Origin of the sequence: Streptomyces sp. NPDC006551 (genome assembly GCF_040611675.1) — a bacterium.
Lineage (GTDB): Bacteria > Actinomycetota > Actinomycetes > Streptomycetales > Streptomycetaceae > Streptomyces.
In genome coordinates, this window is sequence record NZ_JBEXOT010000044.1 from 1 (window position 1) to 53,161 (window position 53,161).

Sequence of the window (53,161 nt, forward strand, 5' to 3'; positions counted from 1 at the left end):
GCCCTCCCGCCCGGGGGGTGGCCCCCCCCCCCGGCGGGGGGGCCCCCCCCCCCCCCCCCCGCGGCTCGCGGACATCGCGGCCCAGTCGGGCGTCAGCGAGGCCACCGTCAGCCGTGTCCTCAACGGCAAGGCGGGCGTGGCCGGCGCGACCCGGCACCGCGTCCTGGCCGCGCTCGACGTGCTCGGCTACGAACGTCCCGTACGGCTCAAACGCCGCAGCGCCGGCCTGGTCGGTCTGGTCGTGCCCGAGCTGACCAACCCGATCTTCCCGGCCTTCGCCCAGGTCATCGAGCAGGTCCTGGCCGGGCACGGCTACACCCCGGTGCTCTGCACCCAGATGCCCGGCGGCGCCACCGAGGACGAGCTGGTCGAGCAGCTGGAGGAGCGCGGGGTCAACGGCATCGTGTTCCTGTCCGGGCTGCATGCCGACGCGATGGCCGATCCCGGCCGCTATGTGCGGCTGTCGGCCCGGGGTGTGCCGTTCGTCCTCATCAACGGCTTCAACGAACACGTCGACGCCAACTTCGTCTCGCCCGACGACCGGGCCGCGGCGCGGATGGCCGTACGGCATCTGGTCGAGCTCGGCCATGAGCGGATCGGCCTGGCGATCGGCCCGACGCGGTATGTGCCCTCGCGCCGCAAGGCGGAGGGCTTCGCCGCCGAGCTCCACCATCTGCTCGGCATGGAGCGGGCGGAGGCCGAACGGTACGTCCGCCCCACGCTCTTCGGTGTCGAGGGCGGGCACGCGGCGGCCGACATCCTGCTCGACCAGGGGTGCACCGGGATCGTCTGCGGGTCCGACCTGATGGCGCTCGGCGTGATCCGCGCGGTCCGCGCCCGGGGTCTGGACGTACCGGACGACGTGTCGGTGGTCGGCTTCGACGACTCGCCGCTGATCGCGTTCACCAGTCCGCCGCTCACCACCGTGCGCCAGCCGGTGCAGGCGATGGCGACGGCCGCGGTCGGGGCGCTCCTGGAGGAGATCGAGGGGAATCCCGTGCAGCGCACGGAGTTCGTCTTCCAGCCGGAACTGGTGGTACGGGGGTCCACCGCCCAGCCGGCCCGGGGACGAAGTTGAACGTAGCACTTCTGCAAGTGCTTGCGTAAGGGATTGCGTTGAGGAACCGCCTGGATTTCCGGCGGGTGACGCGAGTGTGTCCGAGGGGTTGACCCGGCGGCGGGGCCCTCGTACGGTCACGTCCGAAAATGGTTGCTGCTTTCTTGCAGCAAGAGATTGCGTCACCCCATCCCCGCACCCCCCCCCCGCACCTCCCCTTCACAGGAGGAAACATGGCCAGAAAGACCGTGGCCGCTGCACTCGCCTTCGTGGCGGGAGCCGCTGTGGCCGTCACGGCACCCGCCTCCGCGCAGGCCGCACCGCCCGGTGAGAAGGACGTCACCGCGGTGATGTTCGAGTGGAAGTTCGCCTCCGTGGCGAAGGCCTGCACCGAGCAGCTCGGCCCCGCCGGTTACGGCTACGTCCAGGTGTCGCCGCCCCAGGAACGTATCCAGGGCTCCACGTGGTGGACCGCGTACCAACCGGTCAGCTACAAGATCGCCGGTCCTCTCGGCGACCGCACCGCCTTCAAGAACATGGTCGACACCTGTCACGCGGCGGGCGTGAAGGTGGTCGCCGACGCCGTCGTCAACCACATGGCGAACGCCTCCGGTACGGGCACCGGCGGCACCTCCTTCTCCAAGTACGACTACCCCGGCCTCTACTCGGGCGCCGACATGGACGACTGCCGCGCCACGATCTCGAACTACCAGGACAAGGCCAACGTCCAGAACTGCGAACTCGTCGGCCTGCCGGACCTCGACACCGGCGAGGACTGGGTGCGCGGCCGGATCGCCGCCTACCTGAACGACCTGCTCTCCCTCGGCGTCGACGGCTTCCGTATCGACGCGGCCAAGCACATGCCGGCCGCGGACCTCGCCAACATCAAGTCACGGCTGACCAACCCGGGCGTCTACTGGAAGCAGGAGGCGATATTCGGCGCGGGCGAGGCCGTCTCGCCAAGCGAGTACCTCGGCAACGGAGACGTGCAGGAGTTCCGCTACGCACGGGACCTCAAGCGGATCTTCGGCTCGGAGAAGCTCTCCTACCTGAGCAACTTCGGCGAGTCCTGGGGGTACATGTCCTCCGGCAAGTCCGGAGTCTTCGTCGACAACCACGACACCGAGCGCGGCGGCGACACCCTCAACTACAAGCACGGCGCCACCTACACGCTGGCGAACGTCTTCATGCTCGCCTGGCCGTACGGCTCCCCGGACGTCCACTCCGGATACGAGTGGTCCGACAAGGACGCGGGCGCGCCGAACGGCGGTCAGGTGAACGCCTGCTACGCCGACGGCTGGAAGTGCCAGCACGCCTGGCGCGAGATCGCCTCCATGGTCGGCTTCCGCAACGCGGCCCGGGGCACCTCGGTCACGAACTGGTGGGACAACGGCAACAACGCGATCGCGTTCGGGCGCGGCGCCAAGGCGTTCGTGGCGATCAACCACGAGGGCTCCTCGCTCAGCCGCACCTACCAGACGTCGCTGCCGGCCGGCACCTACTGCGACGTGCAGAGCAACACGGCCGTGACGGTGAACTCGGCGGGCCAGTTCACCGCGACGCTCGGCGCGCACACGGCGGTGGCGCTGCACGTCAACGCCAAGACGTGCGGGAGCGGCTCCACGACCCCGCCGCCCGCGAGCAGCGGCGCCTCCTTCAACGTCAACGCCACGACGGCCGTCGGCCAGAACATCTACGTCACCGGCGACCGCGCCGAGCTCGGCAACTGGTCGACGTCCTCGGCCCTGAAGCTGGACCCGGCGAACTACCCGGTCTGGAAGCTGACCGTCTCCCTGCCCGCGAACACGTCCTTCGCGTACAAGTACCTCCGCAAGGACGCGGCGGGCAACGTGACCTGGGAGTCCGGCGCGAACCGCGTCGCGACGGTCCCCGCCTCGGGCCAGGTCGTCCTGAACGACACGTTCCGCAGCTGACCGCTCCACCCCACAGGGCCGCCCCGCCGGGGGCGGCCCTCCTTCCCGTACCTCCAGGGAGAACCCTCGTGATACGCAAGAGAACGGCGGCCGCCGTGGCCACCGCCCTGTGCGCGGCCCTCGTGCCCGCCCTCCCCGCCGCCGCGGCGCCCCCGCCCCCGCCACCGCCCTCCGACAAGGCGCTCGCCGCGCAGCCCGCCCGCCACGACCTCACCCGGGAGCAGTTCTACTTCGTCCTGCCCGACCGGTTCGCCAACGGCGACACCCGCAACGACCGCGGCGGTCTCACCGGCACCCGTCTCGACACCGGGTTCGACCCCACCGACAAGGGCTTCTACCAGGGCGGCGACCTCAAGGGGCTGACCAAGAAGCTCGACTACATCAAGGGCCTCGGCACCACCGCCATCTGGATGGCGCCGATCTTCAAGAACCAGCCCGTGCAGGGCACCGGCAAGGACGCGAGCGCCGGCTACCACGGCTACTGGATCACCGACTTCACCCAGGTCGACCCGCACTTCGGGACCAACGCGGATCTGGAGAAGCTGGTCGACCAGGCCCACGCCAAGGGCATGAAGGTCTTCTTCGACGTCATCACCAACCACACCGCCGACGTCGTCGACTACCAGGAGAAGTCCTACGGCTACCTCTCCAAGGGCGCCTTCCCCTACCTGACCGAGGACGGCGTCCCCTTCGACGACGGCGACTACGCCGACGGCGAGCGGCGCTTCCCGCGCGTGGACCAGGACTCCTTCCTGCGCACCCCGGTGGTGGCCCCGGAGAAGAAGAACGTCAAGGTCCCCTCCTGGCTCAACGACCCCACGATGTACCACAACCGGGGCGACTCCACCTTCGCCGGAGAGTCCTCCGAGTACGGCGACTTCGTCGGCCTGGACGACCTGTGGACCGAGCGCCCCGAGGTCGTCGAGGGCATGGAGAAGATCTACCAGCGCTGGGTGCGCGACTTCGACATCGACGGCTTCCGGATCGACACCGTCAAGCACGTCAACACCGAGTTCTGGACCCAGTGGGCCACCGCCCTCGACGAGTACGCCGCGAAGCGCGGCCGCGACGACTTCTTCATGTTCGGCGAGGTCTACTCCGCCGACCCGAAGATCACCTCGAAGTACGTGACCGAGGGCCGCCTCGACGCCACCCTCGACTTCCCCTTCCAGGACGCCGCCCGCGCCTTCGCCTCCCAGAGCGGCTCCGCCGACAAGCTGGCCAACCTCTTCGCCCAGGACTACCGCTACACCACCGACAAGGCCAACGCCTACGAGTCGGTGCCCTTCCTCGGCAACCACGACATGGGCCGCTTCGGTACCTTCCTCAAGCAGGACAACCCGAAGGCCGACGACGCCGAACTGCTCCAGCGCTACCGGCTCGCCAACGAGCTGATGTTCCTCAGCCGGGGCAACCCCGTCGTCTACTACGGCGACGAGCAGGGCTTCACCGGCCCCGGCGGCGACAAGGACTCCCGCCAGACCCTGTTCGCGTCGAAGGCCGCCGACTACCTGGACGACGACCAGCTCGGCACCGACCGCACCCACGCGGCCGACGCGTACGACACCTCGCACCCCCTCTACCGGCAGATCGCCGCCCTCGCCGAGCTCACGCGGAAGAACCCCGCGCTGCGCGACGGCGTCCAGCAGCAGCGGTACGCCGAGGGCTCGGTCTACGCCTTCTCCCGTACCGAAGCCCGTACCGGCGCGCGCGCCAAGACCGGGCCCGCCGAGTACGTCGTCGCCGTGAACAGCTCCACCGAGGCGAAGACCGTCGAGATCCCGACCGGATCCGCCGCGGGCACGGCCTTCACCGCGATCCACGGCGGCGACACCCGCGTCACCAGCGGTGCCGACACCAGGATCAAGGTCACCGTCCCGGCGCTCGGCTCCCTCGTCCTCAAGGCGACGAAGCCGCTCGCCGCGCCCGACGCACAGCCGACGATCACCCTCAAGGCCCCCGCGGCCGGCGCCACGGGCACCGTCGAGATCTCCGCCGACGTCGACGGCGGACAGCTGAACCGCGTCGTCTTCGCCGCCCAGACCGGCAACGGACAGTGGCAGGTCCTCGGCTCCGCCGACCACGCCCCGTACAAGGTCACCCAGAAGATCACCGCCCCCGCCGGAACCGCCCTGCGCTACAAGGCCGTCGTCGTGGACAGCGCCGGCCGCACCGCGAGCGCCACCGCCGCGACCACCAGCGGCGCCCCGGCCGTCGAGCAGCCGCCGACCGCCACCCAGCGCGATTACGCCGTCGTCCACTACAAGCGCGCGGACGGGAACTACGACGACTGGGGCCTCTACACCTGGGGCGACATCGCCGAGGGCGAAGGCACCACCTGGCCCGCCGGCAAGCCCTTCACCGGCCGTGACGCGTACGGCGCCTTCGCCTACGTCAAGCTCAAGCCCGGCGCCTCCTCGGTCGGCTTCATCGCCGTGAACAAGGACGGCGTCAAGGACACCGACGCCGACCGCGCCATCGACCTCTCCCGTACCGGCGAGGTCTGGATCGAGCAGGGCGAGCCCGAGGTCCTCAACGCCGCGCCCGAAGGCGCCTACCCGCCCCAGGACACGACCAAGGCCGTCCTCCACTACAAGCGGGCCGACGGGAACTACGCGGGCTGGGGCCTGCACACCTGGACCGGCGCCGCGAACCCCACCGACTGGTCCAAGCCGCTGGAGCCGGTGCGCACCGACGCCTACGGCGCGGTCTACGAAGTGCCCCTCGCGCCCGGAGCGACCTCCCTCAGCTACATCCTGCACAAGGGCGACGAGAAGGACCTGCCCTCCGACCAGTCCCTCGACCTCAAGGCGAACGGCCACGAGGTCTGGATGCTCGCGGGCCAGGAGAAGTACCTGCTGCCGCAGCCCAAGGGCGGCGGCGCGGCGCTCGACCTCACCAAGGCCCAGGCCGTCTGGATCGACGAGACCACCCTCGCCTGGAACGGTAGCGACGCCGCCGCCTCCAGCGTGCTCCTCACCTCCCGCGACGGCTCGATCAAGGTCGAGAACGGCGCCCTCACCGGCGACCGCCAGGCGCTGCGCCTGAACCGGACCGAGCTGACCGGCGCGCAGAAGGCCGCCTTCCCGCACCTCAAGGCGTACGGAGCCTTCGCCGTCGACCCGCGCGACCGCGACCGCGTCCGCGAGGCCCTCAAGGGCCAGCTCGTCGCCGCCCAGTACGCGGCCAACGGCGCCGTCCTGACCGCCACCGGCGTCCAGCTCGCCGGCGTCCTCGACGACCTGTACGCGCCGAAGGCCACCACGGCCTCCCTCGGCCCGGTCTTCCGCCACGGCCGTCCCACCCTCTCCCTGTGGGCGCCCACCGCCCAGTCCGTCGCGCTCGAACTCGACGGGAAGACCGTGCCCATGCGCCGTGACGACGCCTCCGGCGTCTGGTCGGTCACCGGCACGCGCGCGTGGACCGGAAAGCCGTACCGGTACGTCGTGAAGGTCTGGGCGCCCAGCGTCCAGCAGGTCGTCACCAACAAGGTCACCGACCCCTACGCCACCGCCCTGACCACCGACTCGGCCCGCAGCCTGGTCACCGACCTCGCCGACCCGAAGCTGGCCCCCACGGGCTGGAAGACCCTGACCAAGCCCGCCGCCGTGCCGCTGCGGGACGCCCAGATCCAGGAGCTGCACATCCGCGACTTCTCGATCGCGGACCCGACGGCGAAGGCCGACCACAAGGGCACCTACCTCGCCTTCACGGACGCCGGCAGCAAGGGTTCGAAGCACCTGCGCGAGCTGGCCGCCTCCGGAACCTCCTACGTCCACCTCCTGCCGGCCTTCGACATCGGCACCATCCCCGAGAAGAAGTCCGAGCAGACCACCCCCGCCTGCGACCTGCCGGCCCACGCCCCCGACTCCGAGGAGCAGCAGGCCTGCGTGGCCGCCGCCGCGGCCAAGGACGCCTACAACTGGGGCTACGACCCGCTGCACTACACCGTCCCCGAAGGCTCCTACGCCACCGACCCCGAAGGCACCCGCCGCACGGTCGAGTTCCGGCAGATGGTCCAGGCCCTCAACGGCGCCGGACTGCGCACCGTCATGGACGTCGTCTACAACCACACCGTCGCCGCCGGCCAGTCCGACAAGTCGGTCCTCGACAGGATCGTGCCCGGCTACTACCAGCGGCTCCAGGCCGACGGCTCCGTCGCCACCTCCACCTGCTGCGCCAACACCGCGCCCGAGAACGCCATGATGGGCAAGCTCGTCGTGGACTCGGTCGTCACCTGGGCCAAGCAGTACAAGGTGGACGGCTTCCGCTTCGACCTCATGGGCCACCACCCGAAGGCGAACATCCTCGCCGTCCGCGAGGCCCTCGACGCGCTCACCGTCGAGAAGGACGGCGTCGACGGAAAGGCGATCGTCCTCTACGGCGAGGGCTGGAACTTCGGCGAGATCGCCGACGACGCCCGCTTCGTCCAGGCAACCCAGAAGAACATGGCCGGCACCGGCATCGCCACCTTCTCCGACCGGGCCCGCGACGCCGTCCGCGGCGGCGGCCCCTTCGACGAGGACCCGGGCGTCCAGGGCTTCGCCTCCGGCCTGTTCACCGACCCCAACTCCTCGTCCGCCAACGGTACTCCCGAGCAGCAGAGGGCCCGCCTCCTGCACTACCAGGACCTGATCAAGGTCGGACTCTCCGGCAACCTCGCCTCCTACTCCTTCACCGACACCTCCGGGCGTACGGTCAAGGGCGCCGAGGTCGACTACAACGGCGCCCCGGCCGGCTACGCCGCCGCCCCCGGCGACGCCCTCGCCTACGCCGACGCGCACGACAACGAGACCCTGTACGACGCGCTCGCCTTCAAGCTGCCGGCGGACACCTCGGCCGCCGACCGGGCCAGGGCGCAGGTCCTCGCCATGGCGACGGCGACGCTCTCGCAGGGTCCCGCGCTCTCCCAGGCGGGCTCGGACCTGCTGCGGTCGAAGTCGTTGGACCGCAACTCGTACGACAGCGGCGACTGGTTCAACGCGATCCACTGGGACTGCCGCGACGGCAACGGCTTCGGCCGCGGACTGCCCCCGGCCGCCGACAACAAGGCCAAGTGGGGGTACGGAAAGCCGCTGCTCACCGCCCCGTCGCTGACGGTCGGCTGTGCGCAGATCGACGGTGCCTCGGCCGCCTACCGGGACCTTCAGAAGATCCGTACCACCGAGCCGGTCTTCTCCCTCGCCACCGCCGGGCAGGTCCAGGACGCCCTGTCCTTCCCGCTCTCCGGCACCGGTGAGACCCCGGGCGTGATCACCATGCGCCTCGGCGATCTGGTCGTCGTCTTCAACGCGACCCCGGAGCGGCAGACCCAGCGGGTCGCCGCCCTGGCCGGCACGGCCCACCGCCTGCACCCGGTGCAGGCCTCGGGCGCGGACGCCACGGTCAAGTCCGCCTCGTACGAGGCCGGTTCGGGCACCTTCACGGTTCCGGCCCGGACGGTGGCCGTCTTCACCGCCCGGTGAGGGACCGGCCGACCCGGCGCCGGGGTCCACCCGGCGCCGGGCCGGCCGTCAGGCCACGGCCTTCTCGAGCAGCGTGACCCGGTACCGCCGCCCGTCGGCGGCGACCTTCTCCAGCTCCTCGACGACCGCCGCGTACCCCGCGGACTCGTAGTACGTCCGCAGCCGGGGATCGCGCGCCTCGCAGTCCAGTCGCGCCAGCCTCCGCCCACCGGCCGCGATCCGCTCCTCCGCGTGCCTGAGGAGCACGCGGCCGGTGCCGGCCGGGGCGGACTCCCGGTCGGTCATCAGCCGGTGGACATAACCCGCCACCGGCGGCTGCGGTCCCCAGACCCGCTCGTCCTCCCACCACAGCTCGTACGCCCCGACGGCCCGGCCGTCGCGGGACGCCAGCCACACCTCGCCGGCGGCCATCCGCGTCCGGAAGTGCTCCGCGGTCTTGTCGCCGGGCTTCCACTGGTCGATGCCGTTGCGCACCATCCAGTGCGCCGCCCCGTCGAACAAACCCACCAGAAGGTCCAGATCACCGTCGTCCGCCTGCCGGAAGGTCACTTGTGCGCTCATGCGATCACCGTAAGGGTGTGGCCAGACATCCGTACGACCGGGAGTGACCCCCATGCCGCAGATCACCGTGGACTACTCCGCGCCGCTCGACCGGCGCGGTTTCGCGCTCGCCCTGCACCCGCTCGTCGTGGAGACGGTGGACACTCGGCTCGACGCCTGCAAGACCCGCTTCCGTGAGATCGAGGAGACGGTCTGCGGCGACGGCTCGACCGACGACGTCGTCGTCCATGTCGACATCGCCCTGCTGCCGGGCCGCACGGAGGAGACCAAGGCCCGCCTGACGGAGGCCGTGCTCGCGCTGCTGCCCGCCCACCTCAAGCAGTCGGAGGGCGTTCGGATCTCCGTCGAGGCGCGTGACCTGGAACCCTCCTACCGCAAGGCCTGAACCACGGCACGGGCTGGACGCCTCGGCTGAGCGGCGTGGGCCGGGCTACGGCATGGGCTGAGTCGGCGCCTGGGGCGCCAGCGTGAGCAGCCGGCCGACCAGGTCGCCGAACGGGCCGTCGGCCGGCTCGTCGCCGAGGATCCGGACGACGACGTCCGCCATCCCCTCGTCGTACGCGGCGCTGACGGCGGCCAGCGCCGCGAAGTCGTGCACCAGCTGCAACTCCAGCTCGGCGCGCGGAATCCGCCGGCCGTCCAGCCAGAGCAGCGCGGTCGACTCGGCGAGGGACACCCAGGAGCGGACGACCAGTTCGAGCCGGGCGGAGGGGTTCGTCACCTCCAGGTGGGCGAGGATCTGCTCGTAGGCGGCCTGCCGCACCTCGTCGATCATCGCGTTCGTGGTGGACGAGCCCACCGCCGGCCCGCCGCGCATCAGCGCGGCGAACCCCGGGCCGTGCCCCTCCACGAAGTCGAAGAACCGTCCCATCACCCGCAGCAGCCGCCCGCTCAGCGGTCCCCGCGGCGGCTCCAGGAACCGGGCGGCCAGCTCGTCGGCCGCCCGCCGCAGCGCCGCCTCGTACAGGCTCTGTTTGCCGGGGAAGTAGTGGTAGACGAGCGGCCGCGAGATCCCGGCGGCCGCGGCGATCTCGTCGATGGAGACCTCGTCGGGCGAACGGTGGCTGAACAGCTCCAGGGCCACCCCGATCAGCTGCTGCTTGCGCTCCTCGACGCCCATCCTGCGGCGCACCCCGGTCGTCATGCGAACAGCCTAACGGGCGTCCGTTACGCTCCCACCACATGAGCACATCCGGTTTGACTCCGAGGCAGGCCCGCCGACTGCGGGTGGCGGCCGCGTCCGTCCTGCTGGTCGCGATGGCGGCGGTCCTGGTGATCCGGCTGGCCAGCCGTACGTCCGTCCTCGTGGTCGGGGTCTACGGCCTCGCCATGATCCTCTGCGGCGTGGTGATCGAGCTGTCCCGCAACGGCCGTACGCGGCTGGGGACCTGGCTCCTGGTGGGCGGGCTCGGCGCCGCGCTGGCCTTCGACTGGCTGATCCTCCCCTGATCAGAGGTCGATGACCAGCCGCTCGCCCGCGCACCGCGAGACGCAGATCAGCATCGAGTCGGTGCGCTCGGCGTCGGTGAGCAGCTCGTCCCGGTGGTCGATCTCGCCCTCCACGACCCGCTGTCGGCAGGTTCCGCAGAATCCCTGCTCGCAGGAGTACGGGACGCCGGGCACCTCGGCCCGGACGGCGGCGAGCACCGACTGGTCCGGTGCCACCGTCAACGTACGTCCGGCGCGCAGGAGTTCGACCTCGAAGGGGTCGCCGCCGCCGGTCGTGGCGGCGGGGGAGAAGCGCTCCAGGTACGGGACGCGGCCCGGCGGCATCGCGGCGGCCACCGCGTCCATCAGACCGTCCGGACCGCAGCAGTACACCGCGGTCTCCTCCGTCACCTCGGAGAGGAAGCCGAGCTCCGGCCGGCCCGACTCGTCCTCGGCGACGACGGTCACGCGGTCGCCTCCCGCGCCCAGCTTCTCGACCTCGTCGAGGAACGGCATGGTGGCCCGGGCGCGTCCGCAGTACAGCAGCCGCCAGTCGGCGCCGGCGTCCTCCGCCGCGCGCAGCATGGGCAGGACGGGCGTGATGCCGATGCCTCCCGCGACGAAGACGTAGGCGGGGGCGTCGACGAGCGGGAAGCGGTTGCGCGGGCCACGGATCTCGACCTCCGTCCCCTCGTGGAGTTGGTCGTGCACCTCGCGCGAGCCGCCGCGCCCGTCCTCGATCAGACGGGCGGCGACGGCGTACGCGTCCGTGTCGGCCGGGTCCCCGCAGAGCGAGTACTGGCGCACGAGGCCGGACGGCAGGACCAGGTCGACGTGGGCGCCCGGCTGCCAGGCGGGCAGTCCGGCGCCTTCGAGGCGGAGCCGGACCACGCCCTCGGCGGGCTCGCCGCGCTCGGTGACGAGGACCCTGCGGGTGACGGTGGAGAGACGGCCGCGGCCCGACGTCGGTTCGTCGAGGGCGGGCACGGGCCACAGCGGTGAGGCGTTGATCCGGCGGCGCACGGCGCGCTTGGCCCGTGTGGCGAGGAACGCGGTTCCGGCGACGAGGACGACGGTACGCAGGCGCGGCATGCTCAGTGACCTCCGTTGGCGCCGGGGGAGCTCGCGAGGTAGGCGACGGCCTGGGCGGTGTCGCCCTCCTGGGAGGGGTGGTACGCGCGGCTGAGGTAGCGGGGGATGGCGCGCAGCATGTCGGGGGTGGAGGGCAGGACGCCCTGGCGGCCCTTGCGGACGAACTGGCCGACCGACGCCTTGCCGTCGTGGAGGGTGGGGTCGTTCGCCATGAAGAAGCGGGCGCCGCGCTGCCAGAAGAAGACCAGTGCGGCGAAGGCGGTCGCCCAGGTGCGCACCCGGCGCCGGTAGCCGCCGTCGAGGTGCATGAAGAGCTCGAAGGCGACCGAGCGGTGCTCGACCTCCTCGGCGCCGTGCCAGCGCAGCAGATCCAGCATGGCGGGGTCGGCGCCCCGGCGGTCGAGCTCCTCGGCGTTGAGAACCCAGTTGCCGAGGAAGGCGGTGTAGTGCTCGATGGCGGCGATGATCGCCACCCGCTCCATCAGCCACCAGCGGCGCGGCCTGCCGGGCGGCAGGGTCCGGTCGCCGAGCAGCTTCTCGAAGAACCAGTCGACCTGCGCGGTGTACGGGGTCGGGTCGAGGCCGAGCTTCTTGAGGTGGGGGAGGACGTCGTCGTGGGCCTGGGAGTGGACGGCCTCCTGCCCGATGAAGCCGATGACGTCCGCACGCAGCCGGTCGTCGGTGATGAGCGGGAGCACCTGCTTGTAGACGTGCACGAACCACCGCTCGCCGGCGGGGAGCAGGAGGTGCAGCACGTTGATGGTGTGGGTGGTGAACGGGTCGCCGGGAACCCAGTGGAGCGGGGTCTCCTCCCAGTCGAAGGAGACCTTGCGGGCCTTGAGCTCGATGTGCTCCGACGCGACCGGGGCGGGCTGCGTATTAGACATGGCGTCAATGTACTGAGGCGTAGGCGGCGGCGACAGGGTCGTGCACGGGCTTTTCGCGGTGGGGTGACGGTCGATGCGCGCGCCGGGTGGCGACGGCCTGGACGGTCCTGGCCCCCCGGGGGCGTGCCTCTACCGGAGCGCCCCCACCCTCGTGCCGTCCTTCAGGGTGCCGTGGAGGTCCGCCCGGGTGCCCGGCCTCGTCCGCAGGGCCAGGAGGTGTCCGTCCGCGCGGCCCACGACCCCGCCCGAGGTCTCCAGCGACGTGAAGTCACCGCTCCCCGCCGCCAGGACGTACCACTGGCCGCTCTTCGCCTGCCACAGCACGCCCGCCAGCACCCGCGGGTCCCGCGCCCCGCACGCCGGGGACTCCTCGGCCTTCGCCGCGAGCGCCGCCGGCGCCTCGACGGGTGCCTGGAACTGGGCGAGCACCCTGCTCCCGGTGCCCCGCCACGTCTCCGCCCGGGTGCACAGCCAGGCGGCCCGGCCGCCGCCCTCCGGCAGCGGCTGCGTGGCGAACCGCCAGGAGTTCACCGTCCGCACCCCGTGCGCGAGCACCGTCGTCAGACCGCATGCCGTCCGCGCCCACGCCGCCCCCGCCTCCTCGCCCGCGGCGTCCGCCGGCGCCGCCGGCGGCCCCGCCGTCAGCCGGGCGGGCGCCAGCTCCCCCAGGTCGGTCAGGAGCCGCACGCCCGTACCGTCCCGCAGCTGCAGCGCGTTCCAGGCCGCGCACGTCCGCGCCGAGGCGGGGCTCGGCATCGGATCCGTCACCCCGTCCGCGTTCCGCCGCAGCGGCCACGGCTTCTTCGACGGCGCCAGCAGATCCCGTACCACCGTCTCCCGTACCCAAGGCGCCGTCAGATAGCGGACGTTGCCCGCCGCGCGCGAGACGATCAGCGCCGCAGAGCCGGCCTCGTCCGCCCCGTCCGTCCGCGCGAAGTCCAGCGCCGCACCGCTCGTCCCCGCGACCGGCTCCGCGTACCGCACCGCCCGCAGCCCGTCGTGGAACAGCACCACCCGCACGCCGTCGACCTCTCCCGCGTACAGCAGCTGCGGCGAGCCCATCGGCGGTCCCACCGGCGTCCCGGGCGTCGCCGACGACCGCACCGAACCGCCGGGGCGCGCCCACACCGCGAGGGCCCGCCGCAGCAGCGCCCGGTCCCCGACCAGGCCGCCGCGCTCCGGCCACACCGAGAAGTCCACGCGCGCCGAGCGCTGCCAGAACCCCGGCGGGACCCGCTTCAGCTTCCCCGGGTCCAGCGCCGCCTCGGCCGCCGGATGACGGGCGTACGCGGGCGCCGCAGCACCGTTTCTGCCCCAGCCGTCCCCGGGCAGCCCGAGCAGCGTCCCGCACACCGCCACGGCCGCCGTCGCGGCGAGCACCGCCTTGCCGTGCTGGCGGCGCCGCATGAGGTCCGTCGGCCGGGCCTGGAGCGAACACGGATCGAACTCGGGCGAGTCCAGCAGGCCGTACTCCGCCCCCACCCCGTCCGCCTCCGCGAGCGCCGCCTCCGCGTCCGCCTCCGGCACCCCCGCCGCCGCGAGCACCCGCAGCACCTCCGGGTCGCCCTGCCGCTCGAGTCCGCGCAGCACGTAAGCCGCCCGCGCGGGCCCGGAGAGTGCGGAGAGCCGCTGGTCCAGGGCCAGTTCGTCGGCACCGCCGGCCCGCGGGAACAGCCGGAGCCCCCACACCTGCGGCAGCAGCGGCGGGAACTGGGCACGGCGCGGCAGCGCCCGGCGCTTCAGCGGCAGCCCGGCGATCAGCGCCTGCCGCAGCATCTCGCCCCGCACATAGGCGTAGCCGGGGTCGACGGCGTCCTCCGGCCGGCGCGCGGCCGGAAGGGCGCCGCCGGACGTCCGGCGGCGCGGCAGCGACCGCTGGACGACCGCGTGCGCGGTGAGCACCCGGCGGTTGCGCCCCAGCGAGGGCGGCAGCACGAGGTACGCGATCCGGACCAGCCGCGGATAGTGCTCGACGAGCGCGGCCTCGGCCTGCTCGACGTCGACGGGCCCCGGGGCGGGGTCGGGGCCGTGGGGGGAGGGGGCGAGTTCCTGGGTGCTCACGTTCAGCAGAACGAGCGAATCTTGCGATGGTCACCCCGGTCACCCCGGTCGTCCTGGTCCTCCCGGTCGTCCTGGTCCTCCCGGTCACCCCCGTCGCCCGCACGGCGGCCCGGCGTGGCCGTGGGGCTCAGGCCGCGTACACCGTCAGCCGCTCGCGGATCACGTCCGTCACCTCGTCCGGTACCCCGAGCCCGTCCCGTACGTACTTCTCCATCGAGCCGTGCCGGACCGCCACCTCGTCCAAGGCCGCGGTCAGGTACTCCGGCACGACTCCGATCAGGGCCAGAGCGAGCTCCGGATCGCCGCCCTGCGCCGTGAACCCCTCCACCATCGGCGCGAACGCCTGGCGGACGGCCGTGTTGACCGCGAGGTACTCCGCCATGACCGTCTCGTCGTCCGCGCCGAGGACCGACAGCACGATCGTCGCCGCCCAGCCCGTGCGGTCCTTGCCCGCCGTGCAGTGGAAGAGCAGCGGGCCGCCGCGGGGATCGCCCAGCTCGGTCAGGAAGGCCCGGTAGGCCGCGCGGGCGGAGTCGGTGGAGACGAAGGCCCGGTAGGTGCGGGCGAAGGCCTCCCGCACCTTGCCCCCGCCGAGCACCTCCTGGGCGAGCACGGGGTCGCCGAGCAGGGTCTTCAGCCGTGCGGCGGGCGGCAGGCCGCTCGTGGCCAGATGGTCGGCGAGCACGTCGGCGACGAGCAGCCGCCCGCCGTCCGGGACGTGGTCGGGCCGGTCGGCGCGCTCGGCCGCGGTCCGGAAGTCGACGACGGTACGGATGCCCAGCGAGGCCACCACCGGGTCGGTCGAGTCGAGACGGTCGAGCCGGCCGGAGCGGAAGACCCGGCCGGGGCGGACGCCGCGGCCCTCGCCCAGGGGGAGGGGGCCGAGGTCGCGGAGGTTGGCGACGGCGGTGGCGGGAATGGCGGGCATGGCGTCGACTCCTCCAGATCAGTCCTTTTCGTACCAAACCGTAATCGATCGGATTCCACCACTCCTGGCGTTCGGCCCCGGAACATGTGAGCGGACGGGCAGGATGAGCGGATGCTGAAGCGGACGCGGCGAACGGCGGAGGCGGCGGTCCTGGCCGTCGCGATGGTGCTGATGACCGGGTGCGGGGGCGGCGGCCGGGACGACGGCCCCGAGGAGGCCACCGGCACCCTGGAGCAGATCGCCGCGAAGGCGGAGTGCGAGCCCGACCTGCGGACGGAGGCGGCCGAGCTGCGTCAGGCGACGTGCGCGACGGGCGACGGGACGTACGTCCTGCTCACCTTCGCCAGCGACCGAGGCCAGCGCGAGTGGCTCAACGAGGCCAAGGACTACGGCGGTTCGTACCTCGTCGGCCGCAAGTGGACGGTGGCCGGCGACGCACGGACGGTGGAGCGGGTACGCGAACGGCTCGGTGGTCAGGTCGAGACCACCGAGCCGCACGCGCCGCACTCCTCGCACCCCGCCGGGCACCACTGAGGCTAGGTACAGCGGCGCCCCTCGTTCAGGCAGTTCACCAGACGCTTCATCAGCCGCTGGTCGAAGACGTTGATGAAGTCCCCGTGATCGGTGACCGGTTTGTGCAGCTGTTCCGGGAAGGAGTCGACGGCGAACCCGGGGCCCGGCGGCACGTCGTACACGATCCGCTGCACGAGCTGCGGAATCGCCCGGAAGCCGTCGCCGCACCGGCCCGAGACGGGATCGGCGAAGGCCACGTGCGTCCGGTGGTTGGCGCTGTCGGTGTTCCGTCCGTCCCAGCAGCTCTGGAACCGGAAGGTGCGCACCACCTTGCTGCCCGCCGGACAGATCGGGTACTTGTCTTTCAGTTGACGGTCCTCGAAACCGGTGCACGACCAGGAGGCGTTGGCGTTGGCGTCGCCGTTGGTGAACGCCTTCGCGTCCCCGGTGATGATCCGCAGGAAGCGCGGCATCGCGGTGACCTTGGAGACCGGACTGCCGACGAAGTCCAGGGTGACCTCGTCGGGTGTCTGGATCTCGCCGACGTTCTGGTCCTTGCCGCCGCCGTCGGCCTCGGCGTCGGCCTCCGCCCGCCCGTTCTGGAGCCGCAGCACGGGCCAGTAGTAGGTCGAACGGTCGCCCTGGTTGCGGCAGGTGGTCCGGCCCCTGGCGAGGTCGTCGTCACTGGCGAAGGCGTCGTTGGCCTGGTTGCCGACGTAGTCGTGCATGTGGTGGGCGCCGTTGCTCACACCGGGCGCGACGATCACGTTGTCCGGGTTGAACTTGCCGTTCTCGTTGCGCCCGCAGTCGGTGGTGAAGGTGCCGCGGGAGGCTCCGCGCCGCTGCCGGGGGGTGCTCACATTGGGCGCCACGGACCGGATGTCGACGAAGTCGGAGGCCTCGGGCCCGTTGCCGGCGCCGTCCTCGTCACCGGCGTCGTCCCCGTCACCGGCGCCCTCCTCGCCCTCCTGAGGAGCGTCGTCGTCCGCCCGCAGGGTGCAGGGCGCCAGACTCTCCAGCGGCGGCTGTTGGAGCAGGAGACCGATCCGCTGGAGGACGTTGAGGCGCTCGTTCTCCAGCGGGGTCAGGATCTGTCGCTCGGCGAAGTCCGGATCGTTCTCCGCCCGCTCCTTGTTGTCGGCGAACCGCTGGTACGCCACGGTGATCTGGCTGTCCAGCGTGGCGAGTTCCCGGTCCACCGCGCCCCGTACGGATTCCGGTACCTCGGACAGTTCCTCGGCCACGTCCGGGCAGTCGATCGTGGAGAGCGACGCGGCCCGGCCGGCGGGCGGATCGCCCCGGCCCTCGCCGGCCGAGGCATACACATTGGCGGCGATGAGCCCGCCTCCGCCCAGGACGAGTGCGACGGAGGCGGCCACCACGCGCTTCGCGCGTGTCGAACGTTTTCGTGTGCGTCCCATGGGGCTCTATACGGAAGGGACGCGTGGGGCGTTCAGCCGGAGCCGGCCGGACGTCGGTCCGACAGCAGGGCGGCCTCCCGTTCGGGGGAGAGGCCGACCGGCGGCCGGTCAGGCCGCTGGGGCGCCGATCCGCCGATCGACTCGAGCCAGGCCCAGGTGTCCGCGACCGTCTCCGCCGCCGGCCGGCAGCGCAGGCCCGCGGCGAGCGCCTTGGAGACGTCGGCGGCGTGGATCGCGTCGTACAGCTCGCCCGGCGGGATCCAGACCGGCAGGTCGGACCAGGGCTCGACGCCGGCCGCGAGCAGCGTCTCCGGGTCGGTCCAGCGCAGCTCGGCGTCCGAACCGGTGGCCCGCACGCAGGCGTCGAGCAGCTCGCCCATGGTGGTGTGCCCGGGCGGGGAGATCAGGTTGTACGGGCCGGACAGCCCGGCCCCGGCCGCGTCGAGCGTCCACTCGGCGAGGTCGCGGACGTCGACGTACTGGAGCGGCAGCGTGCGCGGCCCCGGCGCGAGGACCGGGCCGCCCCGGGCGATCCGGCCCAGCCACCAGGGGAGCCGGCCGATGTTCTCGTACGGGCCGATGATCAGCCCCGCCCGGACGAACAGCGTGCGGTCGGGCCCGAACGCGTCGAGGGCCGCCAGCTCGCCGCCCCGCTTGGCCTGCGCGTACGGCACCTCACCGGCGTCCGGGTCGCCGTCGACCAGCGGACCGTCCTCGGCGAGACCGGCCGCCGGCGGCCAGGCGTACACCGAACGGCTCGACACATAGACGTACCGCCCGACCCGGTCGGCGAGGAGCCGGGCCGCGTCCCGCACGGCCGAAGGCGCCGACGACCAGGTGTCGACGACGAGGTCCCACTCTCCGTCGGCCAGCGCGGCGAGCCCTTCCGGCGCCGGAGCCGTGCGGTCGCCGATCAAGGTCCGCGCGCCGGCCGGAGGCTCATGACGGCCCCGGTGGAAGACCGTCACCTCCCAGTCGCGAGCGAGCGCGGCCTCGGTCACGGCGCGCCCGACGAATTCCGTACCACCCAAGATCAGAAGTCTCATTCCACGACTGTGCACCCCGGGACGGCCGTTCGCACAGCCGTTCCGCTGCCGGAGGAAACGGGAACCAGGCAGGGCGCGGGAGGCGTGCGGGGAGCGACCGGGAGGCGCTCTCCCGCGGCCATCGGCGGGATGTCACCATGTGCGGACCATGACGGATGCCCGGTCGCCGATACGCGCCCTGCGAGCCGCACTCTTCGCGGCGGTGTGCGTGACATTGGCCGCTGTGGGGCATTCATCCATGTCTGCGCACGACCTCGCTCCCGGTTCGCTGTACGTCGCCTTCGCCGTCACGAGCGGACTGGCGTGGCTGGTGAGCGGCCGGCGCCGGGGCCCGCTCGCGATCGGCGGCGGGCTGTCTGCCGTACAGACGGCGCTGCACCTGATCTTCTCGTCGACTGAGCCGCACGCCGGTGGGACACACACCGGCGCGGGCCATGCCTCCATGGGGCACGGCTCCATGGGGCACGCGCCCATGCCGGATCCCACCACGAGCCCGGCCCTGGACATGGCCGGCGGCCACACCTCCGTCGGGATGCTCGCCGCCCACCTCCTGGCCGCCGTGGTCTGCGGCCTCTGGCTGGCCCGCGGCGAGGCCGCGCTCTTCGCCCTCGGCCGGGCCGTCGGGGCGTCGGCCTTCACCCCGCTGCGCCTGCTGCTCGCCGTCGCGCACCTGCCCGCCCCCGAACCCCCGCTTCTCGTACGCGCCCGCCCGCGCCCCCGCAGGCTGCGCGGCGTCGTCCTCGCGCACACCCTCTCCCGGCGCGGGCCGCCCCGGCTGTCCGCCACCCGCGCCACCGCCCTCGGAGCTCACGTCTGACCCGGGGGCCGGTTCCCCCTGTCGGCACGACACCGACACCGACACACACTCCGAGGACAGTCATGACCATCGACGATCCCGCGCGCCCGGACGCGGCCGAAGCGCCCACCGGCCCGGCCACGGACGCCCCCGAACGCGCGACGACCTGGAGCGCCCTGCGCCCCCTCGTCCTGCGCGTCCACTTCTGGGCGGGCGTACTCATCGCCCCCTTCCTGCTCGTCGCCGCCGCCAGCGGGCTCCTCTACGCCCTCTCCTTCCAGGCCGAGAAGGTTCTCTACGCGCACGAGCTGGAGGTCCCCGTCGGGGACCGGACCGTGCCGCTCTCGCGGCAGGTGCACGCCGCCACCAAGGTGAACCCCAACGGCACCGTCACCGCCGTCTGGCCCTCCTCCGAACCCGGCGCCACCACCCGCGTGCTGATGGCCGACCCCGACGTCGAGGAGGGCAGGTCCCTCGCCGTCTTCGTCGACCCGTACACCGGGGAGATACGCGGACAGCTGCCCAGCTACGGCAGTTCGGGCGCGCTGCCGCTGCGTACGTGGATCGACGAACTCCACCGCGATCTGCACCTCGGCGACCTCGGCCGCAACTACAGCGAGCTGGCCGCCAGCTGGCTGTGGGTGGTCGCGCTCGGCGGCCTGGCGCTGTGGACCGGCCGCCGCAGGAAGAACCGCCGCGCCCTGTTCGTACCGGAGCGCGGCCCCAGATCCCGCCGCCGGACCCTCTCCTGGCACGGTTCGGTCGGTCTGTGGGCGGTGACGGGGCTCGTCGTCCTCTCCGCGACCGGGCTGACCTGGTCGCGGTACGCGGGCGAGAACATCGGCGCGGTCCAGGACCAGCTCGGCGGCGCCACCCCGACCGTCTCGGCGACGCTCGAAGGCGCGACGGCCGGCGGCCCGTCCGAGCACGAGGGCCACGGGGTGGGCCACGGCGCCGGCCACCCGGCCCCGGCGGGCGCGGACGTCGGTGTCGACAGGGTCGTCGAGTCGGCCCGCACGGCCGGCGTCGACGGGAAGATCTCCGTCGTCCTGCCCTCCGAGGGCAAGGGCTATGTCGTCAAGGAGACCGACACCCAGTTCCCGGTCCATCTGGACTCGGTGGCGGTGAACCCGGCCGACGGCACGGTCATGGACGAACTCCGTTTCGCGGACTATCCGTTGCTCGCCCAGCTGACCCGGTTCGGCATCGACGCCCACATGGGCGTCCTGCTGGGCCCGGTCAACCAGCTGGCCCTCGCCGCCCTCGCGCTCGCCCTCATCCTGCTGATCCTCTGGGGCTACCGCATGTGGTGGCTGCGCCGCCCGGGCCGCCCGGTCGCGCGCGGGGCGTGGCGGAAGGTTCCGCCGACGCTGCTGCTGCCGCTGCTCGCCGCGACGGCCCTGGTGGGCTGGTTCGTACCGATGCTGGGCCTGAGCCTGCTGGCGTTCCTGGCCGCCGACCTCGTGACCGGCCTCGTGACGAGGGCGAGGTCCCGGAAGCGTGACCGGGACGTCGCGACGCCTGCCTGATCAGGGCGTGTACTTGTAGCCGACCCGCCGCACGGTCTGGATCGTGCGGCGGTGCTCCGCGCCCAGCTTGCGGCGCAGCCGGGCCACGTGCACGTCGACGGTCCGGCCGTCGCCCACATGCCCGTACCCCCACACCGTCGTCACCAACCGGTCGCGGGTGTGGACCCGGTGGGGGTGGGCGACGAGATGGGCGAGCAGTTCGAACTCGAGGTAGGTGAGGTCCAGCGGCTTCCCGTCCACGGCGGCGATCCGTCGCGCGCTGTCGATGGACACCGGCCCCTCCTGCGGCTCGGCACCCTCCGTCGGCGCGGCCGTCGGTGCCGGCCAGCCGGCCGGGACGAGGACGAGATAGCCGACCATGGGCGGTCGCCCGGGCAACGCCGGCAGCGTGTGCGGGGGCGCGGGCAGCAGGGTGGCGCCGGGCGGCAGGAATTCCGCGACCCGGGCGAGGTCGACGGCTTCCTGGGGGTCGACGGCACGGAGCCGGTGCCGGCCGGGACGGACGGCCGTGAGGGAGGTGCTCAGGGAATCGCTCTGGGTGTGGGCCATGAGAGGTCAGCTCTTTCGCGCGGAGAAACGGACGGAGAGGTCTCGTACGTCGTGCGCGTCGACCGAAGGCCGGGGGCTTTAGAGGGCCGACGCGTTCCTCGCGCGGCAACACACCCGGTCGAAGTCGTGGTGCTGACGGGAAGGCCAGAACGGCTCGAGGTCGTGACGACCCGTCGCGGCGACGTTCTGGGTGATGGCCATGCCCTCATTGAACCAGAAGGAACCCCGCATGAGCAGCCCCTCCCCGGCCAGAGCCCCGGTCAAGGGCCCTTCCAGGAAAGGAGAAAGGGCGCCCGCCTGACGGCGGGCGCCCTTCTTCGTGCCGGGGCGGATCAGACCTGGCCGGCCTTCTCCAGGGCCTCGCAGCAGGTGTCCACCAGAAGGCGCGTCACCACGTAGGGGTCGACGTTCGCGTTCGGGCGGCGGTCCTCGATGTAGCCCTTCCGGTCCTGCTCGACCTGCCACGGGATGCGGACCGAGGCGCCGCGGTCCGAGACGCCGTAGGAGTACTCGTCCCACGGGGCCGTCTCGTGCAGACCCGTCAGACGGTCGTCGATGCCCGCGCCGTAGTTCTTGACGTGGTCGAGCGGCTTCGAGCCCTCGCCCAGGGACTCGCACGCGGTGATGATCGCGTCGTAGCCCTCGCGCATCGCCTTCGTGGAGAAGTTGGTGTGCGCGCCCGCGCCGTTCCAGTCACCCTTCACCGGCTTCGGGTCCAGCGTCGCCGAGACCTTGAAGTCCTCGGCCGTACGGTAGAGCAGCCAGCGCGCCACCCACAGCTGGTCGGCGACCTCCAGCGGCGCCAGCGGGCCGACCTGGAACTCCCACTGGCCGGGCATGACCTCGGCGTTGATGCCGGAGATGCCCAGACCCGCCTTCAGGCAGTTCTCCAGGTGCGCCTCGACGACGTCACGGCCGAAGATCTCGTCGGCGCCGACACCGCAGTAGTAGCCGCCCTGCGGGGCCGGGAAGCCGCCGACCGGGAAGCCGAGCGGACGCTCGCCGTCGAAGAAGGTGTACTCCTGCTCGATGCCGAAGATCGGCTCCTGGTCGGCGTACTTCGCGTAGACCTCGGCCAGCGCGGCGCGCGTGTTGGACTCGTGCGGCGTCATGTCCGTGTTGAGGACCTCGCACATCACCAGGATGTCGGCGCCGCCGCGGATCGGGTCCGGGCAGACGAAGACCGGCTTGAGGACACGGTCCGAGGCGTGGCCCTTGGCCTGGTTCGTGCTGGATCCGTCGAAGCCCCAGATCGGCAGCTCGTCGAGGGTGGCACCCGTACCCGGCAGTATCTTCGTCTTCGAGCGAAGCTTCGCGGTCGGCTCGGTGCCGTCGATCCAGATGTACTCAGCCTTGAAGGTCACGGGCCTCATCCTTTGGGCGTGCGCTGCGGGTACTCGCGGCGGCTCGCGACGCTGCGAGAGCTGCGGGGTCGTGCTCTGTGTCTGCGCGCAGCTTCGCAACACGGGATTTCCCGCCCGTTGCCCGTTTGTGAACCCCGTGTTACTCAGCTTTCCCGCTTTTCCCTGATCCGCCGTGCGACCACGTGCGCGTTCAGCAGCGAGCCGAGGCCCGCACCCTCGACACGCCGTACGACCTCGGCGTATGTCGTGCCGAGGGCCTGCGCCGCGCGCCCCAGGTGCCAGTCGTGGTCGGCGAGACGGCGCAGCAGATGACCTCGCCTGATCTGGCTCTCCGAGAGCCGGAAGGTCTTCAGATAGGCGGTCCGCCCCTTGTGGTCGGCGATCAGCTCACCGATGTGCTGCTCCTGACCGGCCCGCTGGAACGGCGGAAGGAAACGGTACAGATCGTATGAATCCATTCGATGGACGCGCTCGAAGGCGTACGGCGTCTCCAGCAGGTCCCGTGCCATCAGCGACCCGTGCGCCTCCGCCCAGGACCGCTCCTGCGCGCCGGCCGCCGCCCGCAGACCGGCGAGGGTGCGGATCCGGCCGGTGTCCCGGATGCGCGCCGTGAACTCGGCCACCGGGGCGCCGTAGCAGGCGTACTGATGGACCAGCTCCCCGTACAGGTCCTCGACCAGGGTCGGATGCAGCACCCGGTAGTCGGCCGGGTGCGGCACGACGAAGGCGGCGGCGAGGGAGTCGGCGACGTACAGCATGAGCCCGCACTGCCCCGGATGGATCTCGAAGATCCGCAGCGCCTCCGCGAGGCCGGGCACCCGCCCTCCCGCGTACGCCGCCTCCGCGCGCGGCGACAGGCCCTGGCGTACCGCCTGCTGGGACCACTCGTCCCAGACCACGGACGGTCCGCCGAAGTGGAGCGCGAGATAACCCTCCAGGGCGAGATGGAGGGGGAGGAAGCGCAGCCGCCGCTCCGCCCGTCCGTCCTTGCGCAGACGCTTGGCGAGACGGTGGTGGCGACGGACGGGGACGGTGGGCGGCTCCCCGCCGAGCCGGGTGCCGTACGCCGCCGCTTCGGTACCGTCCCCCGACCAGTCCGCGACGAAGCCGTGCGGAATGTACGAGGTGTAGACGGTGCGGTCGCCGAGGAGCACCTCCCCGTAGGCCTGCCCATGGACGTCGCGGTCCTCCTCGCCGTACCCGTCGTAGATCTCGCGGTGCAGCCGCAGGCCCTCCATCGGCTCCGGCCGTACGAGCGGAACGAGCCGGACCCCGCCCCACACCTGCGCCGGCCGGGCGTCCAGCCCGGTCAGATCGATCCGGGTCATGAGGGGGCTCCCTTCAGGAAAAGCTCCACCCGCCGGTCGAGATACGCCTGAAGCTCCGTGAGCCCGGTCCGCCCCTCGGCGAACTGCGCGATCTCCACCAGCGCCGCCAGATCCTCCGCGTCCCTGATCCCGGCCGTCGGCACACTCGGCGCGAGGCGTCGCACATCGAAACCGTCGGCGTCGTATACGGGGTTCACATGCACCGCACGCGTGCGCCGCCCCGGATCCAGGCGGGTCCGCCAGACGCGCAGCACCTCGCCCGCGAGGCCCGGCGGAGCGTTGTCCCAGCCGTCCGAGACGATCACCAGCCGGTCGAGGGCGGGGGTGTCCAGGGCATCGAGAACGCGCGCACCGAGCGGCGTCGGACCCCAGGGCCGCACGAGGAGCGGATCGGTACCGCCCGAGGTCCAGTGCGCCCCGTACGCTCCCGGCGCCGCCAGCGCTTCGAGGAGGAAATGGCAGCCCAGCGCGACGGCCAGCGGTCGGCGCCGCTTCACGGCCGAGCCCGAGGAGGAGTAACTGTCGTCGAGGACGGCCGCCACCCGCCCCCAGCTCCCGGCGTACGGCCCCGCCACCCGGCGGGCGGCCGCCCGCAGCGCCCCCGTCAGCTCGGCCCGGCGCGCCACCCTCTCCCCGAAGGGGAGGGAGAGGACGTACAGCGCGAGTCGGGTCAGAGGCATGGCGGCCAGGTCGGCGGTGGGCCCGCTCCGCTGCGTACGGAGTCGTTCCAGGCGGGTCATCCGGGGCGCGATCCGCTCCAGGAAGACATCGCGCGGCACCCGGTGCCTGGCCGCGAAGCCCTCGGCGACGGTGAACGGCAGCGCGTACAGCGCCGCCTGCTCGTAGTGCGCGCGTCGGTGCGCGTCCAGGAGAGCGTGCTCGTAGCGGACCCGGCGGCCGGGTGCGAAGAGGAAGTCCCCCACCTCGGGATCGGCGAAGGGCAGGTGGGTGTGACGGGCGGCGGTCTTCAGCCCGGTGCGGTACTTGACGGCGTCGTGCGCGAGATCGGCGCGGGCGGCGCGGGTGGCCAGCCAGTCGCGCACGATCGCGCGCGTGCGACGGTTGTTGACCCCGGCGGCGCGCAGGGCGCGGAACAGCCGGTACACCCGCTGCGGGGGCAGCAGCGCGAGCCGGGCGGCGATCAGCCGTCCCTCGGCGCGCTTCCCGGCCGGGCCGTCGGCCTCGTCGGAGGTGCGCAGCAACCGCTCGACGATCGCCACGGCGTTGTGGTCGTTGATGTCGAGCGCGAGCGCGGCGGCGTACACGGACCGGTAGTTGACGCGGACGTACTCGTGCAGGAACGAGAGGGAGAGGCGCTGCTCGCCCGCCGACGCACGGAACTCGCGCTGGCCGGTGGCGGTCACGGCCGCGTTGACGAAGAGGAGGACGTCCTCGGCGGCGATGAGCTCGGAGAGCGTCTCCGTCATGCGATCCCCCTCGCGGTGGTCGGGTGCCGGCCGGGGAATGGGGGCGCGAACAGCGAAAACGTTGCTTCAGAGGCAGGTCCCGGAAGTCGCGCCGAAGTCCCGCGGCCGGCCGGGGAAACGTAACACCGGCAGGGCAACGGGCGCGCGGCGATATCGAACCGTGGGGGCGTTCGTCCTTCCCCGGACTCGTCCGGGATCGCCGGGCGGGGCCGGTCCGCTCGGCGGGGCCGCCGTGGGGCGGTGTCGGTGGGGACCGGCAGACTGGGAGGCATGACGAAGCTCCCCGGCGGCAGGCCCCGTATCGGACTCCTCGGCACCGGCCCCTGGGCCGGGCGCACCCACGCGCCGGCGCTGGCCGCGCACACGGGCGTCGAGTTCGCCGGAGTGTGGGGCAGACGGCCCGAGGCGGCGGCCGAACTCGCCGCCGCCTGCGGCACGCGCGCGTACGACGACGTCGACGCCCTCTTCGAGGCGTGCGACGCCGTGGCCTTCGCCCTGCCCCCGGACATCCAGGCACCGCTTGCGGCGCGGGCGGCGGCCGCGGGCTGCCATGTGCTCCTCGACAAGCCGGTGGCCACGACGGTGGCGGCGGCCAGGGAGGTGGCCGAGGCGGTCGAGAAGGCCGGGGTCGCGTCGGTCGTCTTCTGCACGCTGCGGTTCGCGGAGCCGACGGCGCGCTGGATCGACGAACAGGTGGCGACGGGTGGCTGGTTCCTGGGGGAGGCGCACTGGCTGGGCTCGCTCTTCGCCCCCGGCTCGACGAGCGCGTACGCGGCCTCCCCGTGGCGGCGCGAGAAGGGCGGCCTGTGGGACGTCGGCCCGCATGTGCTCTCCGTCTACCTCCCCGTACTCGGCGATGTCACGGACCTCACGTCCGTGACAGGCCCGGGGGACACCCGCCACCTGGTCCTGCGGCACGCCTCCGGCGCGAGCAGCACGGCGACCCTGACCCTGAGCGCGCCCCCGGAGGCGGCGGAGGCCGCGCTCACGCTGCACGGCGAGCGGGGACGGTCCGTCATGCCGGGATGGGACGGCGCGCTGGGGGCGCTGGGCGGGGCGGTGGACGCGCTGCTGGAATCGGCGCGGACGGGGGTTCCGCACGGGTGCGACGCCCGGTTCGGACTGCGGCTGACCGAGATCCTGGCGGAGGCGGAGGTGACGCCGGGGGGTCACGCCGACGCCACCTCCTGAGCGGGCTAGCCCACCCGCTCGATCCGGGCCTTGCGGATCAAGAACTTGCCCGGTTCGCGGACCTGCTCGAAGGCCGCGTCGTTGAGGAGGACGCAGCTGCCGGAGGCGGACGTGACCTCGACCGTGGTCGACTTGGCGTTGTCCAGGTTGGTCACCTTGAGGCGCGTGCCGACGGGGAACTGACCGCTGGACGCGGCCGGGGCGCCGCCCTCACCGGAGAGGGTGACGGTGGACCCGGCACAGACGACCTCGCCGGACGCGTCCGCGGCGGGTGGCACGGCGGGTGGCGCGGCGGAGGCGTCCGGCGCGATCGGCGCACCGGCGTCCGCACCCGTGCCGGCGTCCGCTCCGGCACCCGCGCCGGCCTCGGCACCCGCACCTGTCTCCGTACCGCCGGCTCCCGTACCGCTGCCGGCGTCGCAGCCGGACGCCGCCTGTTTGCGGCGGATCTCGGCGATCACCGCCTCCCGGTTGGCGATGCGGGCCGGGGACAGCGCGTCGGGCCGGGCGCGCTGGTCCGCGATGAACCGCTCGTTGTTCGCGAGCGCCGTGGCCAGTCCGTCGCAGGCCGCGGAGGCCTGACTCGAACCGGTCAGCACCACCGCCGTCCCTCCGGCGAGCACGAGGGCACCTGCCACCAGCGCGATCTTCTTCCTACGGCTGAGTGTTCTCCTGCGTGACACGTGAGGCTCCGTTCGTCTTCCGTCGGTTCCTGTGGCGTCAGATACGAGGAGCGCGGCGGTTCCACTCAATCCGCGGCCGGCGAACCATGCCCGGCCCCGGCCCGCCGCCCCGGCCGGTCAGCCGGGCACAACCTCCCCCAGCGCGACGCACAGGGCGTCGAGGGCGGCGCCGTACAGCCGCTCGGGAGGCGTCGCGTAGCCGACGACCAGACCGTCCGCCCCGCGTACGTCACGGGCCGCGTCCGGATGCCGGTAGCCGGCCAGCCCCTCCACCGCGACCCCGTGCCGCGCCGCGGCCTCGACCGCCGCGCGCTCCGTGCCCGAGGGCAGCTCCACCACGGCGTGCAGCCCCGCCGCGAGACCCGTCACCCGCACCTCCGGCACGCGCTCGGCGAGGACCGCCACCAGTCGGTCACGCCGCCCGCGGTGGTGGCGGCGCATCCGCCGGACATGCCGGTCATACGCGCCCGAGGCGACGAAGTCGGCGAGGGTGAGCTGCTCGGTGGCCGACGAGTACGGCTCGCGCTCGCCCTTGGCCGCCACGACGGCGTCCACCAGCGTCCCGGGCAGCACCATCCAGCCGATCCGGAGCGTCGGAGACAGGCTCTTGCTGACGGAGCCGAGGAGGACCGTACGCTCCGGGGCGAGGCCCTGCAGAGCGCCCACGGGCCGCCGGTCGTAGCGGAACTCCCCGTCGTAGTCGTCCTCGACGACGAGGCCGCCCGTCTCCCGCGCCCAGTCGAGGACGGCCGCCCGACGGTCGGGCAGGAGCGGCCCGCCGGTCGGGAACTGGTGCGCGGGCGTCAGAAGCACCGCGCCGACCGCGCCGGGCAGGAGGGGGAGGGCGCCGACATCGGCTCCGTTCTCGTCGACCGCCACGGGCACGGTACGGACCCCGGCCTCGGCGAGGAGCCCCCGGTGGAAGGGGAGCCCGTAGTCCTCCACCGCCCACGGACCGGCCACGGTCCGGGCCAGCAGCCGCAGGGCGTGCGCCGCGCCCGAGCAGACCACGATCCGGTCCGCGCTCGTCCGCACTCCGCGCACCCGTGCCAGATACCCCGCGAGGGCCTGCCGCAGCTCCACCCGCCCCCGCGGGTCACCGATCCCGAACGCCTCGTGCGGCGCCGCCGTCAACGCCCGTCGCGCCGCCGCCAGCCAGGCCGTACGCGGAAAGGCCGCCGGGTCCGGCTTGCCCTGGACCAGGTCGTACGGAACGGGCTCCCCCGCCACCCGGCCCCCCGCCACCCGGCCCACCGTCCCCGCCGGTTTCGGCTCCGTGGTCACCGCCCGCGCCGCCACCCGCGTCCCGGACCCCTGCCGGGAGGTCAGCCAGCCCTCCGCCACCAGCTCCGCGTAGGCGTCGGCGACGGTGTTCCGGGCCAGCCCCAGATCGGCGGCGAGCGACCGGTACGGGGGCAGCCGCGCCCCGGGCTCCAACCGCCCGCTCCGTACCGCCTCCCGCAACGCCCTGATCAGCACCGCGCGCCGGCTTCCCGGCCCGGTCAACTCCAGATGCAGATCGGCCCCGAGGACTTCCGCGGCCTCGGTCCAGGCGCCCGGCGTCATCCCGAGCCGTCCGCGGCCATGATGTCCCGTACCCCGGTGAGAAAGCGGCGTACGGCCGCGGTCTCGACCTCGTCGAAGCCGCGCAGCAGCGTCACCGTCTCCTCGATCAGCGGCCCGAAGTACGCCCAGCCCAGCTCCTCGGCCTCTTCCTCGACCCGCAGCAGCACCCGCCGCCGGTCCCGCGCGTCGCGGACGCGCGCGACGTGGCCGAGCCGTTCGAGACGGTCGATGACGGCGGTCGTACCCGCCGAGTTGAGACCGAGCCGGGCACCGAGATGGCCCGCGGTGGCGTCGAGGCCGGCGCGTTCTGCGTCCAGCAGGCAGATCAGAGCCCGCACGTCCGTGATGTGCATGCCGTTGCGCGCGGCGAAGTCGGCCTGGCGCAGCCCGTACTCGACGGTGACGGCGCGCAGCAGATGGAAGATCCGCAGCTCGGGCTCTTCAGCCGGACGACCGGACAAGCCGTACACCTCTCTCGTATCTCTCGTGTTCCGCGAATTACCTCGCTGAACGAGACTATCGTTCAGCGAGATGATTCTCCGCCGTTCCACCGGGAGGAACACCATGTCCCACTCCGAGGCCTTCCTCGCCGCCTACGACGCCGTCCTCGCCAAGTGGCCGTCGGGCACGACCCATTCCGACGTGGTCACGCCCTACGGCACGACCCATGTGCACCACCACGGCCCCGAGGACGCCCCACCGGTCCTGCTGCTGCCGGGCGGCGGCGCCACCTCCACCGGCTGGTACGCCACGGCCGCCGCCCTCGGCGGCGCGCACCGCGTCCACGCGGTCGACCTCGTCGGGGACCCGGGCCGCAGTGCGCCGGCGCCCGACCGCCGCATCCGTACGGTCGAGGACCTCACCGGCTGGCTCCACACGCTGACGGACGCGCTCGGCCTCGACTCCACCGCCGTGGTCGGCCACTCCTACGGCGCCTGGATCGCGCTCCACCACGCGCTGCGGGCGCCGGAACGGGGCGACCGGCTGGTCCTGCTCGACCCGACGAACTGTTTCACCGGCTTCAGCCCGCGCTTCCTGCTCCGCGCGCTGCCGATGATGCTGCGCCCCTCACCCGCCCGGAACCGGTCCTTCCTGAGGTGGGAGACCGGCGGCACGCCCCTCGACCCGGACTGGTGCGAACTGGACGCCCGTACGGCGGACTTCCCCAGCGTGCGCCCGGTCACCGGCCCGCGACCCTCGCCGGAGGAACTGGGCCGCCTCAGGGCGCCGACCCTTCTCCTGCTCGCCGAGCGCAGCAGGGCACACGACGTCCGCGAGGTCGAGACACGGGCGCGGGCGGCCGTTCCCGGTCTGGAGACGGCCACCCTGCCCGGGGCCACGCACCACACGCTGCCGGTGGCGGCCCCGCGGGAGATGAACGACCGCATCGCCCGCTTCCTCGGCTCGGCGTGACCGCGTTCGGGCGTGACCGCGTCGGGCGGGACCGCCCCCCCCGCGTGCCCCCGACGTGACCGCCCTCCGACGTGACCGCCCCCGACGTGGCCGCGCTCAGCGGGACAACGCGTCCCGCACGGCCTCCTCGCTCCGGGCCACCACGGCCGTACCGTCGTCGGCGGTGATGATGGGCCGCTGGATCAGCTTGGGGTGCGCGGCGAGCGCCTCCACCCACCGGTCCCGGCTCGCCTCGTCCCGCGGCCAGTCCTTCATCCCCAACTCCTTGGCGACGGCCTCCTGCGTCCGCGTGATGTCCCACGGCTCGAGTCCGAGGCGCGCGAGTACGGCCCGGATCTCGTCGGGTTCCGGTACGTCCTCCAGGTAGCGGCGCACGGTGTACGTGGCGCCCTCCCCGTCGAGCAGATCGATGGCGCTACGGCACTTGGAACAGGCGGGATTGATCCAGATCTCCATGGCCCAAACGTACCCGCTGAGGAGCCCCAAAGCCCCTCTGGCCAGGGATGATTGTCAGTGGCGGCGGGTAAAATCATGGATGAAGGTGAGGGTCCCGGGGAGGGCCCGCACCCACCGTTCGCCAGGAGGTCGCCCATGGCCGTCGCCATGACCCGGACGCTGTCCCTCGAACCCTGGAAGCCCCTGCGGAAGCAGCCGCTCCCCGCGGGCCGCCCCCGCGAGTGGTACATCACCCACAACCGCCGTCTGAAGGCCATGCGCCTCGCGATCGCCCTGCTCGACGCGGGCATCCACGACCCGGCGAAGGCCGGCAACGCGAAGATAGCCACCACGGCCGAACTCCTCGGCATCCACCCGCCCTCGGACACCACCTGCCAGATGGTTCGCGCCCTGCTCCGCTACGGCCGCTGACCCGACCGACCGACCGTGAGCAAGGCGAGGGCCGCCTCCCCCGGAGTGCGGGGAGGCGGCCCTCGTCGCGCGGAACGCGCCTGCGGGCCGCCCCAGTTGACCGATAAGATCACGTCCTGATGTCCCACCGTTCGGCCTCGGGACGGGCAACCGCCGCCGCCGACAGGTGATGACGTGAGAGGCGGCCGGCACGCGGCCGCGGGGGAGCGAGGGGGACCCGCCGGTGGAGAACGCTGTCGAGTTGGCCGACATGATCACACAGCTGCGGCAGGAGTTGAGCCGCGCGATGTCGGAAGGCGACCACGCCGACCTCCGCTTCCAGGCGGAGCGGGTCGAGCTGGAGCTCACCGTGGGGATGGAGAAGAGCCGCGAGCCCGGGGCGAAGGTGCGGTTCTGGGTCCTCGAAGCCGGCGCAGCCGCGCGGCAGGCGACCACCGCCACGCAGCGGATCACGCTGACGCTGCAGCCCGTACGCGCGGACGCCCCGAACCTGCCGGCGCTGATCTCCGGCGCCGAGCTGCCGGACGAGGACTGACCGCGCCATGGCGCTGCCCCACGACGGCGGAGTGGACCCGAACCGCATCGCCGAGATCATCGTCCTCACCACCGGGGGCCGCCGGCGCGGATCGGGCTACCGCGTCACCGGCACGGCCGTGCTCACCGCGGCGCACGTGGTGGCCGAGGCGACCGAGGTACGGGTGCGCTTCAACGCCGACCGGCCCGGTCAGTGGACGACACCGGCGACCGTCGCCTGGTCCGACACCGGCACCGACGCGGCGGTCCTGTCCATCGAACCACCGGCCGGCTCCCCGGAGGTCACACCCGCACGGTTCGGCCGGGTCGCCGACGACCGCCATGCCGTCGTCGACGTGCACGCGGCCGGGTTCCCGCTGTGGAAACAGCGCCGCCGCCCCGACGGAGGACAGTTCCGGGAACTCCACCAGGCCGACGGGACCGTGGCGGCGCTGTCCAACCTCAGAACCGGCACCCTGGAGATCACCGTCGCGCCGGCCGGAGCCGACCCCCGTCCCGACGCGTCGCCCTGGGCGGGGATGTCCGGTGCGGCGGTGTGGGCGGGACGCCACATCGTCGGAGTGGTCGCCGAGCACCACCGCTGGGAGGGCGCGGGCCGGCTGACCGCGACCCGCGTCGACCACGTTCTGCGCTCGTCCGACGAAGCGCACCGCGCCGAACTGGCCGCGCTGTTGTCGATCGCCGACCTCCAGGCGCTGCCGGAGGCCGGTTCCGACGTCACCGACGTCACCGGCCCTGCCACCGGCACGCCGTCCCGGGACTCCGGTACGTCCCAGGTGATCGGTCTGCCGGTCGCGCACGGGATCGAGCTGTTCAAGAACCGCACCCGTGAGATCGAGACGATCGGCCGGCATCTCGGCGATCCGTCCCTCCGCATGGTCACGATCACAGGGCGACGAGGCATGGGCAAGAGCGCGCTCGCCGCCAAGTTCATGGACCTCCTCCACCGGGGCGAGTGGCCGGGCCGCGTCCAGGCGCCACCGCCCTCGGGCCTCGTCAATCTCAGCACCCGCACCTCGGGCATCTCCCTGGAGCGGCTCTACTTCGACTGCGCCCACCTGCTCGGCCCCGAGCACCTGACCCGCCTGCGCGAGACCTGGGCCGCGCAGCTGCCCGTACAGGACAAGCTCGACGAACTGTTCGGCGCGATGGGGGACAGGCTCTTCGTCATCCTCATGGACAACTTCGAGGAGCTCCTCGACGACGACGGTCACATCGAGGACGAGGAACTCGCGGTCTTCCTGGACTGTCTCTTCCGCGCGGGATCCACCCCGCGCCTCCTGGTGACGACGCAGGTACCGGTCAGGCTCGCGCCGGAGTTGCGCCGTTTCGTCGCGCAGGTCGAACTGTCGGAGGGACTGCGCCCCGCCGAGTCCGTCGCGCTGCTGCGTGAACTGGACCGTGACGGCAGCCTCGGCATCGCGGGCCTCTCCGACGAGGAGCTCCTGCGGGCGGCTGTCCGCGTCCACGGGGTGCCGCGCGCCCTGGAGCTCCTGGTGGGTGCCATGGCCGACGACGCCCTGACCCTGCCGACTCTCCAGGACGTCCTGGAGAACTATGCCCAGCGCCGCGACGTGGTCGCCGGCCTCGCCCAGGACCGGTACCGACGGCTCGGCCCGGAGAGCCGGAACGTCCTGGGCGTCCTCGCCGCCCTGCGTACTCCGGTGACACAGGAGATCCTCCACCGGATCGTGACCGCCCTCGATCCGGGGCTCGACGTCGAGCCGATCCTGTCGCGTCTGATCCGCGTCCACCTGCTGTCGGTGGACCGGGCGCGCCGCACGTTCGCGCTGCACCCGATGGACGCCGACCTGGCCTACTCCGCGATGCCGGTCGACGGCGCGATGGGACGCCGGGCGGTGGAGCGGCGGATCGCCGACTGGTACGCGGACATCGCCCCGCCCCACTCGGCGTGGCGCACCGTCGACGACATCCAGCCGCAGCGACGGCGGTTCGACCACCTCGTGCGCGCCGGGGACTTCGTCGCCGCCGCCACGGTCCTGAGCGGGATCAGCGAGTGGATGGTCTGGCACGGCTCGGTGCTCGGCGCGATCTCGATGCACCTGGCCGTCGACGGACGGCTCACCGACGAGCGGGCGCGGCTCGCCCATGTCGGGGCCTTCGGGCACGCCCGGCTGACCGCGGGGCCGATGGAGCACGCGGTCGACCTGTTCACCGAAGCGGCCGGCCTCGCGGAGCGCCTCGGCGACCACGGCGCGCTCCAGAACGCCCTGTTCGGTCTCGGCGACGCCTACCGGCAGCTGGGCCGACTCGACGCCGCCGTGAGCCCACTGGCCCGGGCCGCCGACCTGGCCCACGAGAACGGCGACACCGAACGCGAGGTGCACGCGATCCTCTCCCTCGGTCTCGCCCACAGCTACCTGGGCGACGGGGAGACGGCGCTCGCCGGTGCCGACCGGCTGAGCGCACTCGCGCGCGCCACCGGAGACCTTCTCACCGAGGCCCGCGCGTGGAACGCGCGCACGATCGCGTTGCTGACGCTGGGGCGCTGGGACGAGACGATCACGGCGGGCGAACAGGCCGTACGCGCCTATCGAGCCGCGGGCATCCCGGAAGGGATCAACAACGCCCTCAACGCCCAGGGCCTCGCCCTGCTCGGTCTCGAGCGGAGCGGGGAAGCGGTGACCATGCTGAAGGCGGCGTTCGACGAGGCGTCCCGGATGGAGAATCCCCGCTCCGAGGGCGTCTGTCTCTGCAACCTGGCGTGGGCCTACTGGTGCGACGGCCGGTACGCGCAGGCGGCCGAGTCGGCCGAGCGGGCCTCGGTCTCGCTGCGGATCGCCGGGGCGGCGGAAGCGGCGGCGGCGCGGGAGCTGGCCGAGGCCGCCCGCGCCCGGACCGTGCCCCGCCCCCGGGCGGCCGCCGACGCGCTGATCCGGGCGGCCGACGCGCTGGGCGGAAACGTCGAGGTGGTCGGCCGCTCCTGGCTCGTCGCCCACGCCCGTCGGCTGCGCGAGGACAGCTGACGGCCGCGCCCGGAGGGCGGCGGGCCCTGGAGGACGCCACGGCCCCAGGGACATTTATGACCCCGGGGCAGTACGACCCCCCGGGCCGGAGCACGGCGAAGGCCGCCACCCGGGCGTGGGTGGCGGCCTTCGTACGGAATCCGCGGTTTAGAGGTCGAAGTACAGCTCGAACTCGTGCGGGTGCGGGCGCAGCTGGATCGGGGCGATCTCGTTCGTCCGCTTGTAGTCGATCCAGGTCTCGATCAGGTCGGAGGTGAAGACACCGCCCGCCTGGAGGTACTCGTTGTCCGCCTCCAGGGCGTCGAGGACCGCCGGGAGGGAGGTCGGCACCTGGGCGACGCCCGCGTGCTCCTCGGGGGCCAGCTCGTAGAGGTCCTTGTCGATCGGCTCCGCCGGCTCGATCTTGTTCTTGATGCCGTCGAGGCCCGCGAGGAGCAGCGCCGAGAAGGCGAGGTACGGGTTCGAGGACGGGTCCGGGGCGCGGAACTCGACGCGCTTGGCCTTCGGGTTCGAGCCCGTGATCGGGATCCGCATGGCCGCGGAGCGGTTGCGCTGCGAGTAGACCAGGTTGACCGGGGCCTCGAAGCCGGGCACCAGACGGTGGTACGAGTTCACCGTGGGGTTGGTGAAGGCCAGCAGCGACGGGGCGTGCTTCAGGATGCCGCCGATGTAGTAGCGGGCGGTGTCCGACAGGCCCGCGTAGCCCTGCTCGTCGTAGAACAGCGGGTCGCCGTTCTGCCACAGCGACTGGTGGACGTGCATGCCCGAACCGTTGTCGCCGAAGATCGGCTTCGGCATGAAGGTCGCGGTCTTGCCGTTGCGCCAGGCGACGTTCTTCACGATGTACTTGAAGAGCATCAGGTCGTCGGCCGCGGCGAGCAGCGTGTTGAACTTGTAGTTGATCTCGGCCTGGCCGGCGGTGCCGACCTCGTGGTGCTGGCGCTCGACCTGCAGGCCGACGTTCTCCAGCTCCAGGGAGATCTCCGCGCGCAGGTCGGCGAAGTGGTCCACCGGCGGGGCCGGGAAGTAGCCGCCCTTGTAGCGGACCTTGTAGCCGCGGTTGTCCTCCACCTTGCCGGTGTTCCAGGCGCCGGCCTCGGAGTCGATGTGGTAGAAGCCCTGGTTCGCCGAGGTCTCGAAGCGCACCGAGTCGAAGACGTAGAACTCCGCCTCCGGGCCGAAGAACGCGGTGTCCGCGATACCGGTGGAGGCGAGGTACGCCTCGGCCTTCTTCGCGATGTTCCGCGGGTCACGGCTGTACTGCTCGCCCGTGATCGGGTCGTGGATGAAGAAGTTGATGTTCAGCGTCTTGTCACGACGGAAGGGGTCCAGGCGCGCCGTCGACAGGTCCGCGCGCAGCGCCATGTCCGACTCGTGGATCGCCTGGAAGCCGCGGATCGACGAACCGTCGAAGGCGAGCTCCTCGGACGGGTCGAACGCCGTCGCAGGGATCGTGAAGTGCTGCATCACTCCCGGAAGGTCACAGAAACGGACGTCGACCATTTTGACGTCGTTGTCCTTGATGAACTTCTTGGCCTCGTCGGCGTTCTGGAACATCCAACTCCTCCTACTCCCGGCCCGGGGAGGGGCGGGGTTGCAGCTCGGTCGTGCGGCCAGTGCGGTGGCACACGCTGGACCCGACCATAGGCAGACGGGATTTCTCAAGCATGACCCATTTGTTTCACCCAAGTTAACCGGGCCGGCCGCGGCCGGCATCGCGGAGAGCCGACGCCGACCCAGGCCGAAGTGATCAAAAGCGGGCACAGTACCGTGGACGCGTGGACAACAGGCAAGCATTGGGATCGTGGCTCTCCGGACCCCGCGCGGCGGCCGAGGACGCGGGTGTGGACTTCGGTTACCGGGGGCAGCAGCTCGGTCTGCCCGAGGAGGGGCCGGGCTCGATCGCCCGCCCCGGGCGACGGATCGGCGCCCTCGCCGTCGACTGGGCGCTGTGCATGCTGATCGCATACGGCCTGATCACGGACGGCTACAGCCAGGCGACCGGCAACTGGGCCCTGGTCATCCTGCTCGCCCTGAGCGTGCTGACGGTCGGTACCGTCGGCTTCACCCCCGGCAAGCGGCTCTTCGGCCTCCGGGTCGCCTCCGTGCACGGCGGACGGCTCGGCTTCGTCCGCGTCGTGATCCGCAGCCTGCTCGTCTGCCTCGCCGTCCCGGCCCTCATCTGGGACCGCGACGGACGCGGCCTCCACGACCGCCTCACCGGCGCCGTCCAGGTCCGGATCTGACCCACGGCCCCGGCACCACGGCACGGTACGAGAAGAAGGGCGCCCCCGGGACCTCTCGGTCCCGGGGGCGCCCTTTCGTGTCAGCCGTCCGGCGGCCTCAGCGCATCTTTCCGCCGCGCGGCATCCGCATGCCCTTCGGCATGGGGCCCTTCGGCAGCGGCATGTTGCTCATCAGGTCGCCCATCGCCCGCAGCCGGTCGTTGGCCGCCGTCACCTGCGGGCCGGAGAGCACCCGAGGCATCTTGAGCATGGTCGTACGGACCTTCTTCAGCGGCACCTGACCCTCGTCGTTGCCGACGATGATGTCGTGCACCGGTACGTCCACGACGATCCGGGCCATCTTCCTCTTCTCGGCCGCCAGCAGCGTCCGAACCCGGTTCGGGTTGCCCTCCGCCACCAGCACGATGCCCGCCCGGCCGACCGCGCGGTGCACGACGTCCTGGTTCTTGTTCATCGCCACCGCCGGCGTGGTCGTCCAGCCGCGCCCGATGTTCTGCAGCACCGCCGCCGCCGCGCCCGGCTGGCCCTCCATCTGGCCGAAGGCCGCCCGCTCGGCGCGCCGTCCGAAGACGATCGCCATGGCCAGCAGCGCCAGGATGAAGCCCAGGATCCCGAGATAGACCGGGTGCCCGATCACGAAGCCGATCGCGAGGAGGACACCGAGCACGACGATGCCCACGCCTGCGACGACAAGTCCGACCTTCGGGTCGGCCTTTCGGGTCATCTTGTACGTGAGGGCGATCTGCTTCAGTCGCCCCTGGTTCGCAGCGTCACCGCTGCCCGTGTTTGCCTTCCTCGCCATGTCCTGAAGTTTACGTGGCCTGGGAGGCGCGGCCGGCCACCGCCTCCATCACATGCTGGGCCTCGACCCGGTCCTTGGCCCGGCGGCGGTCCTCCAGGACGGAGGTCCAGGCGTTACGGCGGGCGGTGCGCTGACCGCCGGCGAGGAGCAGCGCCTCGACGGCCTTCAGGGCATCGGTGACGGACGGGATCGCGGTGGCGCGGACGTGCGTCGCGGCCTGCATGTGGGGTCCTCCCTCGAGAGCGGATGGAACGAGGTGGGGGAAGGGCGAGGGGAGCGGCGGACGGGCGACCCTCTGTGACCCAAGGGTCACGGTTCGGTGTTACCAGCGCATGACTCGGTGGTCAAACACTGGTGAAGGGTCGACGCGATCGGACGCACGTCTCCGGAAGCGCTCCGGAACGCCGACGCGGCCCGTACGGCCTCCCTGACCTGCGGAGGCGTACGGGCCGCGACGGATTCGGCCACTACTGGCCGGTAACCTCTTGTGCGCGGATTCACACAGCCTGAGTGGCGTTGTCGACCGCGCCGCGGCGCTCGATCGCCTGCTGGTACAGACGCCCGGCGCGGTACGAGGAGCGGACCAGCGGGCCCGACATCACGCCGGAGAAGCCGATCTCGTCGGCCTCCTCCTTCAGCTCCACGAACTCCTGCGGCTTCACCCAGCGCTCCACGGGGTGGTGTCGGACCGACGGACGCAGGTACTGCGTGATCGTGATCAGCTCGCAGCCGGCGTCGTGCAGCTGCCGCAGTGCCTCGCTGATCTCCTCACGGGTCTCGCCCATGCCCAGGATCAGGTTCGACTTCGTGACCAGACCGTAGTCGCGCGCCTGGGTGATGACGTCCAGCGACCGCTCGTAACGGAAGCCCGGGCGGATCCGCTTGAAGATCCGCGGAACCGTCTCGACGTTGTGCGCGAAGACCTCGGGGCGCGAGGCGAAGACCTCCGCCAGGAGCTCCGGCACCGCGTTGAAGTCGGGGGCGAGCAGCTCCACCTTCGTACGGCCCTCGGCGCGGTCCGCGGTCTGCTCGTGGATCTGGCGCACGGTCTCCGCGTACAGCCAGGCGCCGCCGTCCTCCAGGTCGTCGCGCGCGACGCCGGTGATGGTGGCGTAGTTCAGGTCCATCGTGACGACCGACTCGCCCACCCGGCGCGGCTCGTCACGGTCCAGCGCCTCCGGCTTGCCCGTGTCGATCTGGCAGAAGTCGCAGCGCCGCGTGCACTGGTCACCGCCGATGAGGAAGGTGGCCTCGCGGTCCTCCCAGCATTCGAAGATGTTGGGACAGCCCGCCTCCTGGCAGACCGTGTGCAGACCCTCGCTCTTCACGAGACTCTGCATCTTCGTGTACTCGGGACCCATCTTCGCCCGGGTCTTGATCCACTCGGGCTTGCGCTCGATGGGGGTCTGAGCGTTACGGACCTCCAGGCGCAGCATCTTGCGTCCGTCGGGTGCGACTGCGGACACGACCGGCTCCCTGTAGCTTCGATTCTTCGGCGCCCACCAGGGTACGCCCGTTGTTCGTACGGTTTTCCGTCTGGCCAACCTGCGGCCGGAGCCCGGCATTCCCCGCCGGTGCTCCCTAAGCGGAGACGGGGGCGGATGCGGGGGCGGACGCGGCGGCCGGAGCCGTCTCGCGCCCGACCTCGCGCGGCTTCAGCTCCGCGTTCTCCAGGACCGCCTTCAGGTGCTTCTCCACCACCGGCAGGACCTCCTCGATCGTGATGTCCCGGCCGAGCTCGTTCGCGAGCGAGGCCACGCCCGCGTCCCGGATGCCGCACGGGATGATCCGGTCGAACCAGGTGTTGTCCGGGTTCACGTTCAGCGCGAAGCCGTGCATCGTGACCCCCTTGGCGACCCGGATGCCGATCGCGGCCAGCTTCCGGTCCTCCCGGCGCTGTCCGGCGTTGGACGGCGCGTACTCCGGCCCGTTCATACGCGGGTCGAACTCGTCGTCGTGCAGCCGCGGGTCGAAGTCCAGCGAGAGCCCGCCGAACGACGGACGCTCCTCCACCGGGTCGCCGAGCACCCACACACCGCTGCGGCCCTCGATCCGGGTGGTCTCCAGGCCGAACTCGGCGGCCGTGCGGATCAGCGCCTCCTCCAGGCGGCGGACGTGCGCGACGACGTCGACCGGGCGGGGCAGCTTCATGATCGGGTAGCCCACGAGCTGGCCGGGGCCGTGCCAGGTGATCTTGCCCCCGCGGTCCACGTCCACCACCGGCGTACCGTCCAGGGGGCGCTCACTGTCCGCCGTGCGCCGGCCGGCGGTGTACACCGGCGGGTGCTCCAGGAGAAGACAGGTGTCCTCGATCTCGTCGGCGAACCGGGCCGCGTGCACCTCGCGCTGCTTGTCCCAGGCCACCTGGTACTCGACGGCGTCCTCACCGAAGCCCAGACGGACGAATCGCAGCTCACTCACGGCAATGCCTCCTCAGGGGTGCCGGGGGCCGGGTTCCGGGGATCGTCCCGGGGGCCGGCTCGGCACCATGCGTCATTCGCGCCCATGCCACTGTACGGCGGCGCCGCGGACACCGGTCCGGCAGGTGCGGTGGGGTTCCCTACGTCAGCGGCGCCCCCAATCCTCACACGATCGGATGAATGTGGGGCGAAGGTGGCGGTACGGGCGGCCGGGGCCGCTAAATTCGCGCCGTTCCATGAGGGTCCACACAGGGCTGCCACCCGGGCCCGGAAGGCAGGAGACCGCACAGCTGATGACGGAACGACCCCCACAGCGCATCCCGAACCGCCAGCTCGCCGCGCTCATCGCCGAAGCCGGATTCTCCAACGCGGGCCTGGCCAGAAGGGTGGACCAGCTCGGCCTGGAGCACGGCCTCGACCTTCGGTACGACAAGACCTCCGTGACCCGCTGGCTGCGCGGTCAGCAGCCGCGCGGCACCACGCCCGCCCTCATCGCCGAGGTCTTCACCCGGCGCCTCGGCCGCCGCCTCTCCGCCCAGGACCTCGGCCTCGACGCCTGCGCGCCGGTCTACGCCGGCCTGGAGTTCGCGGCGACGCCGGAGGAGGCCGTCGACATCGTCAGCGGGCTCTGGCGGAAGGACTCCGGCAGTCACGCCGAACTCCGCAAGATCGCGTTCACCCCGGCGGGCCTCGTGGTCCCGAGCCGGGACTGGCTGATCGGCCGCGCGGACGAACGGGTCGCCCGGGGTGAGCCGTACGCGCAGGGCGGCCGCGTGCCACAGGAGGGCCGGCTCGGCACGGACGGGCGCGCGGGCGGCGACGGCCGACTCGGCGGCGAAGGGAGGCTGGGTGCGGATGGTCGGCTCGACACCGACGGTCGCCCGGGTACGGACGTGCGCCCGGGTACGGACGGTCGCCCGGGTACGGACGGGCGGCTGGCTACGGACGTGCGCCCCGACGCCGGGGCTCGCGCCGGCCAGGACCCCCGCGTCCCGGCCCAGGGCCGGTTCACCGTCCCCCGCCAGCGCGGCACCGACCGGGGCCCCGGGCAGCGCGTCTCCAGCGGGGACATCGCCGCCCTGCGCTCGGTCGGCGAACTGTTCCGCACCCTCGACCACGCCTACGGCGGCGGCCACGCCCGCCAGGCCCTCGTCCGCTATCTGGAGCACGAGGCCGAGCCGATGCTGCGCGGCACGTACGGCGAGTCCGTCGGTCGCCGCCTGTTCGCCGCCGCCGCGGACCTGACCCGACTGGCCGGCTGGACCTCGTACGACATCGCCGCGCACGGACTGGCGCAGCGGTACTTCGTCCAGGCGCTGCGGCTCGCCCAGGCGGCGGGAGACCGGGCGTACGGCTCGTACGTCCTGATCACCATGAGCCGCCAGGCCGTCTACCTCGGCCACGGGCGGGAGGCCGTGCAGCTCGCCCGGGTCGCCCAGCAGGGCGTCGGCTCCTCCGCGCCGCCCGTCGTCCAGGCGCTGCTGCACGCCGTCGAGGCGCGCGGGCACGGCGTCCTCGGCGAGGCGCGGGCGTGCGGCGCCTCGCTCGCCCGCGCCGAGCGAGCCCTCGAAGCGGCCCGGCCGGGTGACGAAGTGCCCTACTGGGCGCGGCACTTCGACGAAGGGCAGCTCGCCGACGAGTTCGGGCACTGCCACCGCGACCTGCAGCAGTACCGTTCGGCGGCGCAGCACGCCGAACGCTCGCTCCAACTGCGCGCGCCCGGGTTCGCGCGCAGCCGCCTGTTCTCCCGGGTGGTCCTCGCCTCGGCCCGGCTCGGCCTCGGCGAACTGGACCAGGCCTGCGCCCTGGGCGCGGAGGCCGCCCAGCAGGCGTCCGAGATGCGCTCGGCCCGAGCCGTCGAGTACATCCGCGACTTCGAGCGCCGCCTCGAGCCCTATCGCGACGCCGCGGCGGTCCGCGCCTATCGCGACCGCGTGGCGGCCATCGGCTGAACCCGGCCGGGCCGCGGCCCGGCCGGGACCCCGGCTACGCCACCGCGTCCGCCATCGCCGTGTCCGCCATCAGGCGGATGCCGAGATCGGTCAGCAGGGCGTGGGCGGCGCGGTGGCCGGACCGGAGGGCGCCTTGGGGGGTGCCCGTGTCACGGTGGTCGCCGCAGACGTAGAGGCCCGAGAGAAGACGCACGGGGCGGCGCGGGTCGTGGGGCGGGGGCATCGCCGGGACGGCGTCCGGGGTGTGGTGGAGGGCGAGCAGCTCCCACTCGTCCGTCGACGTGCCGTACAGCGTGGCGAGGTGCTTGCGGACCCGGCGCTCCGGATCGTCGGGCAGCGTGCCCAGGACCGTCGAGGTGATCAGCGCCCGGCCCTCGGGGACGCGCGTGGGGTCGACCGCGCTCATCACCGCCGTGTGCGCGACCGGGCCGCCGGGGTCGGACTCCAGGAGCAGCACCGGGTGGGGCGTGGGTGCGACGGGCGCCGTGTGGTGCAGCACCGTGACCGCGTGGAAGCCGGGCGTCCGCAGCCCCGGCAGCAGCTCGGCGGCGGTCCGCGCCCCGGTCGCCAGAACGACCGAACGGCAGCCGAACACGCCGTGCTCCGCCGTCACTACCTTGTTGATCGACACCTCGGTGGCCCGGACGCCCGTACGGACCGTGCCCGGCGGAAGAGACGCGGCGAGGAGCTCCGGCAGCACGCCCGACCCGCCCTGCGGTACGCACAACCGCCCCCGGGCGAACGCCCGCAGGGCGAGGTCGGCCATACGGCTCGACACGGCGAGATCGGGGTCGCCGAGCAGCGCGGCGAGCAGCGGGCGGAGGAAACCCTGGACGGTACGGGCGGGCAGCCGGGCGTTCAGGGCCTCGCCGGCCGTACGCTCCGGCCGGGTCAGCAACCGCTGCGCGGGCGTGGCGGCGAGCCGGGCCAGCGTCGCCCCGAGGCGCGCCTGATCGAGGGAGGCCGTCGGATTACGGGGGGCGCTCGCAAGGGCGCGCGCCACCGTGAGCGCGCCCCCTACGCCCCTGGGGGCGTGGGGGGACCCCCACCCTCCGCCCCGGGAGGCATGGGCAGACCCCCACCCTCCGCCCCGGGAGGCATGGGCAGACCCCCACCCTCCGCCCCGGGAGGCGTGAGCGGACCCCCACCTCACACCCCCCGGCCCGCCGTTCCTGACGTACCGTCCGTCGCTGTGGACCAGCGCCCCCGGTGCGAACGGGCGCAGGACGAGATCGTCCAGGGCCGGCGTACGGCGCAGTTCCTGGTACGACGTCGTGAGCAGCGGACCGACGCGGTCGAGCCGGAAGCCGTCGATGTCGTCGGTGACCATGCGGCCGCCCACGCGCGCCTCGGCCTCCAGGACGGTGACGGTGAGCCCCGCCCTGATCAGCCGGTGGGCGGCCGCGAGACCCGCGACCCCCGCTCCGACGATGACGACGTCCGTGACCACGTCCGTGTGGTGCGCATGGCGTGCGGTACTGAGCACGTGCCCCTCCCCGGGTCGGCGCGGCTGGTGGGAGGCTCATGCCCCCAACAGACCCCCTGAATGCCCGAGTTCGCTTTCAGGGGCCGTCCAGCCTAGGCAGCGCTCCCGCCGAAGCCAGCCGCGCGCACCGGGGTGCACGCAGCACGGGGTCGCACACCCCGCGGACAAACCGGCCGCGCAGCCTCTGGCACCCCCGCCACCCCTGCCGTCACGCGGCGCTCAGGCGGCCGCCCGGATCGACTCGTCGATCGTCGGGAACGCGAAGTCGAATCCCGACTCCAACAACCGGCCCGGCAGCACCCGCTGACTCCCCAGCACGTCCTGGGCGAAGTCCCCCAGCACCGCCTTCAGCGCCGGCGCCGGCACCGTCAGCAGCGTCGGGCGGCGCAGCACACGGCCCATCGCCGCCGTCACCTCGCGATTGGTGACCGGTTCCGGAGCCGTCAGGTTCACCGGCCCGGACAGGGAGTCGGTGTCGATCAGCTGGCGCAGGGCGGCCACCTCGTCGTGCAGCGAGATGAAACTCCAGTACTGCCGACCGCTGCCCATCCGGCCGCCGACGCCGGCGCGGAAGACCGGGAACAGCCGCCCCCACGCCCCGCCCTCACGGGCCACGACAAGGCCCGTGCGGGCGTACGCGACCCGGATGCCGGCCTCCTCCGCGGGCGCCGCCGCGGCCTCCCACTCCACGCACACCGACGGCAGGAAGCCCTCGCCCGCCGGAGCGCTCTCGTCCACCGCGCGCGTGCCCGTGTCGCCGTAGTAGCCGAGCGCCGTACCGCACACCAGGACCTCCGGCGGCTCCGCCAGCGAGGCGAGGGCCTGGGAGATCGCCGCCGTACCGAGCACGCGGCTGTCGCGGATCTCCTTCTTGTACGCGTCGTTCCACCGGCGCTCGCCGACACCGGCGCCCGCCAGATGCACGACCGCGTCGACACCGACCAGGCCGGAGGAGTCCACGTACAGCCGGGCCGGATCCCACTCGACCTCGTCGGCCGCGCGGGCGGGGCGGCGGACGAGGCGCAGGACGTCGTGGCCGTCGGCGCGCAGGGAGCGCACCAGGGCCGAGCCGATGAGACCGGAGGCGCCGGTGACGGCGATACGGGAGCGTTGCATGAAATCATCCTGCCCTCCCCGGCACACGCGTGGCACAGTGGCGCGCATGATCGCGCTGGAGCCGCAGATACGTATCCGTCCCGCCGTCGCGGGGGACGCGGGCCCGCTCGGGGAGCTCGACCGGGCCACCTGGTCGCCACTGCACGCCGTGCAGCCCGCGCCGGAGCCTCCGTTCGAGCCGTTCTTCGACGACCGTCACCGGCCGGAGGACTACCTCGTCGCCGAGGACGGAGGGACCGTCGTGGGCTATCTGAGGCTCGTGGCGCCCACGCCGCTCGCCTGCAACCGGCACGTCCGCCAGATCCAGGGCCTCGCCGTCGCCGAGACCGCCCGCGGCCGGGGCGTCGCCCGCGCGCTGCTGCGCGCCGCCATGGCGGAGACGCTGCGGCAGGGCGGCAACCGCATCACCCTGCGCGTGCTCGGCCACAACAAGCCCGCCCGCACGCTCTACGAGTCCGAGGGCTTCGCGGTCGAGGGCGTGCTGCCCGGCGAGTTCTTCCTGGGGGGCCGGTACGTCGACGACGTCCTCATGGGGCGGTCCCTGGCTCCGTGACGGCGGGGCCGAGGAGCCGCATGCCGCCCATGAGCTCCCGCAGGCATCGCACCGCGAGCGGGGCCGGTCCGCCCTCTCCCCGCACCGGCGCGTCCGTCTCCGCCCAGGTCTCCAGGGCGATCCGGATCGCGTCCGTGGCCGCCGCCGCGGCGAGGCGCACCTCCAAGGGGTCCGCGTCCGGCCCGGCGAGTTCCGCGACGACGGACCGCAGGCGGTCCTCGGACTCCTGGTTGACCCGGTACCAGACCGCGCGCAGCGCCGGATCCCGCTCGGCCGCCCGCAGCAGCCCCCGTGTCCAGCGCAGCCCCTCGGCGGCCTCGTCGTCGGCCGGCGACAGCGACGCGGCGATCGAGCGTTCCAGCGCGTCGGGCAGGGCGGCGTCCGGTCCGGCCGCCGCCAACCGCTCGCGCCAGCGGTCCGCGCCGCCCGCCAGGAGCGGGGCCACGGCGTCCTGCTTGGAGCGGAAGTAGCGGTAGAAGGTGCGCAGGGCGACCCCGGCGCGCAGGGCGATGTCCTCGGCCGTGGTGTCGTCGGGGCCGCGCTCGGTGAAGAGCTCGGCGGCGGCGCGGGCGATGTCGAGCTGCGTCGCCGCCTTGCGGCGCTCCGTCAGCGAGGGGGCTTTGGTGCTCACCGTGCGAAGCCTACGCCCACGCCTGCCGACCATGCACGATGTGCAGGGATGGCAAACCGTGCCATCCAGGCGTACGGTGTCTCGGCAACGACACCACAGCCGAGAGGTCGGACAGGACATGAACCGCTACGAAGGACGCCGCGCCCTGGTCACCGGGGGCGGCTCCGGCATCGGCCAGGCCACCGCGCTGCGCATGCTCGCCGAGGGCGGCGACGTGGTCGCCGCCGACATCAGCGAGGCCGGACTCAAGGACACCGTCGCCGAGGCCGGAGCCGACGCCGACCGCCTGACGACCGTCGTGGTGGACGTCGCCGACGAGACATCGGTGCGTGAAGGCGTCGCCGCCGCCGTCGAGGCGCTGGGCGGCCTGGACGTGCTGGTCAACGCGGCCGGCATCCTGCGCTCCTCGCGCACCCACGAGACCAGCCTCGACTCCTTCGAGCAGGTCGTCCGGACCAACCTGACCGGCACCTTCCTGGTCATCCGCCAGGCGATACCCGCCCTCCTCGAAGGCAACGGCTCCGCCGTCGTCAACTTCTCCTCCACCTCGGCGATGTTCGCCCACCCCTATATGTCCGCCTACGCGGCCAGCAAGGGCGGCATCCAGTCCATGACCCACGCGCTCGCCGCCGAGTACGCCAAGCAGGGCATCCGCTTCACCGCCGTCCAGCCCGGCTCCATCTCCTCCGGCATGACCGACGGCACCGGCGCCAGCAGGCGGAGCGTCGGCCCCGGCCTGCCCGAGGACGCCGACCTGTCGCTCTTCATGAAGCTCGCCCCCGCCCTCGGGCAGGGCTTCGCCGGGCCCGAGACCGTCGCCGGGGTCGTCGCGATGCTGGCGAGCGAGGACGGCAGGTTCATCACCGGCACCGAGGTGCGGATCGACGGCGGCACGCACTTCTGAGGTCCCGATCCGGTAGGGGCTCCGGCGCCCCTACCGGTCACGTCGGCCGTACCCCCTCAGATCTCCGTCCCGAAGCGCGTCCAGAGCCGTGGGAGGCGCTCCGCGAGCACCGCGTCGTCCTCCAGCTCCAGCGGACTGCCCTCCGGCTCGGCCGGCTGGGGCGGAATCCCCAGATCCGGCGCCTCCGTGCCGGTGAGCTGCTCGTACGCCTCGTCCGCCGCGTATCCGAGCTCCTCGCCGTCCCCGTCGATCTCCTCGTCGAACTCGTCGAGCAGCTCGGCCAAGGCGTCCGGCTCGTGCACCGCGCCCTCGAAGATCTCCCGCCCCTGCCCGATCAGCCAGCAGCGGAAGTAGTCGAAGGCGTCGTCGCTCGCCCCTTCGAGCAGGATCGCCGCCGCGCCCCACAGATCCCAGCGGTACGCGCGGTTGTAACGGGCCTCGAAATGACGGGCGAAGTCCAGCACGGAGTCGGGATCGAGCCGCAGCAGCCGCTCGACGAGCAGGTCGGCATGGTCCTCGGGGTCGCCCCCGGCGGCCTCGCGGGTGGAGTCGATGATCTCCCAGAACTCCGTTTCGTCCATCACGGGATCAAGCATCGGCCTTGGGGGAGGGCGACGCACCCGGAAAACACCAAAAAGAAACCGGACAGGAGATGTCGTATTTTCCTGTCACCGTCGATCCATGACGACTGAATCGAAGCCGCTCGACGGCAGGATCGCACTGGTCGCGGGCGCCACCCGGGGCGCGGGGCGCGCCATCGCCGTGGAGCTGGGAGCCGCCGGCGCCACCGTCTACGTCACCGGGCGCACCACCCGTACGCACGTCAGCGAGGTCGGCCGGCCGACGGAGACCATCGAGGAGACCGCCGAGCTCGTGACGGCCGCCGGCGGCGAGGGCATCGCCGTCCCCACCGACCACCTGGAGCCGGCCCAGGTCCAGGCGCTGGTCGACCGCGTCGACGAGGAGCACGGGCGCCTCGACGTCCTCGTCAACGACGTGTGGGGCGGCGAACGCCTGATCAAGTTCGGCACGAAGATCTGGGAACACGACCTCGACGACGGTCTGCGCATGCTCGAACTCGGCGTGAAGACCCATCTGATCACCTCCCGCCTGGCCCTGCCGCTGCTGGTACGGAACCCCGGCGGGCTGGTCGTCGAGGTGACCGACGGCACGGCCGAGTACAACACCCGCTACCGCGAGAACATCTTCTTCGACCTCACCAAGAACGCCCCGATCCGGATGGCGTTCGCCCTCGGCCACGACCTCGAGGACGTCGGCGGGACCGCGGTCTCGATCACCCCCGGCTGGCTGCGCTCCGAGGAGATGCTGGCGACGTTCGGCGTGACGGAGGAGAACTGGCGCGACGCGACCGCGAAGATCCCCGACTTCGCCGTCGCCGAGTCGCCGTTCTACCTGGGCCGCGCCGTCGCCGCCCTCGCCGCCGACCCCGAACGGGCCCGCTGGAACCGACAGTCGCTCTCCAGCGGGCAGCTCGCCAAGGAGTACGGCTTCACCGACACCGACGGCTCGCGGCCGGACGCCTGGGGCTTCATCGTCGCCAAGGAGCGCGGCGAGAACCCGTCCGTGGCGGACTACCGGTAGCGGCCGCCGGTCATCCGTAGAGCGCCGCCATGCCCCGGGCCGCCTCCGCGAAACGGGCCCGGAGCGCGTCCGGGGCGAGCACCTCCGCCTCCGCGCCCAGGGACAGCAACTGGCCGTAGGCGACCTCCTCGTTCTCCACCCCGAGGGTCACCGTCACCCGTCCCTGCGCGTCCCGCGTCCCGGAGGCCAGTGCCTCCTCGGCCGCCGCGCGGTCCGTGACGTACGGCAGGCGGCGGGCCCCCGCGTCCGACAGTCGCAGCACCACCTCCGTACGCAGCAGGGACCGGGCGAACTCCGCCGCCCGCGCCTCCCAGAACGCCGGCAGATCGAAGTCCTCGTCCCGTACGAAGCGTTCCTCGCCGAGCGCGACCGCCGTGAAGCGGTCCACCCGGTACGTACGGAACGAGGAGCCGGCCAGGGCGCACACGTACCAGACGCCCGCCTTCAGCACGAGCCCGTAGGGCGCCAGTTCGCGGTCCACCTCGGTGTCGCCGCGGCGGTAGCGGGCCGAGATCATCCGGTCGTCCCACACCGCCTCGGCGATCGGCGCGAGCAACTCCGGTGTCCGCGGCTCCTGGTACCAGCCGGGCGCGTCCAGATGGAAGCGCTGCGCCGCCGACTCCGGGGCGTCGCGCAGCGACGGCAGCAGCGCGGCCGACACCTTCAGCCGGGCGGCCGAGGCCGCGTCCCCGAGCCCCATGTCCCGCAGCGCGCCCGGCAGCCCGGACAGGAACAGCGCCTCCGCCTCGCCACGGGCCAGGCCCGTCAGCCGGGTGCGGTAGCCGCCGACGAGCCGGTACCCCCCGGCCCGTCCCCGGTCCGCATACACCGGAACCCCCGCCTCCGAGAGGGCGAGGGCATCACGGGTGATGGTGCGCTCCGAGACCTCCAGCTCCTCGGCCAGTTCGGCCGCCGTCATCGAGGGACGGGACTGGAGCAGGAGCACCATCTTGATCAGCCGGGCAGCGCGCATGGGCCCCATTGTGCGGCTCGGTTCGCCTCCGGGGCGCTTCGAGCCGGGGGAACAGGCCCGTACGTGCTCGCCCCCTCGTTCCTCGGGGACTGCGCGCGTTCGGGCCTGTTCCCCCGGCGCGCCCCTTCGGCTCACTCGCCGAAGGCGCGCCGACGGCGGCGTGTCACAGGCCGTAGCGCTCGCGCGCCTCCTTCACGGCCGTCGCCCGCACCTCGCCGCGGCGGGCGAGCTGCGCCAGGGCCGCGACCACGATCGACTGCGCGTCGACACCGAAGTGACGGCGGGCCGCCTCGCGGGTGTCGGAGAGACCGAAGCCGTCCGCACCGAGCGAGGAGTAGTCCTGCTCGACCCACTGCGCGATCTGGTCCGGCACCTGCCGCATGTAGTCGGAGACCGCGAGGACCGGGGAGTCGATCCCTTCGAGCGCCTTGCGGACGTACGGGACCCGCTCCTCGCCGCGCAGCAGCGCCGCGTCGGCCTCCAGCGCGTCGCGCCGCAGCTCGGTCCAGGAGGTCGCGGACCACACGTCGGCGCCGACACCCCACTCCTCGGCGAGGAGCTTCTGCGCCCGCAGCGTCCAGTGGATCGCCGTGCCGGAGCCGAGCAGCTGGACGCGCGGGGCGTTCGCGGGCAGGGACAGGCCGGCCGACTCCGCGGTGTTGAAGCGGTACAGGCCCTTGACGATGCCCTCGTCCACGCCGGCCGGCTTGGCCGGCTGCGGCATCGGCTCGTTGTAGACGGTGAGGTAGTAGAAGACGTCCCGGTCCTCGCCCGGGGCCGCCTCGCCGTACATCCGGCGCAGACCCTCCTTGACGATCGCCGCGACCTCGTACGCGAACGCCGGGTCGTACGTCAGCGCCGCCGGGTTGGTCGCCGCGATCATCGGCGAGTGGCCGTCCGCGTGCTGCAGACCCTCACCGGTCAGCGTCGTACGGCCCGCGGTGGCGCCGACGAGGAAGCCACGGCCGAGCTGGTCGCCGAGCTGCCACATCTGGTCGGCGGTGCGCTGCCAGCCGAACATCGAGTAGAAGATGTAGAACGGGATCATCGCCTCGCCGTGCGTCGCGTACGACGAGGAAGCGGCGATGAAGTCGGCCATCGAACCGGCCTCGGTGATCCCCTCGTTGAGGATCTGGCCGTTGACGGCCTCCTTGTAGTACATCAGCTGGTCGCGGTCGACCGGCTCGTACGTCTGGCCCTTCGGCGAGTAGATGCCGAGCGACGGGAAGAGCGACTCCATACCGAAGGTACGGGCCTCGTCCGGGACGATCGGGACCCAGCGCTTGCCGGTCTCCTTGTCGCGGACCAGGTCCTTCACCAGCCGTACGAACGCCATCGTGGTCGCCACCGACTGCGAGCCGGAGCCCTTGTCGAACGCGGCGAACGCCTTGTCGGCGGGCGCGGGGAGCGGGGCGAGCGGCTGCGTGCGCCGGGCCGGGGCCGGGCCGCCGAGGGCCGCGCGGCGCTCCTGGAGGTAACGGACCTCGGGGGAGTCGGCGCCGGGGTGGCCGTAGGGCACCACACCGTCGACGAACTGAGCGTCCGAGATCGGCAGCTCGAGCAGGTCGCGCATGTTCTTGAACTCGTCCACCGAGAGCTTCTTCATCTGGTGGTTCGCGTTCTTGGAGGCGAAGCCCTCGCCGAGGGTGAAGCCCTTCACGGTCTGCGCGAGGACGACCGTCGGCGCGCCCTTGAACTCCAGCGCGGCCTTGTACGCGGCGTACACCTTGCGCGGCTCGTGGCCACCGCGCGAGAGGTGGAAGCACTCGAGGATCTTGTCGTCGCTCAGCAGCTTCGCCATCTCGACGAGCGCCGGGTCCTTGCCGAAGAAGTCCTGGCGGATGTAGGCGGCGTCCCGGGTCTGGTACGTCTGGACCTGGGCGTCCGGGACCTCGCGCAGCCGGCGGACGAGCGCGCCGGTGGTGTCGAGCTGGAACAGCTCGTCCCAGGCGTTGCCCCACAGCGACTTCACGACGTTCCAGCCGGCGCCGCGGAACTGGGCCTCCAGCTCCTGCACGATCTTGAAGTTGGCGCGGACCGGGCCGTCGAGGCGCTGCAGGTTGCAGTTGATGACGAAGGTCAGGTTGTCCAGACCCTCGCGGGCGGCGAGGGCGAGGGCCGCCGTCGACTCCGGCTCGTCCATCTCGCCGTCACCGAGGAACGCCCACACGTGGGACGAGGAGACGTCCTTGATGCCGCGGTTGGTCAGGTAGCGGTTGAAGCGCGCCTGGTAGATGGCGGAGAGCGGGCCCAGACCCATGGAGACGGTCGGGAACTCCCACAGCCAGGGGAGGCGGCGCGGGTGCGGGTAGGAGGGCAGGCCCTCGCCGCCCGACTCCTGCCGGAAGTTGTCGAGGTGCGCCTCGGTGAGGCGGCCGTCGAGGAAGGCGCGGGCGTAGATGCCGGGGGAGGCGTGGCCCTGGATGTAGAGCTGGTCGCCGGAGCCGTCGGCCTCTTTGCCCCGGAAGAAGTGGTTGAAGCCCGTCTCGTACAGCCAGGCCGCGGAGGCGAAGGTGGCGATGTGGCCGCCGACGCCGTGCTTGGCGCCGCGCGAGACCATCGCGGCCGCGTTCCAGCGGTTCCAGGCGGTGATCTTCCGCTCCATCTCCTCGTCGCCGCCCGATTCGCCGATGGAGGGCTCGGCCGCGGTGGGGATGGTGTTGACGTAGTCCGTCTCCAGCAGCTTGGGCAGGGCCAGGCCCGCGCCCTCGGCGTGCTGGAGGGTGCGGCGCATCAGGTAGGCGGCCCGATGAGGGCCGGCGGCCTTGGTGACGGCGTCGAGGGAGGCCGCCCACTCGGCGGTCTCCTCGGTGTCACGGTCCGGGAGCTGGTCGAGCTCACTCGGAATCTTGCCTACGGGATCGGTCATGATCGCCGCCTTCCGGACAGATGGGGGTGGAGAAGGGGTGCCTTGTCTGGCAGGACAGGGCGAGGGCCGGGGTACGGCCCGCCGAAGACTGTAAGCCGCCGATCGATGATCGATCAAAGGGTTGAAGGCGAAAACCTCTTCAGATCGAGAAAGTCGGCACAGGGTGCCGCGAAATTGGGCACCGGGTGCCTTGTTTTCGCAGGTGAGAAGGCGAATGCGGGCGGGCTCGCACGAATGAGCGGACCGCCGGTCCGGCGGTCCGCTCGATGTCGTACCAAGGGGGTCAGGCTCTCGGCGCGCAGCCCAGGACATGGGCCTTGACCAGGGCACCGATGTTCGGGTCACCGCGCCGGAAGGCCTCCACCAGCTCCTGGTGCTCCTCGGCGTACGACTTCTGCACCGTGCCCAGCCAGCGGATCGACAGCGCCGTGAAGACCTCGATTCCCAGGCCCTCCCAGGTGTGCAGCAGTACACCGTTCCCGGCGGCCTTCACGAGCTCCCGGTGGAAGGCCACCGTGTGCCGCACCTGGGCCGTCCCGTCGGCCGTCCGGTCCGCCTCGTACAGCGCCGTCACATGCGGCTCCAGGGCCGAGCAGTCGGCCGCGAGACGGGTCGCCGCCAGCTCGGCCGCGATCTGCTCCAGACCGGCCCGGACGGGGTAGCTCTCCTCCAGGTCGGCCGCGGTGAGGTTCCGTACCCGTACGCCCTTGTTGGGGGCCGACTCGATCAGCCGCAGCGACTCCAGCTCCCGCAGCGCCTCACGGACCGGGGTCTGGCTGACCTCCAGCTCCGTGGCGATCCGCCGCTCCACGATGCGCTCGCCCGGCTTCCAGCGGCCGCTGACGATGCCCTCCACGATGTGCTCGCGGATCTGTTCGCGCAGCGAGTGGACGACGGGCACGCTCATGAAGCCGCTCCTTAGGGACGTGCTGACGCCTATGACAATACGGCGGCGCCCCTGCCCGGGAGTACTCCCGGGC

46 protein-coding genes are annotated in these 53,161 nt (G+C 72.5%); 18 read left to right on the forward strand and 28 right to left on the reverse strand.

The features are described from left to right. Positions 1-73 precede the first annotated feature (73 nt). The 3 genes from ABZY12_RS28470 to pulA all read left to right on the forward strand — a co-directional run bounded on the left by ABZY12_RS28470 (position 74) and on the right by pulA (position 8,456). The gene (locus ABZY12_RS28470; protein WP_356895319.1) at positions 74-1,078 is read left to right on the forward strand and encodes a LacI family DNA-binding transcriptional regulator; all 1,005 of its coding nucleotides are present in this window, start codon (positions 74-76) and stop codon (positions 1,076-1,078) included. Positions 1,079-1,290: 212 nt separating this feature from the next. Next, entirely contained in the window at positions 1,291-2,991 is a 1,701-nt protein-coding gene (locus ABZY12_RS28475; protein WP_356895238.1) for a carbohydrate-binding module family 20 domain-containing protein, read from the forward strand. Positions 2,992-3,059: 68 nt separating this feature from the next. Then, on the forward strand, positions 3,060-8,456 hold the full coding sequence (gene pulA / locus ABZY12_RS28480) for a pullulanase-type alpha-1,6-glucosidase (RefSeq protein WP_356895240.1): 5,397 nt from the start codon (positions 3,060-3,062) through the stop codon (positions 8,454-8,456). A 48-nt stretch (positions 8,457-8,504) separates the two neighbouring features. Here pulA and ABZY12_RS28485 read toward each other — a convergent pair whose 3' ends face one another. Then, positions 8,505-9,017 (reverse strand): GNAT family N-acetyltransferase, encoded by a 513-nt coding sequence (locus tag ABZY12_RS28485; RefSeq protein WP_356895242.1) that lies wholly within the window; start codon positions 9,015-9,017, stop codon positions 8,505-8,507. A gap of 52 nt (positions 9,018-9,069) precedes the next feature. Here ABZY12_RS28485 and ABZY12_RS28490 point away from each other — a divergent pair, with 52 nt between their 5' ends. Next, the gene (locus ABZY12_RS28490) at positions 9,070-9,402 is read left to right on the forward strand and encodes an isomerase (RefSeq protein WP_356895244.1); all 333 of its coding nucleotides are present in this window, start codon (positions 9,070-9,072) and stop codon (positions 9,400-9,402) included. A 45-nt stretch (positions 9,403-9,447) separates the two neighbouring features. Here ABZY12_RS28490 and ABZY12_RS28495 read toward each other — a convergent pair whose 3' ends face one another. Next, positions 9,448-10,161, reverse strand: coding sequence for a TetR/AcrR family transcriptional regulator (locus ABZY12_RS28495; protein ID WP_356895245.1), 714 nt, complete (start codon positions 10,159-10,161; stop codon positions 9,448-9,450). Between the two features lie 38 nt (positions 10,162-10,199). On the opposite strand from ABZY12_RS28495, the gene ABZY12_RS28500 reads away from it, so the two are divergent. Further along, on the forward strand, positions 10,200-10,466 hold the full coding sequence (locus ABZY12_RS28500) for a hypothetical protein (protein WP_356895247.1): 267 nt from the start codon (positions 10,200-10,202) through the stop codon (positions 10,464-10,466). On the opposite strand, the gene ABZY12_RS28505 is transcribed toward ABZY12_RS28500, so the two are convergent. From ABZY12_RS28505 to ABZY12_RS28520, 4 genes are all read right to left on the reverse strand, one after another. Beyond that, positions 10,467-11,543: a PDR/VanB family oxidoreductase gene (locus ABZY12_RS28505; protein ID WP_356895321.1), complete on the reverse strand. Its 1,077-nt coding sequence runs from the start codon at positions 11,541-11,543 to the stop codon at positions 10,467-10,469. It lies immediately after the preceding gene. Then, complete coding sequence (locus tag ABZY12_RS28510) at positions 11,540-12,424, reverse strand: metal-dependent hydrolase (protein WP_356895249.1); 885 nt, start codon at positions 12,422-12,424, stop codon at positions 11,540-11,542. The genes ABZY12_RS28505 and ABZY12_RS28510 overlap by 4 nt, the downstream gene beginning before the upstream one ends. A gap of 129 nt (positions 12,425-12,553) precedes the next feature. Continuing rightward, entirely contained in the window at positions 12,554-14,485 is a 1,932-nt protein-coding gene (locus ABZY12_RS28515) for a hypothetical protein (protein WP_356895251.1), read from the reverse strand. 127 nt (positions 14,486-14,612) lie between these two features. Continuing rightward, a complete protein-coding gene (locus ABZY12_RS28520; protein WP_356895253.1) occupies positions 14,613-15,413 on the reverse strand; it encodes a tyrosine-protein phosphatase in 801 nt (266 codons plus the stop codon). Positions 15,414-15,575: 162 nt separating this feature from the next. Here ABZY12_RS28520 and ABZY12_RS28525 point away from each other — a divergent pair, with 162 nt between their 5' ends. Further along, a complete protein-coding gene (locus ABZY12_RS28525) occupies positions 15,576-15,947 on the forward strand; it encodes a hypothetical protein (protein WP_356895323.1) in 372 nt (123 codons plus the stop codon). Between the two features lie 2 nt (positions 15,948-15,949). On the opposite strand, the gene ABZY12_RS28530 is transcribed toward ABZY12_RS28525, so the two are convergent. After that, entirely contained in the window at positions 15,950-17,347 is a 1,398-nt protein-coding gene (locus ABZY12_RS28530; protein ID WP_356895255.1) for a DUF1996 domain-containing protein, read from the reverse strand. Positions 17,348-17,379: 32 nt separating this feature from the next. Further along, on the reverse strand, positions 17,380-18,393 hold the full coding sequence (locus ABZY12_RS28535) for an NAD-dependent epimerase/dehydratase family protein (RefSeq protein ID WP_356895257.1): 1,014 nt from the start codon (positions 18,391-18,393) through the stop codon (positions 17,380-17,382). A gap of 238 nt (positions 18,394-18,631) precedes the next feature. On the opposite strand from ABZY12_RS28535, the gene ABZY12_RS28540 reads away from it, so the two are divergent. After that, the gene (locus tag ABZY12_RS28540) at positions 18,632-19,210 is read left to right on the forward strand and encodes a hypothetical protein (protein WP_356895259.1); all 579 of its coding nucleotides are present in this window, start codon (positions 18,632-18,634) and stop codon (positions 19,208-19,210) included. A 62-nt stretch (positions 19,211-19,272) separates the two neighbouring features. Next, positions 19,273-20,718, forward strand: coding sequence for a PepSY-associated TM helix domain-containing protein (locus ABZY12_RS28545; protein ID WP_356895261.1), 1,446 nt, complete (start codon positions 19,273-19,275; stop codon positions 20,716-20,718). Here the strand turns inward: ABZY12_RS28545 and ABZY12_RS28550 are convergent, their stop codons facing one another. From ABZY12_RS28550 to ABZY12_RS28565, 4 genes are all read right to left on the reverse strand, one after another. After that, positions 20,719-21,267, reverse strand: a complete 549-nt coding sequence (locus ABZY12_RS28550) for a winged helix-turn-helix domain-containing protein (protein WP_356895263.1) — start codon at positions 21,265-21,267, stop codon at positions 20,719-20,721. 332 nt (positions 21,268-21,599) lie between these two features. After that, positions 21,600-22,631, reverse strand: a complete 1,032-nt coding sequence (gene glnII, locus ABZY12_RS28555; protein ID WP_356895265.1) for a glutamine synthetase — start codon at positions 22,629-22,631, stop codon at positions 21,600-21,602. A gap of 143 nt (positions 22,632-22,774) precedes the next feature. Then, entirely contained in the window at positions 22,775-23,959 is a 1,185-nt protein-coding gene (locus tag ABZY12_RS28560; protein ID WP_356895267.1) for a hypothetical protein, read from the reverse strand. After that, on the reverse strand, positions 23,956-25,386 hold the full coding sequence (locus ABZY12_RS28565; protein ID WP_356895269.1) for a hypothetical protein: 1,431 nt from the start codon (positions 25,384-25,386) through the stop codon (positions 23,956-23,958). The genes ABZY12_RS28560 and ABZY12_RS28565 overlap by 4 nt, the downstream gene beginning before the upstream one ends. Before the next feature lie 270 nt (positions 25,387-25,656). Between ABZY12_RS28565 and ABZY12_RS28570 the strand changes: the two genes are divergently transcribed. After that, positions 25,657-26,577, forward strand: a complete 921-nt coding sequence (locus ABZY12_RS28570) for a Gfo/Idh/MocA family oxidoreductase (protein WP_356895271.1) — start codon at positions 25,657-25,659, stop codon at positions 26,575-26,577. 5 nt (positions 26,578-26,582) lie between these two features. Here ABZY12_RS28570 and ABZY12_RS28575 read toward each other — a convergent pair whose 3' ends face one another. The 3 genes from ABZY12_RS28575 to ABZY12_RS28585 form a co-directional block, all read right to left on the reverse strand. Further along, positions 26,583-27,260 (reverse strand): hypothetical protein, encoded by a 678-nt coding sequence (locus ABZY12_RS28575; RefSeq protein WP_356895273.1) that lies wholly within the window; start codon positions 27,258-27,260, stop codon positions 26,583-26,585. A gap of 117 nt (positions 27,261-27,377) precedes the next feature. Then, positions 27,378-28,826, reverse strand: a complete 1,449-nt coding sequence (locus ABZY12_RS28580; RefSeq protein ID WP_356895275.1) for a PLP-dependent aminotransferase family protein — start codon at positions 28,824-28,826, stop codon at positions 27,378-27,380. Beyond that, positions 28,823-29,287, reverse strand: coding sequence for a MarR family transcriptional regulator (locus ABZY12_RS28585; protein WP_356895277.1), 465 nt, complete (start codon positions 29,285-29,287; stop codon positions 28,823-28,825). Before ABZY12_RS28585 ends, ABZY12_RS28580 begins: the two co-directional genes overlap by 4 nt. Positions 29,288-29,390: 103 nt before the next feature. On the opposite strand from ABZY12_RS28585, the gene ABZY12_RS28590 reads away from it, so the two are divergent. Further along, entirely contained in the window at positions 29,391-30,239 is an 849-nt protein-coding gene (locus tag ABZY12_RS28590; RefSeq protein WP_356895278.1) for an alpha/beta hydrolase, read from the forward strand. Between the two features lie 96 nt (positions 30,240-30,335). Here ABZY12_RS28590 and ABZY12_RS28595 read toward each other — a convergent pair whose 3' ends face one another. Then, positions 30,336-30,695 (reverse strand): arsenate reductase family protein, encoded by a 360-nt coding sequence (locus ABZY12_RS28595; RefSeq protein ID WP_356895280.1) that lies wholly within the window; start codon positions 30,693-30,695, stop codon positions 30,336-30,338. Positions 30,696-30,830: 135 nt separating this feature from the next. Between ABZY12_RS28595 and ABZY12_RS28600 the strand changes: the two genes are divergently transcribed. The 3 genes from ABZY12_RS28600 (at position 30,831) to ABZY12_RS28610 (ending at position 34,627) form a co-directional block, all read left to right on the forward strand. Further along, the gene (locus ABZY12_RS28600) at positions 30,831-31,106 is read left to right on the forward strand and encodes a hypothetical protein (protein WP_356895282.1); all 276 of its coding nucleotides are present in this window, start codon (positions 30,831-30,833) and stop codon (positions 31,104-31,106) included. Positions 31,107-31,329: 223 nt separating this feature from the next. Further along, the gene (locus tag ABZY12_RS28605; protein WP_356895284.1) at positions 31,330-31,641 is read left to right on the forward strand and encodes a trypco2 family protein; all 312 of its coding nucleotides are present in this window, start codon (positions 31,330-31,332) and stop codon (positions 31,639-31,641) included. A 7-nt stretch (positions 31,642-31,648) separates the two neighbouring features. Beyond that, positions 31,649-34,627, forward strand: coding sequence for a trypsin-like peptidase domain-containing protein (locus ABZY12_RS28610; RefSeq protein WP_356895286.1), 2,979 nt, complete (start codon positions 31,649-31,651; stop codon positions 34,625-34,627). A gap of 147 nt (positions 34,628-34,774) precedes the next feature. On the opposite strand, the gene glnA is transcribed toward ABZY12_RS28610, so the two are convergent. Next, positions 34,775-36,184 (reverse strand): type I glutamate--ammonia ligase, encoded by a 1,410-nt coding sequence (glnA, locus tag ABZY12_RS28615; RefSeq protein WP_158986691.1) that lies wholly within the window; start codon positions 36,182-36,184, stop codon positions 34,775-34,777. Between the two features lie 221 nt (positions 36,185-36,405). Here glnA and ABZY12_RS28620 point away from each other — a divergent pair, with 221 nt between their 5' ends. Next, a complete protein-coding gene (locus ABZY12_RS28620; protein ID WP_356895288.1) occupies positions 36,406-36,873 on the forward strand; it encodes an RDD family protein in 468 nt (155 codons plus the stop codon). A 97-nt stretch (positions 36,874-36,970) separates the two neighbouring features. On the opposite strand, the gene ABZY12_RS28625 is transcribed toward ABZY12_RS28620, so the two are convergent. The 4 genes from ABZY12_RS28625 to lipB form a co-directional block, all read right to left on the reverse strand. Then, positions 36,971-37,675: a DUF4191 domain-containing protein gene (locus ABZY12_RS28625; RefSeq protein WP_356895290.1), complete on the reverse strand. Its 705-nt coding sequence runs from the start codon at positions 37,673-37,675 to the stop codon at positions 36,971-36,973. A 10-nt stretch (positions 37,676-37,685) separates the two neighbouring features. Beyond that, positions 37,686-37,898 carry a hypothetical protein gene (locus ABZY12_RS28630; RefSeq protein WP_356895292.1) on the reverse strand — a complete coding sequence of 71 codons (213 nt, stop codon included), beginning with the start codon at positions 37,896-37,898 and terminating at the stop codon, positions 37,686-37,688. Between the two features lie 274 nt (positions 37,899-38,172). After that, complete coding sequence (lipA, locus tag ABZY12_RS28635) at positions 38,173-39,141, reverse strand: lipoyl synthase (RefSeq protein WP_356895294.1); 969 nt, start codon at positions 39,139-39,141, stop codon at positions 38,173-38,175. Between the two features lie 115 nt (positions 39,142-39,256). Beyond that, a complete protein-coding gene (lipB, locus tag ABZY12_RS28640) occupies positions 39,257-40,096 on the reverse strand; it encodes a lipoyl(octanoyl) transferase LipB (RefSeq protein ID WP_356895296.1) in 840 nt (279 codons plus the stop codon). Between the two features lie 292 nt (positions 40,097-40,388). On the opposite strand from lipB, the gene ABZY12_RS28645 reads away from it, so the two are divergent. Further along, complete coding sequence (locus ABZY12_RS28645; protein WP_356895298.1) at positions 40,389-42,047, forward strand: regulator; 1,659 nt, start codon at positions 40,389-40,391, stop codon at positions 42,045-42,047. A gap of 34 nt (positions 42,048-42,081) precedes the next feature. Here the strand turns inward: ABZY12_RS28645 and ABZY12_RS28650 are convergent, their stop codons facing one another. After that, positions 42,082-43,533: an NAD(P)/FAD-dependent oxidoreductase gene (locus ABZY12_RS28650; RefSeq protein WP_356895300.1), complete on the reverse strand. Its 1,452-nt coding sequence runs from the start codon at positions 43,531-43,533 to the stop codon at positions 42,082-42,084. A 219-nt stretch (positions 43,534-43,752) separates the two neighbouring features. Beyond that, entirely contained in the window at positions 43,753-44,649 is an 897-nt protein-coding gene (locus ABZY12_RS28655) for a TIGR01777 family oxidoreductase (protein ID WP_356895302.1), read from the reverse strand. A gap of 46 nt (positions 44,650-44,695) precedes the next feature. Here ABZY12_RS28655 and ABZY12_RS28660 point away from each other — a divergent pair, with 46 nt between their 5' ends. Further along, positions 44,696-45,202: a GNAT family N-acetyltransferase gene (locus ABZY12_RS28660; RefSeq protein ID WP_356895304.1), complete on the forward strand. Its 507-nt coding sequence runs from the start codon at positions 44,696-44,698 to the stop codon at positions 45,200-45,202. Here the strand turns inward: ABZY12_RS28660 and ABZY12_RS28665 are convergent. Continuing rightward, complete coding sequence (locus tag ABZY12_RS28665) at positions 45,177-45,866, reverse strand: TetR family transcriptional regulator (RefSeq protein WP_356895306.1); 690 nt, start codon at positions 45,864-45,866, stop codon at positions 45,177-45,179. The genes ABZY12_RS28660 and ABZY12_RS28665 overlap by 26 nt on opposite strands. An 85-nt stretch (positions 45,867-45,951) precedes the next feature. Here ABZY12_RS28665 and ABZY12_RS28670 point away from each other — a divergent pair, with 85 nt between their 5' ends. After that, entirely contained in the window at positions 45,952-46,737 is a 786-nt protein-coding gene (locus ABZY12_RS28670; RefSeq protein ID WP_356895308.1) for an SDR family NAD(P)-dependent oxidoreductase, read from the forward strand. A gap of 56 nt (positions 46,738-46,793) precedes the next feature. Here ABZY12_RS28670 and ABZY12_RS28675 read toward each other — a convergent pair whose 3' ends face one another. Next, positions 46,794-47,318, reverse strand: coding sequence for a DUF4240 domain-containing protein (locus ABZY12_RS28675; protein WP_356895325.1), 525 nt, complete (start codon positions 47,316-47,318; stop codon positions 46,794-46,796). Positions 47,319-47,418: 100 nt separating this feature from the next. Here ABZY12_RS28675 and ABZY12_RS28680 point away from each other — a divergent pair, with 100 nt between their 5' ends. Further along, a complete protein-coding gene (locus ABZY12_RS28680; protein WP_356895310.1) occupies positions 47,419-48,339 on the forward strand; it encodes an SDR family oxidoreductase in 921 nt (306 codons plus the stop codon). A gap of 10 nt (positions 48,340-48,349) precedes the next feature. Here ABZY12_RS28680 and ABZY12_RS28685 read toward each other — a convergent pair whose 3' ends face one another. The 3 genes from ABZY12_RS28685 to ABZY12_RS28695 all read right to left on the reverse strand — a co-directional run bounded on the left by ABZY12_RS28685 (position 48,350) and on the right by ABZY12_RS28695 (position 53,088). Beyond that, entirely contained in the window at positions 48,350-49,312 is a 963-nt protein-coding gene (locus ABZY12_RS28685; protein WP_356895312.1) for a WYL domain-containing protein, read from the reverse strand. Between the two features lie 163 nt (positions 49,313-49,475). Beyond that, on the reverse strand, positions 49,476-52,181 hold the full coding sequence (gene aceE / locus ABZY12_RS28690) for a pyruvate dehydrogenase (acetyl-transferring), homodimeric type (protein WP_356895315.1): 2,706 nt from the start codon (positions 52,179-52,181) through the stop codon (positions 49,476-49,478). A gap of 283 nt (positions 52,182-52,464) precedes the next feature. Further along, positions 52,465-53,088, reverse strand: a complete 624-nt coding sequence (locus tag ABZY12_RS28695; protein ID WP_356895317.1) for a GntR family transcriptional regulator — start codon at positions 53,086-53,088, stop codon at positions 52,465-52,467. Positions 53,089-53,161: the final 73 nt, after the last annotated feature.

Coding starts and splice junctions, on each gene's coding strand:
- ABZY12_RS28550 (WP_356895263.1), bottom strand. CDS start 21,267: ATGGCCCACACCCAGAGCGATTCCCTGAGCACCTCCCTCACGGCCGTC.
- ABZY12_RS28540 (WP_356895259.1), top strand. CDS start 18,632: ATGTCTGCGCACGACCTCGCTCCCGGTTCGCTGTACGTCGCCTTCGCC.
- ABZY12_RS28570 (WP_356895271.1), top strand. CDS start 25,657: ATGACGAAGCTCCCCGGCGGCAGGCCCCGTATCGGACTCCTCGGCACC.
- ABZY12_RS28475 (WP_356895238.1), top strand. CDS start 1,291: ATGGCCAGAAAGACCGTGGCCGCTGCACTCGCCTTCGTGGCGGGAGCC.
- aceE (WP_356895315.1), bottom strand. CDS start 52,181: ATGACCGATCCCGTAGGCAAGATTCCGAGTGAGCTCGACCAGCTCCCG.
- ABZY12_RS28660 (WP_356895304.1), top strand. CDS start 44,696: ATGATCGCGCTGGAGCCGCAGATACGTATCCGTCCCGCCGTCGCGGGG.
- ABZY12_RS28565 (WP_356895269.1), bottom strand. CDS start 25,386: ATGACGGAGACGCTCTCCGAGCTCATCGCCGCCGAGGACGTCCTCCTC.
- ABZY12_RS28645 (WP_356895298.1), top strand. CDS start 40,389: ATGACGGAACGACCCCCACAGCGCATCCCGAACCGCCAGCTCGCCGCG.
- ABZY12_RS28665 (WP_356895306.1), bottom strand. CDS start 45,866: ATGGTCGGCAGGCGTGGGCGTAGGCTTCGCACGGTGAGCACCAAAGCC.
- ABZY12_RS28655 (WP_356895302.1), bottom strand. CDS start 44,649: ATGCAACGCTCCCGTATCGCCGTCACCGGCGCCTCCGGTCTCATCGGC.
- ABZY12_RS28670 (WP_356895308.1), top strand. CDS start 45,952: ATGAACCGCTACGAAGGACGCCGCGCCCTGGTCACCGGGGGCGGCTCC.
- ABZY12_RS28600 (WP_356895282.1), top strand. CDS start 30,831: ATGGCCGTCGCCATGACCCGGACGCTGTCCCTCGAACCCTGGAAGCCC.
- ABZY12_RS28595 (WP_356895280.1), bottom strand. CDS start 30,695: ATGGAGATCTGGATCAATCCCGCCTGTTCCAAGTGCCGTAGCGCCATC.
- ABZY12_RS28560 (WP_356895267.1), bottom strand. CDS start 23,959: ATGACCCGGATCGATCTGACCGGGCTGGACGCCCGGCCGGCGCAGGTG.
- ABZY12_RS28495 (WP_356895245.1), bottom strand. CDS start 10,161: ATGACGACCGGGGTGCGCCGCAGGATGGGCGTCGAGGAGCGCAAGCAG.
- ABZY12_RS28530 (WP_356895255.1), bottom strand. CDS start 17,347: ATGGGACGCACACGAAAACGTTCGACACGCGCGAAGCGCGTGGTGGCC.
- ABZY12_RS28590 (WP_356895278.1), top strand. CDS start 29,391: ATGTCCCACTCCGAGGCCTTCCTCGCCGCCTACGACGCCGTCCTCGCC.
- ABZY12_RS28680 (WP_356895310.1), top strand. CDS start 47,419: ATGACGACTGAATCGAAGCCGCTCGACGGCAGGATCGCACTGGTCGCG.
- ABZY12_RS28695 (WP_356895317.1), bottom strand. CDS start 53,088: ATGAGCGTGCCCGTCGTCCACTCGCTGCGCGAACAGATCCGCGAGCAC.
- ABZY12_RS28485 (WP_356895242.1), bottom strand. CDS start 9,017: ATGAGCGCACAAGTGACCTTCCGGCAGGCGGACGACGGTGATCTGGAC.
- ABZY12_RS28545 (WP_356895261.1), top strand. CDS start 19,273: ATGACCATCGACGATCCCGCGCGCCCGGACGCGGCCGAAGCGCCCACC.
- ABZY12_RS28675 (WP_356895325.1), bottom strand. CDS start 47,318: ATGGACGAAACGGAGTTCTGGGAGATCATCGACTCCACCCGCGAGGCC.
- ABZY12_RS28510 (WP_356895249.1), bottom strand. CDS start 12,424: ATGTCTAATACGCAGCCCGCCCCGGTCGCGTCGGAGCACATCGAGCTC.
- ABZY12_RS28625 (WP_356895290.1), bottom strand. CDS start 37,675: ATGGCGAGGAAGGCAAACACGGGCAGCGGTGACGCTGCGAACCAGGGG.
- ABZY12_RS28520 (WP_356895253.1), bottom strand. CDS start 15,413: ATGCCCGCCATTCCCGCCACCGCCGTCGCCAACCTCCGCGACCTCGGC.
- ABZY12_RS28630 (WP_356895292.1), bottom strand. CDS start 37,898: ATGCAGGCCGCGACGCACGTCCGCGCCACCGCGATCCCGTCCGTCACC.
- glnA (WP_158986691.1), bottom strand. CDS start 36,184: ATGTTCCAGAACGCCGACGAGGCCAAGAAGTTCATCAAGGACAACGAC.
- ABZY12_RS28525 (WP_356895323.1), top strand. CDS start 15,576: ATGGTGCTGATGACCGGGTGCGGGGGCGGCGGCCGGGACGACGGCCCC.
- ABZY12_RS28685 (WP_356895312.1), bottom strand. CDS start 49,312: ATGCGCGCTGCCCGGCTGATCAAGATGGTGCTCCTGCTCCAGTCCCGT.
- ABZY12_RS28500 (WP_356895247.1), top strand. CDS start 10,200: ATGAGCACATCCGGTTTGACTCCGAGGCAGGCCCGCCGACTGCGGGTG.
- ABZY12_RS28535 (WP_356895257.1), bottom strand. CDS start 18,393: ATGAGACTTCTGATCTTGGGTGGTACGGAATTCGTCGGGCGCGCCGTG.
- ABZY12_RS28580 (WP_356895275.1), bottom strand. CDS start 28,826: ATGACGCCGGGCGCCTGGACCGAGGCCGCGGAAGTCCTCGGGGCCGAT.
- ABZY12_RS28490 (WP_356895244.1), top strand. CDS start 9,070: ATGCCGCAGATCACCGTGGACTACTCCGCGCCGCTCGACCGGCGCGGT.
- ABZY12_RS28610 (WP_356895286.1), top strand. CDS start 31,649: ATGGCGCTGCCCCACGACGGCGGAGTGGACCCGAACCGCATCGCCGAG.